The sequence below is a fragment of the Streptomyces sp. NPDC003379 genome (genome assembly GCF_053589195.1).
Map to the genome: position 1 here is coordinate 1 of NZ_JBSFRK010000010.1, position 57,671 is coordinate 57,671.

Consider the following 57,671-nt stretch of genomic DNA (forward strand, 5'->3'; position numbering starts at 1 on the left):
ACACCCCCCCCTCCGACTTAGACGGGCCCCGCACCCCATCCCCTGTCGGTTTCCGGGGCCCTTCAACGTCGTAGGCCAGGACCCGTAGGCCAGGACCCGTAGGTCAGGACCCGTAGGTCAGGACCCGTAGGTCAGGATTGTGTAGATCACGACCCGAACTAGATCCGAATCTGCACGGCGCGGGCGAGGCGGTCGTGGAGGCCGCGGCCGTCGCGGTCCCAGATCAGGGCGGGAATGGCGACGCACAGCAGGACGCCGCGGGCCAGCACGCGCCCGATGCCGAGCCGGCCGCCGCCCTCGGCGATGACGCGCAGCCTGAAGAGCGCCTTGCCCGGCGTGCAGCCGACCGTGCCGACGGTGAGCACGCTCAGGACGAAGAAGATGCCGAGGGACCAGTTGCCCATCGCCTGCTGGTCACCGCGGGCGAACAGGCCGTATGCGATCAGCAGGCACAGGCCCCAGTCCACGGCGATGGCGCCGATGCGGCGGCCGGGACGCGCGATCGACCCCGGCCCCTCCTCCGGCAGGCCGAGCTGCTCGCCCCGGTATCCGAAGTCGACACCGGCGTCCTCCGCGGCCGCGCGCGGGCCGGACAGCCACGATCCGATTACTTGCCTGTTGTCCACCCGTCCACGGTACTGCGCCCCGTTCCGTACGGGGCCGGGCGGGGTCGGTCCGTACAGGGGCGGGCGGGGCCGGTCGCACCCGGGCCGGTTAACTTCGGCGAAACAAATGGGTCACGCTTGAGAAATCCCCCGTCCCTATGGTCGGGTCCCAGCGTGTGCCACCGCACTGGCCGCACCACGATTCACAACCCCGTCCCGCCCCGGGCGGGAGTAGGAGGAGTTGGATGTTGTTCCAGAACGCCGACGACGCGAAGAAGTACCTCGCGGACGAGGACGTCAAGTTCGTCGACGTCCGATTCTGCGACCTGCCCGGTGTCATGCAGCACTTCACGATCCCGGCGGCGGCGTTCGACCCGGACGAGGAGCTGGCCTTCGACGGTTCGTCGATCCGTGGCTTCCAGGCCATCCACGAGTCCGACATGGCACTGCGCGCGGACCTGTCGACGGCTCGCTTGGACCCCTTCCGCCGCGACAAGACCGTCAACATCAACTTCTTCATCCACGACCCGATCACGGGCGAGCAGTACAGCCGTGACCCGCGGAACGTCGCGAAGAAGGCGGAGGCCTACCTGGCCTCGACCGGCATCGCGGACACGGCCTACTTCGGCCCCGAGGCGGAGTTCTACGTCTTCGACAACGTCCGCTTCCAGACGTCGGCGAACGAGAGCTTCTACCACATCGACTCCGAGGCCGGCGCCTGGAACACCGGTGCGGTCGAGAACAACCGCGGCTACAAGGTCCGCTACAAGGGCGGCTACTTCCCGGCCCCGCCGGTCGACCACTTCGCGGACCTCCGCGCGGAGATCTCCCTCGAACTGGACAAGAACGGCCTCCAGGTCGAGCGCCAGCACCACGAGGTGGGCACGGCGGGCCAGGCCGAGATCAACTACAAGTTCAACACGCTGCTGGCCGCGGCCGACGACCTGATGCTCTTCAAGTACATCGTGAAGAACGTCGCCTGGCGCAACCAGAAGACCGCGACCTTCATGCCGAAGCCGATCTTCGGCGACAACGGCTCGGGCATGCACGTCCACCAGTCCCTCTGGTCCAACGGCGTCCCGCTCTTCTACGACGAGCAGGGCTACGCGGGCCTCTCGGACACCGCGCGCTACTACATCGGCGGCATCCTCAAGCACGCGCCGTCGCTCCTCGCCTTCACCAACCCGACGGTGAACTCCTACCACCGCCTGGTCCCCGGCTTCGAGGCCCCGGTCAACCTGGTCTACTCCCAGCGCAACCGCTCCGCGGCGATGCGCATCCCGATCACGGGCTCGAACCCGAAGGCCAAGCGGGTCGAGTTCCGCGCGCCGGACCCGTCCTCGAACCCGTACCTGGCGTTCTCGGCGCTGCTCCTCGCGGGCCTCGACGGCGTCAAGAACAAGATCGAGCCGGCCGAGCCGATCGACAAGGACCTCTACGAGCTGGCCCCCGAGGAGCACGCGGGCGTCCCCCAGGTCCCGACCTCCCTCCCCGCGGTCCTCGAAGCCCTGGAGGCGGACAACGAGTACCTCCAGGCGGGCGGCGTCTTCACGTCCGACCTGATCGAGACGTGGATCGACTACAAGCGGACGAACGAGATCGCCCCGATCCAGCTGCGGCCGCATCCGCATGAGTTTGAGCTGTACTTCGACATCTAAGCCGCGGGTCGGGTGACTTGTCCGACCGTCAGATACGGCAGTGAGGGCCGCCATCTCCCACGGAGGAGATGGCGGCCCTCACTTGTACAGCGCCTGGTCCCGACGGTCAGGGCTCGGGTCTCGGCGAGTTCGACCCGGCGCTCGTGCTGAGGAGAGAACGGAACACCACCGCCGACCAGCACCGGATATATCCCCGGTACTCGTCGATCAGACCCGGCGGCGCAGGGCAACGCCCGCTTGGCCTCCGGCGGCCTGGCGGAGGAGATTGAGCGGTTGCGGGCCGAGCCGGGCGAGGGCGACATCGCAATCGGCGGCGCGACTCTCGCCGCTGAGGCGGCCGCGTCGGGTGGACGCCGACCCCAGGTCACGCTGCGCATCAGAAGTCCTCCTCGGGCCGAGTCATCTCACGAGATCATTTCGTTGAGAGGGTGGCCGTGATGTGAGTGGAGGGAGAGGTGCGTGGTGGTGCGGGTGGCCTTGGAACCGGGTGGGCAGGGGTGGGTGCAGGCCGGGGAGTTCGGGGTGGCTTTTCTGTTGTCCAGTGTTATCGGGCTGGAGCGGGAGATTCGGCAGAAGGCCGCGGGGCTGCGGACGTACACGATTGTCGGGGTCGGCGCCGCTCTGTTCACGCTCGTGAGCAAGTACGGGTTCAGCGATGTGCTGCACTCCGGGACCGTCGCCCTGGACCCCTCCCGTATGGCCGCGCAGATCGTCTCCGGGCTCGGCTTCATCGGGGCCGGTGTCATCTTCGTGCAGCGCGGGTCGGTGCAGGGGCTCACCACCGCGGCGACCATCTGGCTCACGGCCGCGGTGGGGTCGGCGGCCGCCGCGGGGCTGCCCTTGCTCGCGGTTCTCGCTACCGCCGCCTACTTTCTCGTCTCCTACGGGGTGCGGCCCCTGGCCCACCGGCTGCCCGCGCTGCGGTCCGTGCCCGCCGGCTATCGGATCACCTATGTGCAGCGCCCCCGGCTCCTGCATGACCTCCTCGAACAGTGCGAGGCCGCCGGGTTCGTCGTCGACGGGCTGCGGACCGTCGCCACGGACGGCGCGAGCGGCGGCCCGCAGGACACTGCCGATGTGCTCATCTCCGTCGTGGGGCGCGGGGACCTCGGGGCCCTGACCGTTCGGTTCGCCGATGTTCCCGGCGTGGTGGCCTGCCGGCGCGACAGCTCCGGGGAGGAGTGACGGGTCAGAAGCTGGCCTCAGTCGAGGGGGACGGGGACTGGGCGGTAGTGCGTTGTCAGGCGGCCCTCGGGGGTCAAAGCGTGGAAGGCCAGTGCCGGGGGCAGGTCCAGGTGTACGTGGTGGGTCGCGGTGATTTGGGGTTCCCAGGGGAGGCGGAGGGTCGAGACCACGCCGGGGGCGACCAGCAGGGGCCTTCCCGCGAACGTGGTCGCCGCGGGCGTGTGGGCGTGGCCGGCCAGGAACGCCGTCACGTTCGGGTGGCGGGCCGTCAGTTCGGCCAGGCGGTCCTCGTCGAACTGGCGGATCTCGTCGACGTACGGCGTGTGCAGGGGCACGGGCGGGTGGTGGAAGGCGATCAACGCGGGCAGCTCGGGCGGGGCCTCCGCCAGGGTGTCCTGCAGCCAGGTCAGGGTCTCGTCGTCCAGTCTGCCGTGGTGCTCGCCGGGGACCGACGTGTCACACAGGGCCAGCGTGAAGCGGTCCGTCGTGTACGACTGGTTGATCGGTGCCGTTCCCGGGGGGTCGCCCAGCAAGTGCTCGCGGAACGCGGCGCGGTCGTCGTGGTTGCCGGGGCAGGTCAGCAGCGGGTGGCGGGACGTGAGGAGCTTGCGGGCCTCCTCGTACTCCGCCGGGGCCGCGTGGTCGGCTATGTCGCCCGTGACGATGACCGCGTCCAGGTCGTACGGGAGGTCGTTCAGGTACTCCATGACGGCGCGGGTGCGGTCGATGCTGCGGCCGCCGTCCTCCTCGCGCGTGACGATGTGGGTGTCACTCACGTGGGCGATCAGTGATGTTGATGTTGACGCTGACGCCGTCTGTGCCGGTGGGTTCGATCGGTTCGGTCGGTTCGGTCGGTTCGGTGGCATTGTGCGGGGCTCTCCTTGCGGGCTCACGGTCTTCGGGTGGCGAACCTACGGCCGCGGGCAGCCGTGCGTTAAGAGCCAGTCGTACGTGTCTGGACTGGTGCTGGTGCTGGTGCTGGTGCGGAGAGGCTTCGTAGGAAGCGGACCGACAGTGTCGGGGGGCGGCCGTCCACGTGGTCCGGCTCCCCTGGCGTCACCACCGCCCGTACTCCGTAGACCTCCGCGATCAGCTTCTCCGTGATCACCTCGGCCGGTGTGCCCGCCGCGTACGCCGTGCCCCCCTTCAGGATCAGCACGTGGTCGCAGAACATCGCCGCCAGGTTGAGGTCGTGCAGGGCGATGACGCTGGTGACGGGGAGTTCGGCGACCAGGGAGAGGAGGTCCAGCTGGTGCTGGATGTCCAGGTGGTTGGTGGGCTCGTCCAGGAGGAGTTCGCGGGGGTCCTGCGCCAGGGCGCGGGCGATCTGGACGCGCTGGCGTTCGCCGCCGGAAAGCGTGTGCCAGGACTGGGCGGCACGCTCGGTGAGGCCGGTGCGCTCCAGGGCCTCGCGTACGGCACGTTCGTCGTGGGGCGTGGGTGGCGACCATGCGCGACGGTGCGGGATGCGACCCAGGCGTACGACATCTCGTACGGTCAACTCGACCTGCGTGTCGGCGTGTTGATCGACCACGGCGATGCGGCGTGCCACCTCGCGGCGGGGCGTGTCGGTGAGCGGGCGGCCGTCCAGGGTGACCACCCCGGCGGCGGGGGCGAGGACGCCCGCGAGGATGCGCAGGAGCGTGGACTTGCCGGAGCCGTTGGGGCCGAGGAGGCCGACGGTGGCGCCGGGCGGCGGGGCAAGGCTGACGCCGTCCACGATGAGGCGGCCGCCGGCCTCACGGGCGACCCGCTCGGCGCGCAGGCCGTCCGTCGCTCCGGCCACTTCTTCGCGGCGCCTCGTCTGGTACGTCATGTCATCGCCCTCCGCGTCCGGTACAGCACCGCCACGAACGCCGGTACGCCGATGAGTGACGTCACCACGCCCACCGGGACCTCCTGGGGGTCCAGGGCCGTGCGGGCCAGGGTGTCGACCCACACCAGGAAGACCGCCCCGGCGAGCGCCGTGACGGGGAGGAGCCGGGCGTGGCCCGAGCCGACGAACGCGCGGGCCGCGTGCGGCAGGACCAGGCCCACGAAACCGATCGCGCCCGCCGAACTGACCAGCGCGGCCGTCAGCAGCGCCGTCACGCAGAGCAGGACGAGCCGGGTGCGCGCCACCCGTACGCCCAGCGTCGCCGCCGCCTCCTGGCCGAACGCGAAGGCGTCGAGCGTACGGGCGTGGGCGAGGCATACCGTCAGCGTCACGGCGAGAACCGCGGCACACAGCCATACGTCCGTCCAGCCCGCCCCGCTCAGCGAGCCGAGCAGCCAGAACAGCACGCCCCGGGCGGTCTCCGCGTCGCCCGCGGTGAGGATCACGAAGGAGGTCAGGGCGGAGAAGAGCTGCATCGCGGCGACGCCGGACAGCACCACCCGGTCCGTCGTGCCGCCGAGCGTGTGGCTCAGGAACAGGACGAGCGCGAACGAGCAGAGCGCGCCCACGAAGGCGCCCGCCGAGATCGACAGCGCTCCCCCGCCGACGCCGAGGACGAGGACCGCGACCGCTCCGGTGGACGCCCCGGACGACACCCCGAGCACGAAGGGGTCCGCGAGGGGGTTGCGGAGCAGGGACTGCATGACCGCGCCGCAGACCGCGAGGCCCGCGCCGCAGACGGCGGCGAGCAGGGTGCGGGGCATCCGCAGGTTCCAGACGATGCCGTCCCTGATGGGGGTGAGCCGTGGCTCGCCCCAGCCGAGGTGCGCGGCGAGCGCCGACCACACGTCGGGGACCGAGATGTCGGCGGGGCCGATGGTGACGGCGACCGCTACGGAGAGCGCGAGCGCGGAGCCTGCCGCCAGCCACAGCAGCCCCTGCCGGGCGGGGGCGGCCATGCTCACTTGGCGAGCCCGAACTTCCGCAGTCCGGCGGCCACTTGCTCGATGCCGTCGACCGTACGGATCGTCGGATTCATGGCCTGGCCGCTGAGCAGGACGTACCGCTTCTTCTTCACGGCGGTCAGGTTCTTGGTCGCCGGGTTCGTCTCCAGGAACTTGATCTTCGCCGCGGCGCTCTCGGCGGACTGCGACTTGCGGGTGAGGTCGCCGATGACGAGGACGTCGGGGTCGCGGTCGGCGACGGTCTCCCAGTTGATCTGGGGCCACTCCTCGCGGGTGTCGTCGAAGACGTTCTTCGCGCCGAGTTCGCGGGTGATGATGCCGGGGGCGCCGCAGCAGCCCGCCATGTACGGGGCGTCGGAGTTGGCGAACCAGTACAGGAGCGTGGTGTCGGAGGCGGTGGCCTTGTCGATGTCCTTGGTGGCGTTCGTGACCCGGCGCTTCATGTCGGCGATCAGTTTCTCGCCGCGCTGCTCGACGTCGAACACCTTCGCCAGGTCGCGTACCTCGCTGTAGACGGTGTCCATGGTGAGGGTCTTGACGCGCTTGCCGTCGCCGCCGCCGTCGTTGTCCTTGCCCGCGCAGTCGGTGGGCGAGACGTAGACGGGGACGCCGAGTTCGGTGAACTTCGTACGGTCGGCGACGCCGCCCTTGCCGACGGTGTAGAGGAAGGAGGCGCTGACGAAGTCCGGTTCCTTGGCGAGGACTTTTTCCAGGGAGGGGTAGCGGTCGGCGAGCCGCTCCACCTTCGCGTTGTCCTTCTTGAGGTTCTTCAGGACCGGGTCGGTCCAGGTGCCGGTGCCGACCATGCGGTCGGCGAGGCCGAGGGAGAGCAGGATCTCCGTGGAGCCCTGGTCGAGCGAGACGGCCCGCCGGGGCGGGGCATCGACCTTCGCCTCCTTGCCGCAGGAGGCGACCGTGACCGGGTAGCCGTCGGCGCTCTTGCCCGCGGGGGCGGCGGACTTCTGGGCGGTGCCGTTGCCGCAGGCGGTGAGCGTGAGCATTCCGGCCGCCGCGAGCGCTCCGGCCGTGAGCATTGCGGTAGAGCGCGGGGTGGTGGATGTGCGGCGCGGGGCGGATGTGCGGCGCGGGGCAGGCAGGCGCCGGGCACGCAGGTGCGGGGCGGATATACGGACTGTCGAGGACACGCGATCCCTTGAGTGTCACGGCTCATACGCGGAGCCTGGTCTGCGTCACGACCTCCGCCGGCCGGTGTGCGAGCGGAGGCGCCAGCAGGTCTTCGGACTCGGGATCGGCCGGGCGGGGCGCCTTCCCGGGCGTCGCGAGACGCCCAGTGGCCGTGGCCCCGCCCGTCCCCCTCACCGCTGCGCGTCAGTTCCGGATTCGCACCGGATTCCCTGGCCCAGGTGTGGGTTTGACTGGCTTGCGCAAGTTATCACGCGGCGTTTTCGACGCATGCCGCTTGCCGCCTGGCGGGCTTCGGCTTGCGGTGCCTTCGGGTCCTGGCGGGTTTCGGCTTGCGGTGCCTTCGGGGCCTGGTGGGCTTCGGCTTGCGGTGCCTTCGGGGCCTGGTGGGCTTCGGCTTGCGGTGCCTTCGGGGCCTGGTGGGCTTCGGCTCGCGGTGCCTTCGGGCCCTGGTGGGCTTCGGCTTGCGGCGCCTTCGGGCCCTGGTGGGCTTCGGCTCGCGGCGCCTTCGGCTGCGCCGGGCTTCGGGCTCGCTGTGCTCTCAGGCTTCGCCCGGGCTCGGGCTCGCGGTGCCTTCGGGCCCTGCTCGGCCTCGGGCTCAGGGTGCCTTCAGTCTCCGCCCGGCCTTGGGCCCGCCGTGCCCTCAGGCTCCGCCTGACCCCGGCTCAGAGTGCCCTCAGGCTCCACCCGGCCCCGGCTCAGCGTGCCCTCAGGATCCGCCCGACCCCGGCTCAGAGTGCCCTCAGGCTCCACCCGGCCCCGGCTCAGCGTGCCCTCAGGATCCACCCGGCCCCGGCTCGCAGTGCCTTCAGGCCCCGCCCGGCCCCGGCTCGCAGTGCCTTCAGGCCCCGCCCGGCCTCGGGCTCACAGTGCCTCCAGCTCCGCCGGGCCCGGCTCAGAGTGCTTCAGGCCCGCCGGACCCCGGCTCAGCGTGCCCTCAGGCTCCACCCGGCCCCGGCTCGCCGCGATAGGTTCCGAAAAACCAGCGGTTTCCCTCGGGGTCCGCGATGCCGAACTCGCGGCTGCCGTACGGCTTGTCCTCGAGCTTGCCGATGATCTTCACGCCGGCCCCGGTGAGCCGGGCGTACAGGGCGTCCACCTGGTCGGTCACCACGTAGGCGCCGGAGGTGCCCGGCTCTCCGCAGGTATCGGCGCTGGCCGACGACTCGGGGTCGTACGAGCCGAGCATGATGCCGCCGCCCTCGGGCCAGTCGAGCTGGGCGTGGGCGACGCGGTCGCCGTCCTCGTGGACGGCGGTGCGCAGGAAGCCGACGGTGCCGACAAGGAAGTCGATCAGCGCGGGGGCGTCCTGGGCCTGCAGGGCCGGCCAGACGGCGGGCTCCCGCAGGGTCGAAGGGGTGCTGGTGCTGAGCTGCTGCTTCTCGGTGGTGTTCATGCCTCCCACTCTTCGCCCCCGCCGTGCGCCCCGGCTTGGATATTCCGGCACTCTTCGGCCAGCCAGCGCGTGGGACTCGCCCCCGTGTACTGCCGGAAGTCGCGTACGAGGTGCGAGTGGTCGTAGTAACCGGTGTCGGCGGCTACCCGGGCGAGGTCCGGCGGCCCGCCCGCCGCGACCACGCGGATCACGGCGGCCTTGGCGTGCTGGAAGCGCATGAGCCGTGCCGCCTGCTTGGGGCTCAGCCCGGTCTCGGCGCGGAACAGCGCGGTCAGGCGGCGCTCGCTCAGCGCGACGTGCCGGGACAGGCCGCCCAGGGTGCCCGCGCCGCGGTGCCGGGCCAGCCAGGCCCAGGCCTCGGCGACCTCGGGGCGTACGGAACCCGGGGTCCGGTCCGCGGCCGCGCGCCGCCGCCTCAGGTAGGCGGACAGGGCGGCGAAGCGGTCCTCCCAGCGGTCCAGCTCGCACAGCCGCTCGCGGACCTCGGCGGCGCGGGCGCCGAACACGTCCGTGCCGCCGGTGACGAGCTGCCCGGTCAGCGCGCCGGCGGGCAGGCCGAGCAGGGCGCGGGCCGCCAGCGGGTGCACGGCCAGCTGGATGCCCGCCTCGTGCTCGGGCTGGACGACGTACGCGGGGCTCTGGTGCAGGCCGCCCACGACGATGTCGGTGCGGACCGCGTCCGCGCCGGTCGCCTGGGCGGGCGTGCCGCCGCTGGCGATGGGCCCGTCCAGCGAGAAGATCACCGTCAGATACGGCGAAGGCAGACCCCGGTGCAGGGCGGGCCGCTGCCCGGCGGTGCGGTAACCGACCGCGGACACGACCATGCCGTCGAGCCGGGGAACGGTCCGGACGAACTCACGGGAGCCCATGCGGTCCAGTATGCGCGGTGGGTGCGGGCGGCCGGGGGCCCTTATGCGTCCGGTCAACCGCCGCACCTCGCCGCGCAGTCGCAGGCCCCGCCGGCTGTCGAATGTCGAATGTCTAAGTCCTGTCGGCCGCGGGCGCGGTGGTTGATGTTGTGGGGCGGGGAACGGCCGAGCGGTTGCGGGGCGACGGCCCGACCAGCACCCGGCGGCGTGAACGGTCCGACCAGGACCCGGCGGCATGGACAGTCCGACTAAGGCCCGGCGGCATGGACAGTCCGACCAAGGCCCGGCGGCATGGACAGTCCGACCAAGGCCCGGCGGCATGGACAGTCCGACCAAGGCCCGGCGGCGTGCACGGTCCGTCGGCCGCAGGCGCGAGTGGACGCGACGCGAAGCCCCACAGTCCCGCCCCTCACGGCCCGGGCCCGCCCTCGCGTCCCGCTCCACTACCCCCGTTCCCCTCCCCCACACCCCCCGGGCACGGTGACTTCGATCATGGGAAACGGGCGCCCCGCCCCATAGCATTGCGCGCCGCTCCGGATGGGGCCGCGCATCGCTCTCAGGAACGGCGGGACACGGAAGACATGGCAGTACGAGAGAAGAAGAAGCTGGGCCTCATCGGCGCCACGGGGGCCCTCGCCGCCGCCGTCCTCGCGGGCGGCGCGCTGTGGCCGACGAGTGAGGCGACCGCCGCCGACACCTCGATCGCCACCGCCCGCGAGCTGTCGCACTGGCCCAAGCCGGTCGCGAAGAAGCTCGGCAAGGTCATCGCCGCCAACGACCACAAGGGCGCGTACGCCGTCTTCGACGCGGACAACACGACGTACCGCAACGACCTCGAGGAGTCGCTGCTGCCCTTCCTGGAGATGAAGGGCGTACTGACCCGCAAGACCATGGACCCGTCCCTGAAGACCATCCCCTTCAAGGACACGGCCACGCACAAGGAGAGCCTCTACAGCTACTACAACCGGCTCTGCGAGGTGGACGACCAGCTCTGTTACCCCTGGGTCGCGCAGATCTTCTCCGGCTTCACGCTGAAGGAGCTCAAGGGGTACGTCGATGAGCTGCTGGCGTACAAGAAGCCGATACCCGCCGAGTACTACGAGGACGGGAAGCTCACCAAGACGGAGGTGAAGCCGCCCGAGTTCTCCAACGGCATGCGCCAGCTCTACAAGACGCTGCGCTCCCACGGCATCGAGGTGTACGTCGTCAGCGCGGCCAGCGAGGACCTGGTGCGCATGGTCCTCGCCGACCCGAAGTACGGCTACGGCGTCAAGCCGCAGAACGTCATCGGCGTCTCCATGCAGCTCAAGGACCGCAAGACCGGTGAGGTGACCAGTTCCCGCAAGGAGATCGCCGAGGGCCGCTTCGGCGAGAAGGACCGCGAGAAGCTGGCGGCGCGGGAGCTGACGCCGAACCTGTGGGCGCCGCTCACCTGGTACGAGGGCAAGCCCGCGGCGATCAACACGTACATCGACGAGTGGAAGAAGCCGGTCCTCGTGGCAGGTGACACGCCGGTCAGCGACGGGCCGATGCTGTTCCACTCCGCCGATGTGGAGCACGGCGGCGTACGGGTCTGGGTCAACCGCAAGGACTCGTACATGAAGCAGCTCGACGGGATGAAGAAGAAGAACGCCGACCGGCAGCGCGAGCTGGGCCAGAAGGTGACCGCCGACAAGCGGTGGCTGACGGTCACCCCGGACCAGATCGGCTGACCCGTGTCCGCTGCCCCGTGTCCGCTGACCCGAATCTGCTGCCCGAATCCGCTGCCCGGATCCGCTGACCCGATCCGCTGACCTGACCCGGATCCGCTAGCCGGTCAGCCGGCCGTCGTCCACGCCGCCACCTGCTTGGCGAGCGCGCCGCCCGCCTTCGTCCACGCGAAGTGGTCGAGGCGGTCGCCCGCCTCCCGTTCGGTGTAGTGGCGCCTGGTGAGGCGGGCCCGGGGGACCTTGCCGAGCAGGTGGTCGAGGGCGGAGGCGGGGGCGAGGGTGTCGTGGTCGACGGAGACCGCGAGCACGGGCAGCTCCAGGGCGGCGAGGGCCGCTTCGTAGTCGAGCGTGGAACCCTTGGCGGTGTAGCGGCCCGTACGCCCCTGCCGCGCCCAGTCCCGCATGACGCCCCTGGGCTGGTTGCCGCCGAACCCGAGCCGGGTGCCGGGCCAGCGGCCGAGCACGGTCGCCGTCGCGGCGATCAGCAGCTCGCCGAGGAGCAGAGCGGGGGCGCGCAGCGGGCCGTACGCGCGGAACCAGACGGATCCCGTGGCGACGAGCGCCACGCCGTCGACGCCGGGGCCCGCCCTCAACGCCGCGTACACCAGGCCGAGTTGGCCGCCGAGGCTGTGGCCGAGGAGGTACAGGGGCGGCTCGGAGCCCAGCTCGGCGCGGATCGCCGCGAGGACCGCGGGGAGGTCTTCCTCGACGATCGCGCGGTAACCGTGGTCGCGCGCCGCGCGGTCGGTGGCGCGTGGCGTCGCCTCGCCCTGCCCGCGCAGGTCGGCGGTGAGCACGGTGAGGCCCTCGTCGTGCAGCCGGCGCGCGAAGTGGCGGTAGAAGCGGGCGGGAGTACCCATGGCCGGGAGGATCAGCACCGCGGGCGCCGGCGGCGGTCCGGGCGCCGGCCCGGAACCGGACGGAAGGAAGCGTTCGGGCGCGGGCGCGCGCAGAGCACGCACCGGCACGCGGGCGCCGTCCGGGAGTTCGGCGGTCGTCAGAAGCGGCAGTTCGTCGGCGGGGCCGGCCTTGGCCATACCGACGGGTTCCGGCTGGGTCATGGTGCACAGCATGTCTCATCGCACATGTGACCGCACGGGATCGCGCGGGATCGGCGCGGGGATCGCGGGATCAGCGCGGGGACCAGGGAATCGGCGCGGGACCGACGCGGGAACCCGCGCGGGAAGCCAGTGCGGGATCCGACGTAGGACTGGCGCGGGACCGGCATGGGACCGGCATGGGACCGGCGTGGGACGGCATGGGACGGCATGGGACGGCATGGGACCGGCATGGGACCGGCGCGGGATCAGCGCAGGGCCGACGCAGGATCAGCGCAGGAACGACGCAGAACCGGCAAGGGGCAGACGCGGGAACGGCGCGGGACCAGCGCGAGGCCCGCACGGGATCAGCGCGAGGCCCGCACGGGACCAGCGCAAGGCCCGCACGGGACCAGCGCAAGGCCCGCAGAGACGTGAAGTCCCCCCGCGGGCCCCGCACTTGCGCTCTCCGTCCGCTCAGCGGCTGTACCGCATCAGCGCACGCACCATGTGACAGGTGACGTCGGACGGCGGGTGGATCCCGATCTCCTCCGCCATCGCCCGTATCGTGCTGTTCTTCGCCTGGTTCGGCAGCCAGACGCCCGAGTCGAGCAGGGCGATGGCCAGGCGCATGGCCTTGAGGCGGCGGTTGTGGTTGACGTACCACTCGCGCGGCCGGCCGGCGGGCAGCGCCTTCTTCTCCAGCGGTGCGTACGGCAGATCGAAAAGGACGGGCTTGGACACGGGCTTTGTTGTCAGTGCGGCAGCGGGCACAGGCATCCTCCTGTCGCGGTCAGGACCCCCCGTCGGGCGCCCTCGAACACTACTGTGATTCTACTGCGAGGCACTGACAATCGCCGCTGGCCAGAGGGGCTTTGGGGTGTTCGAACAGGGCCGCACCACACACCCTGGGACGGGTGTGTCGGAGGTAGCGTGTGCGGCATGGAGATCTGGATCAACCCCGCCTGTTCGAAGTGCCGAAGCGCCCTCGCGCTGCTCGACGCGGAGGGCGCCGACTACACCGTGCGCCGCTACCTCGACGACGTACCGACCGAGGACGAGATCCGTGCCGTGCTGGAGCGTCTCGGCCTCGAACCCTGGGACATCACCAGGCCCCAGGAGCAGGCCGCCAAGGACCTGAACCTCAAGGACCGCGAGGCCTGGCCGCGCGACGCCTCGGGCCGCGCCCGCTGGATCAAGGCCCTCGCCGAGCACCCGAAGCTGATCCAGCGGCCCATCATCACGGCGGACGACGGCACGGCGGTCGTGGCCCGGACCGAGGAGGCGGTACGGGACGCGGTGTCCCGCGGATGACCGCCGACGTGTGGACGTATACGTACAGAGGTGGCCGTCGACGTATACGGAATGTCACCGTGACGTGAACCACACCCGGCCCAGGTAACACGGGGTTCACACAAGAGCAACGGTCGGGAAATCGCCGGTTGCGAGGCTGCCGCACACCACCACGGCACCGCAGCACCCGCACGTTCTGCGCCGTACCGAACGTTTTAAGGATGAGGCCCCGTGACCTTCAAGGCTGAGTACATCTGGATCGACGGCACCGCGCCGACCGCCAAGCTCCGTTCGAAGACGAAGATCCTCGCGGACGACGCGAAGGGTGCCGAGCTGCCGCTCTGGGGCTTCGACGGATCCAGCACGAACCAGGCCAAGGGGCACGCCTCGGACCGCGTACTGAAGCCCGTCTTCACCTGCCCGGACCCGCTCCGCGGCGGCGACGACGTGCTCGTGCTGTGCGAGGTCCTCAACACGGACATGACGCCGCACGAGTCCAACACCCGCGCCGAGCTGGCCGAGGTCGAGGCCCGCTTCGGCGCGCAGGAGCCGATCTTCGGCATCGAGCAGGAGTACACCTTCTTCGAGGGCGACCGCCCCCTTGGCTTCCCCGTCGGCGGTTTCCCCGCCGCGCAGGGCGGCTACTACTGCGGCGTCGGCTCGGACGAGATCTTCGGCCGTGACGTCGTCGAGGCCCACCTGGAGAACTGCCTGAAGGCGGGCCTCGGCATCTCCGGCATCAACGCCGAGGTCATGCCGGGCCAGTGGGAGTTCCAGGTCGGCCCGCTCGCCCCGCTGGAGGTCTCCGACCAGCTGTGGATCGCCCGCTGGCTGCTCTACCGCACCGCCGAGGACTTCAAGGTCTCCGCGACCCTGGACCCGAAGCCGGTCAAGGGCGACTGGAACGGCGCGGGCGCGCACACCAACTTCTCCACCAGGGCGATGCGCGAGGGCTACGCGCCGATCATCACCGCCTGCGAGGCCCTCGGCGAGGGCTCGAAGCCGCTGGACCACGTCAAGAACTACGGCGCCGGCATCGACGACCGGCTGACCGGCCTGCACGAGACCGCCCCGTGGGACGAGTACAAGTACGGCGTCTCCGACCGCGGCGCCTCGGTCCGCATCCCGTGGCAGGTCGAGGTGGAGCAGAAGGGCTACATCGAGGACCGCCGCCCGAACGCGAACGTCGACCCGTACGTCGTGACGCGGCTGCTCGTCGACACGTGCTGCACCGCCCTGGAGAAGGCCGGTCAGGTCTGATTCCGCATGGTTCGTCCGTACGATGACGGGGGCGCCCACCGCGAGATCGGTGGGCGCCCCCGCCGTCGTCGGCATCCTGTCTGCTTCAATGGGGGCATGGGCAGCAGCTACCGGAACACCGCGACGGGTCGCCATGACCTCGAGCCTTTCTGGCCCTCCCGGCAGCATCACGACTTCGACCGGATGTGTTGCCGCGCGATGAACGCGCGGGCCCTTTAAAGCCGTTCACCCGGCCTTCGCCTGGCGCGCACGACGTACGTCTCGTTCTCGACGACTCCTTCTTCGCGCGAAAGAGCTGACTTCACATGGCGAACTCACGTACTTTCACTGCCGCTTCCGCTTCCCCTTCCGCTGCCGCTTCCGCTGCGGCCTCCGTCTCCGCCGCCCGGGGGCGCCTGCGGGCCGTCGACCCGGACGAGGTGGTGCAGATCGCCGACTTCCTGCCGCCGGGCGCCCAGTGGCTGCCCGCGCCGCAGCACACGCTGCCGACCCTGCCGGGGCAGCCGCCGATGATCGGCTATCTCGTCCTCGTACCGGCCGGGCAGGAGCCGGCCGGGCACGAGTCGGTCGAGCCGGAGGCGTCGGCCACGGGGCCGGTCAGGGGGCCGGTCAGGGTCGACGCCGTACAGCGCTCCGCCGAGGTCGACGGGCGGCCGCTCGACCTCACGTACCTGGAGTTCGAACTGCTCGCGCACCTCGTCGCGCACCCCCACCGGGTGCACACCCGGGACCAGTTGGTGACCACGGTGTGGGGGTACGGGCACGTGGGCGACGGGCGCACCGTCGACGTCCATGTCGCGCGGCTGCGGCGCAAGCTCGGCGCCGAGCACCGCGGGACGATCCAGACGGTGCGGCGCGTTGGCTACAAGTACGTCCCGCCGGCGCATCGCTGAGCGTCGGCTCTCTGCTTGGAGCAGAAGGCAGTTCCGCTGACCCCCTCACCAGGGCAGAGTCGTCCCCATGAGACTTCTGATACTGGGTGGTACTGAGTTCGTGGGCCGCGCCGTCACCGAGGCGGCGCTCGCCCGGGGCTGGGAGGTGACCGTCTTCCACCGCGGCCGCCACGCGGCGCCCGAGGGGGTCCGCGCCATCCACGGTGACCGCACGGCCGAGGGCGGCCTCGCGGGGCTCGCCGAGGGCGAGTGGGACGTGGTGGTCGACACCTGGTCGGCCGCGCCGCACGTCGTACGGGACTCGGCGCGGCTGCTCGCCGGGCGGGCCGGGCGGTACGTCTATGTGTCCAGCGGTTCCGTGTACCGCTACCCGGGCGAGGCGGGGTCCGACGAGAGCTTCCCCGTGGTGGACGGCGACCCGGACGCGGAGGCGACGGCGTACGCGGAGGACAAGCGGGGCGGGGAGCTCGCCGCGATCGCCGGGTTCGGGGCCGAGCGGACGGTGCTCGCGCGGGCGGGGCTGATCCTCGGCCCCTACGAGAACATCGGCCGGCTGCCGTGGTGGCTGAACCGGGTCGCGCGGGGCGGTCCCGTCCTCGCCCCCGGGCCGCGGGACCTGGAGATCCAGTACGTCGACGTGCGGGACCTCGCGGAGTGGGTCCTCGACGCGGCCGTGGCGGAACTGCACGGCGCGTACAACCTGGTCAGCCCCATGGGGCAGATCACGATGGGCGAGCTGCTCGACGCGTGCGTCGAGGTGGCGGGCGGCAATGACGTGTCGCTCCGCTGGACGGCGCCCGAGGTGGTCCTTGAGGCGGGCATCGAGCAGTGGATGGAGCTGCCGGTGTGGCTGGCGCCCGGGGAGCTGCACGACACGATGCACCGGACCTCTTCGGAGAAGGCCGTCGCCGCGGGGCTGGGGACCCGGCCCGTCGCGGCCACGGTCCGTGACACGTGGGAGTGGCTCCAGTCCATCGGCGGCACGCCGCCGCAGCGCCCCGACCGCCCGGTGGTGGGGCTCGCCCCCGAGAAGGAGGCGAAGGCGCTCGGCCTCTGACGTGATGTGACATGACGCGATGTGATGTGGCCCCGGCGCGCAAGAAGCGCCGGGGCCACGTCACGTATATGAGCGTCTCGCTTCCGAGCGTCTCACTTACGAGCGTCTAGGTCACCGCCCGCTCGGAACAGGGACGTTGTGCCGTCCGCCCTGGGGCGGGGCAGCGGGCCCCTCCTCCTCGTGGGAGATCCGCGGCAGCCACCTGAGATACCGCGGCGTGTGCCAGTTCCGCTCCCCCAGCAGGGTCATCACGGACGGCAGCAGGATCATGCGGACCACCGTGGCGTCCAGCAGGACCGCGACGCCGAGGCCCACACCCATCTGCTGCATGTCCTGCATGGACAGCGTCCCGAAGACCGCGAAGACCGCCACCATGATCACGGCCGCGCCCGTCACCGCGCCCGCCGTGCGCGTGATGCCCTCATGGATCGCCGAGCGGTTGTCCATGCCCCGGTCCCGGGCCTCGCGGATCCGGGAGACCACGAACACGTGGTAGTCCATCGACAGGCCGAAGAGGACGACGAGGACGAACAGCGGCATCCAGTTCTCGATCGCGCCGACCTGTTCCGAGCCGATCAGCTCCGCGCCCCAGCCGTGCTGGAAGACGGCGGTCATGACACCGTACGCCGCGCCCACCGAGAGGAGGTTGAGGAGGATCGACGTCACCGCGACGACCACGGAGCGGAAGCTGAAGAGCATCAGCAGGAAGGTCACGATCGCGATGAAGCCGAAGACGGGCACGATGCCCTTGCCGAGCTGGTCGCTGAAGTCCTCGGACGAGGCCAGGTCGCCGCCCACGTACGCCGTCGCGTCCACGCCCTCGAAGGCCGCGGGAACCGTGTCGTCGCGCAGCTCGCCGAGCGCCTTCTTGGCCTCGGCGTCGGTGCCGTCGCCCGGCAGCGGCACCGCGATCTCGGCGACGCCGGCCGCCCGGTGGACGGTGAGTTCGGCGCCGTCGCCCGCCTTCTTCGTCAGGGTGTCCAGGGCGTTCCGCACCTGTCGCGCGTCGATGTCGTCCGCCTCGACGACGATCCGGGCGGGGGCGGGGCCGCCGGGGAACTCCTCGGTGATCTTCTTGTACGAGATGGAGAGCGGGGCGTCGGAGCCGAACTGCTTCTCCAGGCCGAGCTGTTCGGTCTTCATGCCGAGCGCGGGCGCGGCCAGCGCGAGGAGCAGGACCGCCGCGCCGACGGCGAAGAACTTCGGGCGGGCGAGTACGGGCCCAAGGAGCTTGCCCGCGACGCCGCCACTCGGTCGCGTGCCCCTCTTCGAGGTCTTCGAAGCGCGGTTCAGGAACGGGACGCGGCCCGCGTCGATCCGGTCGCCGAGCCCCGCGAGCAGCGCCGGCAGGACCGTGACGGAGCCGATCATCGCCACGCACACGACCAGGATCGTGGCGACGGCGAAGCCCTTGAAGAGGAGCAGCCCGGACAGGAACATGCCCGCCATCGCGACCATCACCGTCAGACCGGAGACCAGGACGGCGCGCCCGCTGGTGGCCGCGGCGATCCGCAGCGCGGTCTCCGCGTCCCGGCCGGCCGCCCGCTCGTCGCGCTCGCGGCGCAGATAGAACAGGCAGTAGTCGACGCCGACCGCGAGGCCCATCAGGAACATCACGGAGTACGTCGTCTCGAAGAGGTGCAGCTGATGGCTGGCGAGGGAGAGCAGTCCGAACGCCGCCACGCACGCCGTGAGCGCGAGGCCGACCGGCAGCAGCGCCGCGACCACCGCGCCGAAGGCGACCAGGAGGATGCCGAGCGCGAGCGGCACCGCGGTGAACTCGGCCTTCTTCAAGTCGTCGGAGAGCAGGTCGGACAGCTGCTTCTCAGAGCTGGCGTCGCCGAACTGGTGGAGGGTGATGCCGTGCGCCGCGCCGTCCTGCCGCGCCTTCGCCACGGCGTCGAGCACCGGCTGGACGCGATCGGCCGCCTCGTCCGACGCGCCCTTGATCTCGAAGCGGAGCAGCGCGTCCTTGCCGTCCTCGGAGGACAGCGGTGCCTGGACGTCCTTCACGTCGCCGGTCGCGGTCAGCGCCTTCGACAGGTCGGCCGCCGCGTCGCGCCAGCCGTCGGCGGTCCGCGCGGTGACCATGACGAGTTCGCCCGCGGGCTCGTCGACGCCAGCGTCCTTGAGGATCTCGGCGGCCCGGCCCGAGTCGCCGACCCCCATCTCGTCGTCGGACGCGGTGACCATGCCGGAGGCCCCGCCGAGGACCGTGGCGAGGACCACGAAGACGAGCCAGCCGAGTACGGCCGTCTTGCGGTGGTGTGCGCTCCACACTCCGAGTCGTGCCGCGAGGTTCCGCCTCATGGCGCTTTCGCCCCCATCAGTCTGCGTGAGTGAACGTCGAACAAGACGTGACCCACGCTAGAAATCCAGGACGTGGCGCCCCAGCCGTCGGGCACCCCTCCGCGTGAAGCACAGGGCGAGGCCAGGGGGTGTCGTCAGGTACACCCCCCGCTCGGGTGGAGGACCCAATGACCTGGGCCCGCGCCGCCCGCGAGACTGTGACGGTGCCGTACGCACAGAACGCGGCGGGCCGCCCGTGCCCCACCGGTGCTCGACGAGAGGGATGAATGACCATGACGAGGCTGAAGGACGCACTGATCGCGGGGGCCCGGGGCCTCTATCTGGCGATCGTCTCGTTGGTGGGCTCGATCGTCCTCTTCGTGTTCGCGTTCCTGTCGATCGCGTTCATCCTGCTCGGGATCGGCGTCTTCACCACGCCGGCCGTCCTGATGGGCGTACGCAAGTACGCCGACGCGCAGCGCATACGGGCCGGTGAGTGGTCCGGCGTGCAGATCCCGTCTCCGTACCGCGCTCTTCCGGCCGGTGGGCGGTCGGGTGTCGCCGGGCAGGTGGAGCGCTGCTCGCTGATGCTGAAGGACCCGGCGACCTGGCGCGACCTCCAGTGGCTCCTGGTGAACATGACGGCGGGCTTCGTCGTCGTGATCTTCGCCCCGGCACTGCCGCTCTACATGCTGTACGGCTGGGTGCTCGCGTTCGGCGTATGGGAGCCGATTCACAACGCGGGCGGCGGCGAGTGGTACGCCTTCATCCACGTCACCTCGCAGTCCACCGCCAACCAGGCGGCCGCGCTCGGCGTGGGCTTCTTCGCGCTGGGCGTTCTCGTCAACACCTCGCTCATACGCGCCCACTTCCTGCTCGCCCGGACGTTTCTCGCGCCCACTTCGGCCATGCGGGAGCGCGAACTGGCCCACCGGGTCGATCGGTTGACCGAGACGCGGCACGACGCCGTGGACAACTCCGCCGCCGAGCTGCGCCGCATCGAGCGCGATCTGCACGACGGCGCGCAGGCCCGCCTGGTGGCCATGGGCATGGACCTCGGCACCATCGAGGCGCTCGTCGAGTCGGACCCGGCCAAGGCCAAGCAGCTGCTCGCCAAGGCCCGGCAGAACTCCGGCGAGGCGCTGACGGAGCTGCGCGACCTGGTCCGCGGCATCCATCCGCCGGTCCTGGCCGAGCGGGGCCTCGGGGACGCGGTGAAGGCCCTCGCGCTGCGCCTGCCGATCTCCACCGAGGTCGACGTGGAGCTGCCGGGCCGGGCCGAGGCCCCGGTCGAATCGGCGGCGTACTTCGCGGTGAGCGAGTCGCTGACCAACGCGATCAAGCACTCGGGCGCCGACCGTCTCTGGGTGGACATGCACCACGGCGACGGCATGCTGCGCATCGCCGTCACCGACAACGGCAAGGGCGGCGCGGCCGTCGGCGCGGGGTCCGGGCTGAGCGGAATCGAACGCCGACTCGGTACATTCGACGGCGTACTGGCCGTCAGCAGTCCCGCGGGCGGCCCGACCATGGTGACCATGGAGATCCCTTGCGCGTTGTCCTAGCCGAAGACCTCTTCCTGCTGCGCGACGGCCTGGTGCGGATGCTGGAGGCATTCGACTTCGAGATCGCGGCGGCCGTGGAGAGCGGGCCGGAACTGACCGAGGCCCTCGCGGAGCTGCGGCCGGACGTCGCCGTCGTCGACGTCCGGCTGCCGCCGTCCCACACCGACGAGGGCCTCCAGTGCGCGCTGGCGGCCCGCCGCGCCAGGCCGGGGCTGCCCGTGCTCGTCCTCTCGCAGCATGTGGAGCAGTTGTACGCGCGTGAGCTGCTGGCCGACGGCACCGGCGGCGTCGGGTATCTCCTCAAGGACCGGGTCTTCGACGCCGCGCAGTTCATCGACGCCGTACGCAGGGTCGCGGCGGGCGGCACCGCCATGGACCCGCAGGTGATCCAGCAGCTCCTCTCGCGGCGCTCCAGCGACCAGCCGCTCGGCGCGCTCACCCCGCGCGAGCGCGAGGTGCTCGAACTCATGGCGCAGGGCAGGTCGAACGCGGCGATCGCGTCCCAACTCGTGGTCACGGAGCGGGCGATCGCCAAGCACACGTCGAACATCTTCGGGAAACTCGATCTTCCGGTCTCCGACGACGACAATCGGCGCGTGCTCGCGGTATTGGCGTATCTCGACCAAGGGCGCTGAACACGCCGGGCGGTTGATGCGTATGTAACCCCATGGGACGCACATCACGAAAACGATCAAAGCTGGCCGGACGGATGATCGCCGCGTCGGCGGCCCTGCTCATGGGCGGCGGCGGTCTCGTCGCGGTGAATGTCTACGCGAACGCCGAAGAAGGCCCGGATCAGCCTCCTCCACAGAGCGCCGGGCAGCGGGCGTCGACCATCAGCTGCCCGGACGTGGCCAATCAGCTGCCCGAGGTGCCCGAACCGGCGCGCGGCACGGTGGACCGCCGGCTCGCCGATCTGGACAGCCAGATCACCCGGGCCTACGCGGAGTTCACCAAGGCCGAGGAGAAGGAGTCCGTGCTCGGCCCGCTGGAGGAGCGGCGGCGCGGCACGCTCGACGAGATCGCGGACGCCATGGACCGGGCCGGTGGGAGGCCGGAGGGAATCGACGGCATGGCGCCCTGTACGTTGCGGGCCGACGACCAGGCACAGGGCGAGGGACAGGGCGAGGAGCAGGGTGAAGGGCAGAGCGGGGGGCAGAGCGGTAATGGGCCCGAAGCCGGTGACTTCGTCGAGATCGAGTCCGTACGGCCCAACGTCAACCGCCCCCGCAATCAGCGCGGCGCCTCCCGCGGGACCTTCACCACGAAATGCGGGCGGAACGAGAACGGAAAGTTCAATCCCGACAATGTCATCGTCGCGCCCGGTGTGAGCAATGGCGCTCACCATATGCACGACTACGTGGGAAATCAGGCGACGGACGCGTTCTCCGGCGATGACGATCTCGCCAACGGCGAGACGAGTTGCCGCAATCAGGGCGACAAGTCGACGTATTACTGGCCCGTGCTGCGCCTCCAGAACGGAAAGGACGAGAACGACGCGCAGGCGGACGGCGGCGGCAAGGACCAGAACGTCGGCGAGATCCAGACACCGGCCTCCGTCACCCTGAAATTCGCCGGGAATCCGACGAGCAAGGTCGTCGCGATGCCGCGCTTCCTGCGCGTCATCACCGGTGACGCCAAGGCGTTCACGAACGGCGACGCCAATGCCAACGCCTCCTGGAGCTGCACCGGGTTCGAGAACCGCCAGCTCAAGGACAAGTACCCGATCTGCCCCGAGGGCAGCAAGGTCGTCCGGACGTTCAACTTCCAGAGCTGCTGGGACGGGCGCAACACCGACAGCGCCAACCACCGCACCCATGTCGCCTTCGCCGATCAGCGGACCGGCGCCTGCCCCCGGGGCTTCCGGGCCATCCCGCAGCTGGTGCAGCGCGTGGTGTACGACGTACCGCCGGGGCCCGGCTTCGCCGTCGACTCGTTCCCCGAGCAGCTGCACAAACCCGTCACCGACCACGGTGACTTCATCAACGTATTCGACGAGCGGCTGATGCGGCGCGTGGCGAGCTGCGTCAACTCCGGGCAGCGCTGCACCTGACCCGCCCGCCCGTTCACCCCCCGTGGCGGCCGTGGTGGCCCCCGCCGTGCCTCCCCGCGGCGTCCACCACGGTCCCGCCGAGCCGCTCACGCAGCGCCGAGATGTCGGCGGGGCCGCCGACCGCGACCCAGCTGCCGCCGACGAGGTACGTGCCGCCGTAGTCGTCCGCCTCGTCGAGCCATTCGGCCTGGCCACGCGCGTTTGTAAAGGTTACGAGGATGTAGCGCCGGGCACCGTTCTCACAGGTGGCCTGGCGCAGGTCGGCCGCGTCCGTCTGGATGTCGGCCCTGCATCTCGCCCTGGCCGCCAGCTGCTCCAGGCTGCCGCTCGCCGTGCTCGGTGTGTCGTCACCCCCCGAGCCGCATCCCACGATCACCGAGCCGCATCCCACCATCGCGAGCAGAAGGCCCACGCCCCTGCCCGAAAGCACGATCCGTGCTGCCTTCATCGTCCCACCAGCCTCTTCCGGCGAGCCGAACCCGCCTGTCTCGTATGCACCTTTGAGGGGAGTCGGCCGCGCGGATACCGTGCGCCGCAGCCTTCACCTCAGGGGGTACACATGTCCGAACCGTCCCGTCGTACCGTGCTCGGCACCGCCGGTGCCCTCGGCCTCGGCGCCGCCATCGGCGGAGTGCCGCTGCCGGCCCGCGCCGCCGAGGGGTCCGAGAAGGCCCCCGCCTTCGATACGGATTCCGCGCGCTCGGCGCTCAACAGACTTCTGCCGCGTCACGCGGACCAGATCCGGCTCAGATTCCTGCCCGCGCGGGGCCGCGAGGACCGCTTCCGGGTCACCGGGGCCACCGGGCGGATCGAGGTGTCCGGCACGACACCCGCGGTGCTCCTCACCGGCGTCCACTGGTACCTGAAGTACGTGTGCGGCGCCCACATCACCTGGAACGGCGACCAACTGGACCTGCCGCGCAGACTGCCCGCACCGGTCAGACCGCTGGAGCGGTCCACCAGCCTCCCCCACCGGTTCGCCCTGAACGACACCAACGACGGGTACACCGCGCCGTACGCCGACTGGACGTACTGGGAGCGGATGATCGACGTACTCGCCCTGCACGGCTACAACGAAGTCCTCGTGGTGGCGGGCGCCGAGGCCGTCTACCACCGGGTCCTCCAGGAGTTCGGCTACTCCGACGCCGAGGCCAGGGCGTGGCTGCCCGCGCCCTCGCACCAGCCGTGGTGGCTGCTGCAGAACCTCTCCGGGTACGGGGGTCCGCTCACCGCCCAACTCATCGCGGACCGCGCCACGTTGGGGCGCAGGATCACCGACCGGCTGCGCGCGCTCGGCATCGCGCCCGTGCTGCCCGGCTACTACGGGCACGTGCCCGACGGGTTCGTCGAGCGCAACGGCGGTGACGCGCGGGTCGTACCGCAGGGCGTCTGGCACGGCTTCGAGCGGCCCGACTGGCTCGATCCGCGCACCTCGGCCTTCGCGAAGGTCGCCGCGTCCTTCTACCGGCACCAGGAGCGGCTCCTCGGCCCCGCCGACCTGTTCAAGATGGACCTGCTGCACGAGGGCGGCACCGCCGGTGACGTGCCCGTGCCCGCCGCCGCCCGGGGCGTGGAAGCCGCCCTGCGGACGGCGCGGCCCGGCGCGACGTGGGTGATCCTCGGCTGGGAGGCCAATCCGCTGCCCGCGCTGCTCGACGCCGTCGACAAGAAGCGGATGCTGATCGTCGACGGCGTCTCGGACCGGTACACGAGCGTCACCGACCGGGAGAGGGACTGGGGCGGCACGCCGTACGCCTTCGGCACCATCCCCAACTTCGGCGGGCGCACGACGATCGGCGCCCGTACGCACCTCTGGAACGAGAAGTTCTTCGCCTGGCGGGACAAGCCGAACAGCGCGCTGGTGGGTACGGCCTTCATGCCGGAGGCCACGGACCGCGACCCGGCCGCCTTCGAGCTGTTCTCCGAGCTGGCCTGGGCCGAGGGTCCGGTGGACCGGGCTTCGTGGTTCTCCTCGTACGCCGACTTCCGGTACGGCGGGCGCGACCGCGACGCGCGGGCCGCCTGGCGGGCGCTGCACGACACCGCCTACCGGCACACCGCCGTGGAGCGCAGCGACCCCCACGACTCCCTGTTCGCCGCCCGCCCCGACCTCGCGGCCAGCCGCGCCGCCGAGTACGCGCCGCGCGCCCTGACCTACGACCCGGCCCGCTTCGACGCCGCGCTCGCCGGGCTGCTGGGGGTGGCGGGCGGGCTGCGGGGCAGCGCCGCCTACCGGTACGACCTGGTGGACGTGGCCCGCCAGGCCCTCGCACACCGCAGCCGGCAGCTCCTGCCGCAGCTGCGGGCCGCCTACCGGCGCAAGGACCAGGACACCTTCCGGGCCCTTTCCACGCTGTGGCTGCGGCTGATGCGGCTCTCGGACGACGTCACCGGGACCGACCCCGCGTTCCTGCTCGGGCCCTGGGTCGAGGCCGCCCGGCGCATGGGGACGACCGAGGCCGAGCGCGCCGAGTTCGAGCGGACCGCCAAGGTGCTGATCACCGTCTGGGGCGACCGTGCCACCGCCGACGGCGGCAGGCTCCACGAGTACGGCAACCGCGAGTGGCACGGGCTGATGAGCGACTTCTACGTGCCCCGCTGGCAGCGGTGGCTCGACGAGCTCGCGGACGCGCTGGCGGCGGGGCGCGAGCCGAAGCCGGTCGACTGGTACGCGGTGGAGGAGCCATGGACGCGGTCGCGCGAGGACTATCCGCTGCGGCCGGTCGGCGACCCGTACCGCACCGCCTCGCGGGTGCGGGGCGTCCTCGCGCGGGCGCCCTACCAGGGTTCCGTGGAGGTCACCGCGGAACCGCCCGCCTTCCCGCCGGGCGGCCACGCGCGCGTGACGGCCGTCTTCCGCAACGTCAACGGGCTGCGTGCCACGGGCCGCGTCGACTTCGCGTTGACCGGCATCGAGGCGGAGCCGACGGGACCGGTGTCCCTGCCGAGGGTCGGGCCCGGGGGCACGGGGCAGGTGACGTGGCGGGCCAGTGCGCCGGACACCCCGCTGGACCGGCCGCTGCGTCCGCTGCCGTACGAGATCGCCGTGCGGTACGGGCCGGCCGGCGAGCGGCGGGTGCGGCACGTCCACGAAGGGACGCTGTTCGAGGCGGGGCCGGTGGGCGGCGGCTGGAAGACGTACTCCAACAACGGCGCCGTCTTCGGTGAGTTGGAGGGGCGGTACGCGATCGACGGGGGCGGGGCCGATCTGTGGAAGGGCACCACCGAGTTCGGCACGCTCTACCGTGCCGGGGCGTTGCGCGACGGGGTCTCGGTGACGGTCCGGGTCGACGCGCAGGCGGCGACGGGGCCGTGGGCTCGGGCGGGGATCATCGCCCGTGACTCGATGGCCACGGCAGGCTCTCCTGGCATCGTGAACCTCGCTGTCACTCCGGGGAACGGGGTCGTGCTGTCGTACGACACGAACGGTGACGGCACGTTGGACACGTACAAGCGGGTTACGGGGGTCAAGGCGCCGGTGCTGTTGCGGCTTACGCGGGTTGGGGGTGTGTTTACGGGGGCCTTTTCCACGGACGGGGGTGGTACTTGGCGGGACGTGGCGACGGTTGGCGTGCCGCCGGGGGCTGCGGCTGTGCAGGACGTGGGGATGTTCATGAGCGCCACTCATGGGGGTGACGGGGCTCGGGGGACGGTGTCGTTCAGTGGGTGGCTCGTGGGGTAACGGTCGCTGGCGGGGGCGCCTTGCACTGGCGGGGCGCCTTGGGCGGTGCCGTCTGCGCCTCCTCTCCGTCTGTGGGGCGGGGCCGCGGGGGTATGTGCGTGCTCGCCATCTTGGTGTGGGCGTTGATTTGCTGCTGGGCTAGCTGCTCCACTGTGCTCCGCTCGCACATACCCCCACGTCCCCTCGGGAGCGCTCGCGACTGCGGGCCGTCGCGACTTCTCAACTCCCACGCCCACCTCAACGGCGCCGGGAGCCCGGCCCTGCGTTCCCGCATCTGCCCTCGCAGCGCGGGGCTGCCCACCCCCGCCGCCGTGCGATCCCACGCCCACCTCAACAGTGCGAACGTCCCCGCCCCATGTGTTCCCACACGCACCTCGCAGCGCGGGGTGAACGGGTGGGTGGGAGACATCCGCCGCGGAGCGGCGGGGCAGGGGTCGGGCAGTCATGAGGTGACCAACCGACGATTCGCTCGTTTTGCTGAACGTGTCGTCGAATGTGCAGTCCCCGCAGTCGCAGTCCCCGAGCGTCACCGGCCCCGCCCCCGTCGTCGACGTGGAGCAGGCCGAGGCCGCCCTCGTCGAGCACTACCCGCGGCTCGTCCGGCTCGCCTACCTCGTGCTGCCACCCAGCCTCGGCCGCAACCGCCGCGTCCTGACCGCCCACTCGCTCACCCAGCGCGCCCTGCCGCGCCGCCGCACGTCGGGTGCGGCGGCCGTCGTCCCCGCGCAGCAGGGCGGCGGGGGCGGCGGACACCAGCGGGGGCCCGGATACGCGTACGTACGTCTCCAGGTCCTGCGCGGCGCGCTCGACGCCGGGCTCCCCCTGACGTGGCGGGCCTGGCCCAGGCGGGCGCAGCTGCCGCCGCTGCTGCCGCAGGTCAGGGGGCTGCGGCTCTTTCCGCGTTCCGGCGGTGCCGACGAACTCGCCCTGGACCAGCGGCTGGCCCAGCTCTCCGGCGCCGCCCGCGCCGCGTATGTGCTGCGCGGCCTGGAGGCGCTCGACGACTCCGGGGTGCGCACGGTGCTGGCGGGCGCCGGCTGTGGTGACCCGGACGCCGCCCTCGACGAGGCGGACGACGTCGAGGCCCGCTACGCCCTGCTCGCCTCCTCCGAGTTCGACCCCTGCTCCCTTCAGGCCAGACCGCCCGACCTGATGCGGCGCAGGCAGCACATGAAGGCCGCGGGCGTCGCGGCCGTCGCCACGCTGGTGTGCGGGGCGCTCCTCGGGCTGCCGGGCGGCGGCTGGGGGCCCGACGGCGCCGCCGCTCCCCCGTACGCACAGAACCCGGCCGGGCAGGCCGCCCTCGACCCGGAGCAGTTGACGGTGATCGGCGCCGGGGCGTGGAAACGTTCCGCCCGTACCGACTTCTCCGTCTGGCCCGCGCGCGGCAACCTGACCGGGGACAAGGAGCTGCTGCGCCGCGCCCTCGCCGTCTGGGCGCGGCCCGGCGAGTCCGTCCAGGTCTCCGCCACCCCGGGCACCGCCGCCGGGGCGCCCCCCGGGCCCGCCCAGCTCCTCTTCGCGGGGGACATCGACGACGCGCGCGTGGTGCTGCTCCACGACGGTCTGCGCGTCGTGCGCTACGCCGAGCCGAAGGAGGGCACGAGCGGCGCCGCGCTGGACCTCGCGCGCGTGGACGGCGCGACCGGCCCCGAGGCGAACGCCGTCGTCGTCAACCGCGCGGACGGCAACATCCGCTACTTGACGGCCCCCTGGGTCCGCGCCGCCGCGGTCCACGACCTGGTCAAGCCCGCCGGTGAGGCCCTCCCCCTGCGCCGCGACAAGGAAGGCGTCACCGACCCCTTCGCCGGTCCCGCGCAGTCCGGCCGGTGCACGTCGTGGAACGCGCTGCGGCTGAGCGACAACTCCGGCGCCGTGCGGATGTCGACCGACCTCGGTGAGCTGACCCCCGCCCGGCTGACCGCGGGCCGCCCCGAGGCGCCGCGTGAGGCCGCGCCCGCCGACTGGGCCAAGTCCGCCTGCTCCCTGGCGTCGGCGCGCTCGCACGGCGTGCGGTCCGTGAACTCCTGGGCCTACGCCCGTCAGGCCCTGCCCGAGGTCAACGGCGTCGCCCAGTGGGTCTGCACGCGCGCCGAGACCTGGCGGGGCGGCGGCAGCAGGACCCTCGCCCAGTTCCAGACGGCGGGCGGCCCCGCGGGCGCGGTGGCCGCCAAGGCCGAGGACTCCCCCGCGTGCGGCGCCCGCGACCCCCGGGTCCTCGCGGGCGTCCTGTGGAAGTCCCGGGCCGGGAACTGGTACCTCCTCGGCGCGGGCAGCAAGGACGTCACGTCCCTGACCACGTCCGGCGGCCACCGGGTCCAGGGCAACGTCCTCGCGCTCAGGACGGAGCGCACCGCCCGCGCCCGCCTGACCGGCACCCTTGCGGACGGCACGAAGGTGACAACGCTGCGGTAGGGGGGTCCCCGGCCACTGCGGCAGGGGGTTCTCGGGCCGACCCGATTTTCGTCGCCCCCCCCTGTACCACCCCACCTACTCATCAGTACATTGACGCCATGTCTCATACGCAGAGCCGGGTGCCCGAGCCCGTCGCGTCCGAGCACACGGCGCTCAAGGCACGCAACGTCTCCTTCTCCTGGGAGAACACCCCGCTCCACTGGCTCCCGAACGACCCGTTCACCACGCACACCATCAACGTGCTGCATCTGCTGCTGCCCGCCGGTGAGCGGTGGTTCGTACACGTCTACAAGCAGGTCCTGCCGCACATACGTGACGAGCGGCTGCGCGAGGACGTCATCGGGTTCATCGGCCAGGAGGCGATGCACTCGCAGGCCCACGACGAGGTCCTGCCGCACCTCAAGGAGCAGGGGCTCGACCCGACGCCGTACACCGCCCAGGTCGACTGGCTCTTCGAGAAGCTGCTCGGGGACCGCACGCTGCCGCCGGGCAGGCCCCGGCACTGGTGGCTGATGGAGCGCGTCGCGATGATCGCGGCCATCGAGCACTACACCGCCTTCCTCGGCGACTGGGTCCTCAACGCCGAGGAGCTGGACCGCAGGGGCGCCGACCCGACCATGCTGGACCTGCTGCGCTGGCACGGCGCCGAGGAGGTCGAGCACCGGTCCGTGGCCTTCGACCTCTTCATGCACGTCGACGGCGGCTACCGGCGCCGCGCGCGGACCTGGGCGACCGCCTTCACCGCCCTGGTCTTCCTCTGGCAGCGCGGGGCGCGGTTCTTCATGGAGAACGACCCGACGCTCGTCGACGGCAAGGCGAGCTTCAGGGACTTCCACCGCAGCGGTCGCGCGGGCACGCTGCCCTCCACGGGCGACATGATCCGCTCCATCCCCCGCTACCTGAGCCGCACTTACCACCCTTCGCAGGAGGGCAGCACGGCACAGGCCGTCGCCTATCTCGCCTCCTCGCCGGCCGCCGTCGCCGCCGCCGAGAAGGCCGGCGCCCAGCAGTCGAACGGGGGCGTCTGACATGCCCCGCGTCCGCACCCTCGCCCTCGTCGCGGGCGGCGCCCTGCTCGCCCGGCGTGCCATGCGCCGCCGCATCGCCGCCTCCCCGCTGTGGCCGCTGCCCGCCCTGGAGGAGCCGGTGTCCGGGCAGCCGCGTTCCCGGGCGCTGCGGCTGCGCGTGACGCGGCACGAGCGCGTGGCCGACGGCGTGGTCCAAGTGTGCTTGGCGGGCGCGAACTTGCCTCCGTGGAGGCCTGGCGCCCATCTCGATCTGGTGCTCCCCTCGGGGCTCGTACGCCAGTACTCGCTCTGCGGCGACCCGGAGGACTCCTCCTCGTACACCGTCGCGACCCGGCTGATCGGCGCCGAGCAGGGCGGCAGGGGCGGCTCGCGCGAGGTGCACGAGCGGCTGCGGGAGGGCGTCGAGGTGGAGGTGCGAGGGCCGCGCAACCGCTTCCCGCTCGCCGACGCCCCGTCGTACGTCTTCGTGGCCGGGGGCATCGGCATCACGCCGGTCCTGCCGATGCTGCGGGCCGTCGACGCCTCGGGTGCGCCGTGGCGGCTGCTGTACGGGGGGCGTACGCGTGAGTCCATGCCGTTCCTCGAAGAGGTCGGGAAGCTCGGTGGGGCGCGCGAGGGGCGGGTCACCGTCGTCGCCGAGGACGAGGACGGGCTGCCGGACGTGGCCGCCTTCCTGGACGGGACACCGGAGGGCGCCGCCGTCCACGTATGCGGGCCGGAAGCGCTGCTGGACGCGGTCGGTGCCGCGCTGCCCGAGGGGTGCTCGCTGCACCTGGAGCGGTTCTCGCCGCGCGCCTCCGCCGGGGGCGATACCTCCTTCGAGGTCGAACTGCGGCGCAGTGGACGCACGGTGGCGGTCGCGGGGGACAGTACGGTGCTCGCCGCGGTCCGCGCCGAGCTGCCGAACACGGCGTACTCCTGCGAGCAGGGATTCTGCGGAACGTGCCAACAGCGCGTCCTGGAAGGCGAGATCGACCACCGCGACGAGTTGCTGACGGACGACGAGCGGGCCGGTTCCATGCTCATCTGCGTCTCGCGGGCGCACGGTGAGCGGCTCGTTCTCGACATGTGAACGGCCCCGGCGGACCGGCCCGCGGAAGGCCGGTTCCGCTCGGTAAGGTGTTCGCATGACAACCGGGGTGCGCCGCAGGATGGGTGTCGAGGAGCGGCGGCAGCAGTTGATCGGGGTCGCGCTCGACCTGTTCAGCCACCGCTCGCCCGACGACGTCTCGATCGACGAGATAGCAGCGGCCGCGGGCATCTCGCGTCCACTGGTCTACCACTACTTCCCCGGCAAACTCAGCCTGTACGAGGCGGCGTTGCGGCGGGCGGCCGAGGATCTGGCCGAGCGGTTCGTGGAGCCGCGCGAGGGCCCGCTCGGGACGCGGCTGCTGAAGGTGATGGGCCGCTTCCTGTCCTTCGTCGACGAGCACGGGCCCGGCTTCTCCGCGCTGATGCGGGGCGGTCCCGCGGTCTCCGCGGGCGGCGCCTGCCCGGTGGGGGCGGCGTCGACGACCAACGCGCTGATCGACTCGGTGCGGCAGGCGGCGTACGACCAGATCCTCGCGCACCTGGGCGTCACCGAGCCGCCCGCCCGGCTCGAACTCGTGGTGCGGTCCTGGATCTCGCTGGCGGAGTCCACGGCGCTGCTCTGGCTGGACGGGCGGCGCGTTCCGCGCGCGGAGCTGGAACTGCAGCTGGTGCACGACTTCGCGGCGCTGACCGCGGTGAGCGCCGCCTACGACGAGGAGATGGCGGCGCTGCTGCGCTCCATCCTCGCCAAGGAGCCCGCCGACGGTCCGTTCGCCGAGCTGATCGTCCGCCTTGTCGCGCTGGCCCCTCAGGCGTCCGACGACTTGCGGTAGGACTCGTCCAGGTCGCGGATCTCGGCCGAGGCGTGCAGGACGAGTCCGCCGGCGGGCTGCTTCACGTACTGCCGCACGAGGTCCAGCGTGCCCTCGGTGACCCGCGCCTTGGTCTGTGCCGAACGGCCGGGCAGCAGCCCGATCATGACGTGCACGATGCCGTCGTGGCCGGTCCCGCCGCCCACCACGCTGTCCTCGGTCCGCACGAAACGGGTCTTGCAGGCGTCCGCCTTGGCGCCGGCGACGTCGACGAGCAGCGGGTGCAGGGCGAGCGCGAACCCCCTGCGGTCGAAGTCCTCGGCGAGCTGCTCGGAGTAGTCGACGGTGATCTGCGGCATGGGCCACCCCTCATAGGTCCGATGTCATGCCCACCTTTACGGTGATCGCCATGACGGCGCAACTGACCATCCGCAGTGCGGACGAGCCCGGCACGCCCACTTTCGTCCAGTGGAAGCCGGGTGACAAGGACGAACGAGGTCGTCGGGGCGTACGAGGTGTGGTGGGACGACGTGGCCGCCTGGGGCGTGCGGGCGCCGGAAGCGGGCTATGTGCACCGGCTGATGGTGCGAGGCGGGGCGTGAACTGTGCCGTCTGGACTGTGTGTCGGCCAATCCGCGGCTGCGCACGTACTACGAGGGGGCCGGGTACACGGTCGTCGGGGAGCTGGCGGGGAAGGCCGCCGCCGACGGGAGTACGTACGGCGTGACGCTTCTGGAGAAGCGGCTCACCGGCGCCCGCTAGGCGGGACGAGCACTAACGCTCGCCGGTCAGGCGCAGGGCGAGGAGTGCGATGTCGTCGTCCCTGTCGTGGCCGAAGCAGGCGAGCAGTGTGTCGCAGAGGGCGTCGACGCCGAGCGGTGCGTCGGCCGCGACGGTGCGCAGGTGTTCCATGGAGGCCGCGAGGTCGGTGCCGCGGGTCTCGATGAGGCCGTCGGTGACCATGAGGAGCCGGTCGTTGGGGCGCAGGAGTGTCTCGGTGGGCGTGGGTCTGTCCAGGCCGAGGCCGAGCAGCGGGCCGCACGCCTTGAGGTAGTCGGCGGCGCCGTTGTCGTCGACGACGAGGGGCGGGATGTGCCCGGCGTTGGCGACGCGGGTGCGTCCGGTGAGGGGGTCGACGAGCGCGAGGCAGAGGGTGGCCGTCACGTCGGGGTGGTAGCGCTGGAGCATCTTGTCGAGGCGGTGGGCGAGCGCCCGGGGGTCGGGTTCGTCGACGCAGTAGGCGCGCAGGGCGTGCCGGATCTCGACCATCACGGTGGCGGCGTCCAGGGAGTGGCCGACGACGTCGCCGATGGCGGTGAGGACGCCCGCCGAGGTGGGCAGCGCGGCGTAGAAGTCGCCGCCGATCTCCGTGTCGCGGGAGGCGGGTTCGTAGCGCACGACGACTTCCGTGCCGGGCACCTGCGGCACGTGCGCGGGCAGGAAGCTGCGCTGGAGGGTGAGGGCGATGTGGCGTTCCATCTCGTACATGAGCAGTCGCTCCGCGGCGAGCGCGGTGGCGTGGGCGAGCCGCCCCACGAGACGCCCGGTGTCGGGGATGGACCCTCGGGCGTACGAGGGTGTGGCGAGGCAGACCGGTGCGCAGCCCTCGCGGCTGCGGGCCAGGGCGAGCCGGGCGCCGTCGGCCGGTCCGGTGCCGCCGGGCTCTTCGGCCCGGAAGAACCCGGACGGCCACAGCGGGGCGGGCGCGAGGATGCTGCGCACGCCGACGTGGCCCGACATGACGCGAAGCACGAGGCGGGCCACCGCTTCGTGCGCGCCGTCGTCGGGCAGCGAGGCGGGGGCCCTGCGCCGGGACAGGCCGCGGTGCATGGCGCCGTCGTCGCCGAGGATGAACGCGGCGGCGGGGCTCCGGGTGAGGCGGTCGGTGCCCGCGGCGGCGGCGTCGGCCAGTTCGCGCGGGCAGCGGGCGGACTGCACGTCCAGGATGGTCTCGGCGAGCCGCGTCAGATGGCCGGCCTCTGCCTCGGCGTCGCTGCGGTGGCGGGCGCCGCGGGCGACGGCGCGGACGACGGCCTGGATCTCCTCCGGTTCGGCGGGCACCGTCAGATAGGCCTCGCCGCCCGCGTCGAGGCCGCGGCACCGGTCGGCGAGGGCGACGCGGGCCGCCGAGAAGTGCACTACGGGCAGGGCGGCGGCCCACGACGATTCCTTGAGGAGGCGGCAGAGTTCGAAGCCGCTCATGTCGGGCAGGCCGACGTCGACGAGCGCCACGTCGGGCAGCGCGCCCGCGCGGTGGCGCGCTTCGAGCTCGCTGAGGGCCTCGCCGGCACTGGCGACGAGGATGACGCGGTGGCCGTCCCGGCGCAGGACGGCGCCCAGCGCGTACCGACTGGCGGCGACGTCGTCGACCACCAGGACCGTGGTGCCTGCCTTGCCGTTGGTGCTCAAGCTGGCCCCTTTGGGGCTGTTCGGAGGGGGTGTCGGTAGGGCAGGCCCGCCTCGTGCCTGCCCCACCAAGTTAGCGCCCTAGCGCCCGCTCCGGGAGAAGACCGCGACGGTCCGACCAGGAACGGTGAAGATCCCCGAACCCGCTTCATACGAAGCGGCTTTCACGATACTGTCTGCGCCCTTTGCCTGGACGGGGTGCAGTGCGTACGTCTTCCCGGCGGCGGCCGGCACCTGTTGTCTCCGCGCCTCGGGGGTGGCGTTGAAGACGACGACGAGGTCTCCGGCGCGCAGGGTGATGACGCCGGGCGTCTCGGTGCGGCCCGACAGGGGGAAGGAGAGCGTCCGCTGCACGTCGGCGGCGGTGCGCTGCCCGAAGGCCGGTTCGGTCGTACGGATCTTCAGCAGGTCCCGGTAGGCGGCCGAGGCCGCCTCGATGTCCGGGCAGCCCACGCGGATCGACGTCAGCAGGGGCTTCGCGTAGGGCCACTTGGACTTGTTGTCGGCGGCCGGGGGCAGCCCGCGGCCGAAGCCGTTGCCGTCGCGGCAGTCCCAGTGCAGGGCGTTGAACCAGTCGCCGCTGTCGTAGGAGTTGCGGTCCAGCGACTTGGAGCGCAGCCGGTCGGTGCCCGCCTGGGAGAGGGCGGGGCCCTGGGAGAGCGCGGCGGTCGCCATCGCGAGGACCTGCATGCGCGAGCGGGCGGCCGGAGTGGTCGTCCTGGGCAGTTTGAAGGCGAGGGCGTCGAAGAGGGTTTCGTTGTCGTGCGCGTCGGCGTAGGCGAGGGCGTCGCCGGGGGCGGCCGCGTAGCCGGCGGGCGCGCCGTTGTAGTCGACGTCGGAGCCCTTGGCCTCGCGGCCCGTGGAGTCGGTGAAGGTGTAGTCGGCGAGGTTGCCGGTGAGGCCGACCTTGATCAGGTCCTGGTAGTGCAGGAGCCGGGCCTTCTGCTCGGCGGGGGTGCCGTTGGCGCGGGAGGCGTTGGGGTCGGTGTAGAGGCCGCTGGCGAAGCCCTGGACGCCGGGGTCCTCGTCGAAGGGGCCGCCGCCGCGCACCGCGTCGCGGGCACGGTCGGAGAAGGTGGCGATGCCGGTGCCGGCCATGTTCTTCTGGGTGGCCTGGACGAAGCGGGCGTCGTCGGCGGCCTCGCCGAAGTTCCAGCCCTCGCCGTAGAGGATGATCCGCTTGCCGTCGACGCCGTCCCTCTCGGGGGTGAGGGCGTCCAGGGCCTTGCGGGCGGCCAGGATGTTGGCCTTGGGGTGGTGGCCCATCAGGTCGAAGCGGAAGCCGTCGACCTTGTACTGCCGGGCCCAGGTGACCAGGGAGTCGACGACGAGCTTGCCCATCATGGCGTTCTCGGTCGCGGTGCCCGCGCAGCAGGTGGAGGTCGCGACGGTGCCGTCGTCGAGCAGCCGGTGGTAGTAGCCGGGCACGATCCTGTCGAGTACGGACTTGGGGTCCTGGCCGCTCGCGGCGGTGTGGTTGTAGACGACGTCCATGACGACGCGCAGCCCGTCGCCGTTGAGGGCCTTGACCATCTCGCGGAACTCGCGGGTGCGGCGGGTCCCTTGGGGGTCGGTGGCGTACGAGCCTTCGGGCACGGTGTAGTGGAAGGGGTCGTAGCCCCAGTTGTACGCGTCGTCGGCGGCGACGGCGGCCACGCACTCCTGCTGCTTCTCGGAGTCGGCGGCGAAGGAGGCGAGGTCGCAGTCGGGCCTCTTCTGGTCGGCCTTCCGCTCGGGGATGGTCGCGATGTCGAAGGCGGGCAGGAGATGGACGTACGACGTACCGGCCTTCGCCAGCTTCTTCAGGTGCCGTGAGCCCTTGCTGCGGGTGTCGGTGAAGGCGAGGTAGGTGCCGCGGTGGCGGGCCTTCGCCGTCCGGTCGGTGGCGGAGAAGTCCCGGATGTGGAGCTCCTGGATCTGCGCGTTGCGCAGCGGCACGGCCTTCGGCTTCTTCAGGGCCGTCCAGCCCCTGGGGGTGAGGGACTTGGCGCCGAGGTCGACGGCGACGCTGCGGGTGGAGTCGGCGGTCAGGGCGAGCGAGTAGGGGTCGGTGACCTTGTTGGTGACGACCGCGCGGGCGCTCGGGGACCAGACCTTGACGACGTACCGGTAGGGCTGGCCCGTCCACTGCTTCGGCCCGGTCGCGGACCAGACGCCGCTGGCGCCGTCGCGCCGCATCGGCACGCGCTCGCCGCCGAGTTCGAGGGCGACGGAGTGAGCGGTGGGGGCCCACACGGAGAGTGTGACCCGGCCCTCGCGGAAGACCGGGCCGAGCCGCGCCTTCGTGGCGCGGGAGGCGTACAGGTCGTCGAGGACGCCCTGGGTCTGGACGCCGGTGGCGGCGAGCAGGGTGCCGTCGGACGACTGCTGGGTGAGGATCACCTGGCCGGTGAGGTCGTCGGGGGTGTGTGCGCGGTCGCGGGGAGCCACTTCGTAGGCCGCGTACGCGGCGAGGTGCGGGAACTTGGCGCGCTGGGCGGCGGTGAGGCCGCCGGGGATCTCGCGCAGGGTGGACTCGCGTCCGGTGCCGGTGACTTCGCCGTCCTCCACGGCGAGCTGTCCGTCGTGGTCGGCGACGAGCTTGGTGGTGGCCGCGGTCCCGCTGTCGTCCTTGACGGCGACGGTGGCGCGGTCGATCCACTGGGCGGTCGACTTCCTGAGGTCGGGCGGGCCGGGGTCGGGGGGCGGGGCCGCCCCGGCCGGTATCGCGGTGCAGAGGGCCGCGACGAGCGCGAGGACGATGCCGGTGACCGCCACGGTGCGGTGCCTGAGCTGCTGGGCCATGACCGGGGAACGTACCGCCGGGACCGTCTTGCAGCAAGAGATTGCAAGAATCACCGGCCAAGGAGCCCCAGGAATCCCGCCTCCACCCTGCCCTGCTCATAAAAGAAGCCAGAAAGAGCCCTGCAAAGCCTTCCGCAAAACCTTGCAAGGCTGTTAACTTCCTGCCAGCCCGGCAGCCGTCGATGGGACGGACGGCACAGCGGGTCCATCCCTCAGGAGTTCACTATGCGACGTGGCATATCGATCGCCGCCGCGGTCTGCGCCCTTGCGCTCACCGCCTCCGCCTGCGGCAGCGGCGACGACCAAGGCTCGACCGGCAAGGCCAAGGACGCCAAGGACATCTCCGGCTCCCTCACCTACTGGGACACCTCGGACGCCACGACCGAGGCGCCGGTCTACAAGAAGCTGATCGCCGACTTCGAGAAGAAGTACCCGAAGATCGACGTCGACTACGAGAACATCGAGTTCGCGTCCATCGAGCAGAAGTTCAAGTCTGCCGCGAAGACCGGCAAGGGCGCCCCCGACGTGATGCGCGCCGACGTCGGCCTGATCCCCGAGTACGCCTCGCTGCACTACATCGCCCCGCTGGACGGCACCCTCGCCCTCAAGGGCGGTACGGACGACTTCACCGAGGGCCCGCTGGACACCACCAAGTACCAGGGCAAGACGTACGGCGTCCCGTCGGTCACCGACACCCTCGCGATCCTCTACAACAAGAAGCTCTTCAAGAAGGCCGGCGTCGAGAAGGCGCCCACCACCTGGGACGAGTTCATCGCGACGTCGAAGACCATCAAGAAGAAGACCGGCGTCGAGGGCACCTATCTCAACCCCGACTCCTACTTCCTGCTCCCCTTCCTCTACGGCGAGGGCACCGACCTCGCCGACACGAAGACGAAGAAGATCACGATCAACTCGCCGGAGGCCGTCAAGGCCGTCACCAAGGCGAAGAAGGTCTACGACGAGGCGTCCGCCAAGGTCGACTTCGCCAACGCCTACGACAACATGCAGACCTCGTTCAAGAACGGCGAGGTCGCCATGCTCATCCAGGGCCCCTGGTCCGTCACCGACGACCTCTCCGGCAAGGCCTTCAAGGGCGACGAGGACAACCTCGGCTTCGCCCCGGTCCCGGCCGGCTCCACCGGAAAGCCGCAGTCCCCCACCGGCGGCCACGACCTCACCGTCTACCAGGGCTCGAAGAACCTGGACGCCGCCTACCTCTTCACCCAGTTCATGACCTCCTCGAAGAGCCAGCAGAAGATCGCCGCCGAGACCGCGACGCTGCCGACCCGCGAGTCCGCGTACACCCCCGAGGTCACCAAGGACGCCCGCATCAAGGGCTTCCACCCGATCATGAAGACCGCGCGGCCGCGTGTGGCGCTCCCCCAGGTCGGCAGCCTCTTCACGCCGCTGGTGCAGCAGTACACCAAGATCCTCCAGGGTGACGTCTCCGTGAAGTCCGGCCTCGACGCGGCCGCCGAGGACTTCAAGAAGCTGCTCCCCGGTTACACCATCAGCGGCTGAGGCAGGCACAGTTGATCACCGCGCTTCGCCACTCCTGGCAGAAGTACTGGTACGCCTGGGCGATGGTGGCTCCGGTCGTCATCGTCCTGGCCGTACTGGTCCTGTATCCGCTGGGCTACGGCTTCTACCTCTCGCTCACCAACGCCAACGAGGCGAACGTGGCGCGGGACATCGGGGCCTTCCACGCCCCGGCGACGTACAAGATGGTCGGGCTCGACAACTACTGGTCGATCCTCTCGGGCGCGGACGGCGACTTCTATCCGCGCCTGATCTGGACGATCGTATGGACGATCTCCTGCGTCGCCCTGCACATCGCCATCGGCATGGGCCTCGCGCTCCTGCTCAACCGCGAGATGCGGGGCAAGCTGCTCTACCGCGCCCTGCTGATCCTGCCGTGGGCGGTCCCCGCCTTCGTCGGCGTCTTCGCCTGGCGTCTGATGCTCAACTCGCAGTACGGCGTCTTCAACGAGATGATCACGGCCGTCGGCCTGCCCGCCCAGAACTGGCTGGCGACGCCGTTCGCCCAGAAGGTCGCCGTGATCATGGTGAACGTCTGGATCGGTGTCCCCTTCAACATGGTGGCACTCCTCGGCGGACTCCAGTCCATCCCCAAGGAGCTGTACGAGGCCTCGGAGATGGACGGCGCCTCCCCCTGGCAGCGCTTCGTGAACGTCACCCTGCCGGGCCTGCGACCGGTGACCAACACCGTGGTGCTGCTCGGCTGCATCTGGACGTTCAACATGTTCGCGGTGATCTATCTGCTGCTCGGCCAGAACACCACCGGCGAGGCGGACATCCTCGTGACCTTCGCCTTCCGCAAGGCGTTCACCGGAGTGTCCGACTACTCCGGCGCAGCCACCTACGGAATCGTGATCCTCGCCCTCCTCCTCGCCTTCTCGACCTTCTACCGCCGCCGCCAGCTCAAGACCGAGCAGGCCTGAGGGGGCCCGTCACCATGACCTCAGCAACCACCCGCTCCCCGGCCTCCACCGGGGCCCTCGCCGACACCCCGGCGCGTCCGCGCGCGAAGAAGGTCCGGGGCCGCGAGGAGCGCTCGCCGCTCGCCTCGCTCGCGCTGCACGGCACGCTGATCGTGGCGAGCCTGGTCGCCGCGTTCCCCGTCGTGTGGATCCTCTTCATCTCGCTGGGCCCGAAGACGGCCTGGCAGAGCCCCGGCGAGGTGCTCGGCAACCTCAGCCTGGACAACTACGCCAAGGTGCTCACCGACACCGACTTCCCGCACTGGTTCGGCGCCTCGGTGATCGTCGCGGGCGGCACCACGCTGCTCGGCGTGTTCCTCGCGGCGACCGCGGGCTACGCGGTCTCCCGGATGCGGTTCCCCGGCCACCGGCAGCTGATGTGGAGCTTCCTGGTCACCCAGATGTTCCCGATGGCCGTCCTCATCGTGCCGCTCTACGAACTCCTGGCCCGCTTCGACCTGATCGACAACTACCTGGGGCTCATCCTCACGTACGCGACGACCGCGGTCCCCTTCTGCGCCTGGATGATGAAGGGCTACTTCGACACCATCCCGCACGAGATCGACGAGGCGGGACGCGTCGACGGCCTGACCCCCTTCGGCACCTTCTGGCGGCTCATCGTGCCGCTCGCCAAGCCGGGCCTCGCCGTGACGGCGTTCTACAGCTTCCTCACCGCGTGGGGTGAGGTCGCCTACGCCTCCCAGTTCATGGGCGCGGACCATTACACCCTCGCCGTCGGAATCCGTACCTTCGCCACCGAATCCCGGGCAGACTGGGCCATGATGACTGCCGCCTCGGTGATCATCCTGATTCCGGCGACGCTCGTCTTCCTTCTGGTCCAGCGCAACCTGGTGTCGGGCCTGACGGCCGGCGGCACCAAGTCCTGACCCGACCCCTCACCGGCAACTTCCCGCACTCCTAAGGGACTTCATGACCCAGCACGTCACCGCCGCACCCGCCTTCACCGACTCCGTGCCGAGCCGGGAGTGGTGGCGCGACGCGGTCATCTACCAGGTCTACCCGCGCAGCTTCGCCGACGGGAACGGCGACGGCATGGGCGACCTGCCCGGCATCACCGCCCGCCTGCCGCACCTGCGCGACCTGGGCGTGGACGCCGTCTGGCTCTCCCCCTTCTACGCCTCGCCGCAGGCCGACGCCGGCTACGACGTGGCGGACTACCGCGCCGTCGACCCGATGTTCGGCACCCTCACGGACGCCGACGACCTCGTACGCGAAGCGCACTCGCTGGGCCTGCGCGTCATCGTCGACATCGTGCCCAACCACTGCTCCGACCAGCACGAGTGGTTCAAGCAGGCGCTGCGCGAGGGCCCCGGATCGCCGCTGCGCGACCGCTTCCACTTCCGCCCCGGCAAGGGCACCGACGGCGAACTGCCGCCCAACGACTGGGAGTCCATCTTCGGCGGGCCCGCCTGGACCCGCGTCGAGGACGGCTCCTGGTACCTCCACCTCTTCGCGCCCGAGCAGCCCGACTTCAACTGGGACCACCCCGCCGTCAAGGACGAGTTCCGCTCCGTCCTGCGCTTCTGGCTCGACCTCGGCATCGACGGCTTCCGCATCGACGTCGCGCACGGCCTGGTCAAGGCGGCAGGCCTGCCCGACATCGGCCACGAGGAGCAGGTCAGACTCCTCGGCAGCCAGGCCGTGCCGTACTTCGACCAGGACGGCGTGCACGAGATCTACCGCGACTGGCGGCGCATCCTCGCGGAGTACACGCGCGAGGACGGCACCGAGCGCATCGCCGTCGCCGAGGCGTGGACCCCGACCGTCGAGCGCAGCGCCCTGTACCTGCGCCCCGACGAGCTGCACCAGGCGTTCAACTTCGAGTATCTGACGACCGATTGGGACGCCACCGCCCTGCGCGCCGTCATCGACCGCTCGCTGGCCGCGATGAACGCCGTGGACGCCCCCGCCACCTGGGTGCTCTCCAACCACGACGTCGTACGCCACTCCACCCGCTTCGCCGACGGCGACGAGGCCCGCGGACTGCGCCGGGCCCGCGCTGCCACGCTGCTGATGCTGGCGCTGCCCGGCTCCGCGTACATCTACCAGGGCGAGGAGCTGGGCCTGCCCGAGGTCACCGACCTGCCGGACGAGGTGCGCCAGGACCCGGCGTTCTTCCGCTCCACCGGGCAGGACGGCACGCGCGACGGCTGCCGGGTGCCGCTCCCCTGGTCCGGTGAGCACCCGCCGTTCGGCTTCGGCCCGGCCGAGGGCGGCCCGAGCTGGCTGCCGCAGCCGGCCTCCTGGAAGGACCTGTCGGTGGCCGCCCAGACCGGCGACCCGGCCTCGACGCTGGAGTTCTACCGCACCGCGCTCGCCGTGCGCCACGAGCACCAGGCGCTCGGCGCGGGCCGCGGCATCGAGTGGCTGGACGCCCCCGAGGGCGTGCTCGCCTTCCGCCGCACCCGTGCCGGGGCCACGTTCGTCTGCACGGTGAACCTCACCTCGGCCCCCGCCACCGTGCCCACTCCCGGCACGCTGCTCCTCGCGAGCGCCGAGGTGACGCCGGGCTCCGACGACACCGTCCTGCCGGCCGATTCAACGGTCTGGTGGGCAGCCTGAGATGCGACCGGTACAGTCCAATCCTGTGACCGCACGGCTAGCCGACATCGCAGCCCAGGCGGGTGTCAGCGAAGCGACAGTAAGCCGCGTGCTCAACGGCAAGCCGGGCGTCGCGGCGGCCACCCGCCAGTCCGTGCTCGCCGCGCTCGACGTGCTCGGCTACGAACGTCCGGTGCGCCTGCGCCGGCGCAGCGCGGGCCTCGTCGGGCTGATCACGCCGGAGCTGGAGAACCCCATATTCCCCGCGCTCGCGCAGGTCATCGGGCAGGCCCTGACCAGGCAGGGGTACACACCGGTCCTCGCCACCCAGACCCCCGGAGGCTCCACCGAGGACGAGCTGACCGAGATGCTGGTGGACCGGGGCGTGTCCGGGATCATCTTCGTGTCGGGCCTGCACGCGGACACCTCCGCCGACATGCAGCGCTATGAGCAGCTGCGGGCGCAGGGCGTGCCCTTCGTATTGGTGGACGGCTTCTCTCCGAAGGTGCGGGCGCCGTTCATCTCGCCCGACGACCGCGCGGCGATGAGCCTGGCCGTGACGCACCTCGTCTCCCTCGGTCATACGCGCATCGGGCTGGCCCTCGGCCCCAAGCGGTTCGTGCCCGTACAGCGGAAGATCGAGGGCTTCGTACGCGCGATGCGGGACCAGCTGGACCTCACCCCGGACGAGATCGAGGCGGACCTCGTCCAGCACTCCCTCTACACCTTGGAGGGCGGCCAGGCCGCCGCCGCGGCGCTGATGGACCGCGGCTGCACGGCCATCGCGTGCGCCAGCGACATGATGGCGCTCGGGGCGATACGGGCGGCCCGCCGGCGCGGCCTGGAGGTCCCGGACGACATCTCGGTGGTCGGCTTCGACGACTCCCCGCTGATCGCGTTCACCGATCCACCCCTGACCACGGTGCGCAAGCCGGTGCCCGCGATGGGTCAGGCGGCGGTGCGTACACTCCTGGAGGAGATCGGCGGCACCCCCGCCCCGCAGAGCGAGTTCGTCTTCATGCCGGAGCTGGTGGTTCGCGGTTCAACCGCTTCGGCGCCCAGGCGCCCCTAGGGCCGTCCCGGGGCCGGACTCGTACCTCCGGTGTAGAGAATGCGGTCCGAACCCGACCAGGGGATGATCGGTCGGGGGGCGGGGATCTGGCAGACTCTGGCCTATGGGTGAGACGATCGTGACGACACTTGAGGGCCGGCAGGCCCCCGCTGATTCACCCATCGCGGGCGAGGAAGACGCCCGTAAGGGGCGGAATCTGGTGCGTCGTCTGCGCACGCCCCGCCGCCCCCGGCTCTGGTTCGAGATCCTGCTGATCGCGGTGAGCTACTGGACGTACTCACTGATCCGCAACGCCGTGCCGGAGCAGAAGGCGCAGGCCCTGCGCAACGCCGACTGGATCTGGCGCGTCGAGCAGGACCTCGGGATCGCCGTCGAGAGAAGCGTCAACCACGCCGTGGACTCGGTGACATGGCTCATCGTCGGCATGAACTACTACTACGCGACGCTGCACTTCGTGGTGACGCTCTGTGTGCTGGTCTGGCTGTTCAAGTGGCATCCCGGGCGGTACGCGGCCACGCGCCTCGTCCTCTTCGCCACCACGGCGGTCGCCCTGGTCGGCTACTACCTCTACCCGCTGGCGCCGCCCCGCCTGATGAACGGCACGACCTTCATCGACACGGTCCTGGTCCACCACACCTGGGGCTCGATGGCCTCGGGCGACCTCAAGAACATGTCGAACCAGTACGCGGCGATGCCGTCGATGCACATCGGCTGGTCCCTCTGGTGCGGCCTGACGATCTTCGCCCTGGCCTCGGCGCCGTGGGCCAGGATCCTCGGCCTGCTCTACCCCACGGCGACGCTCGTGGTGATCGTGGCGACGGCCAACCACTTCTGGCTGGACGCGGTGGGCGGCATGATCTGTCTGGCGTTCGGCTTCGCGGTGACCCGCTTCTGGTACGGGGATCTGCCGTATGCGCTGCCGCGGGAGGTGGCGGTCCGGGGCGAGGCGCCGCTGTGGCCGCGGGCGCGGGTCAAGGTCTAGCCGCTCCGCACGTGAAAGGGGCCGTACCAGCGCTTCTGGTACGGCCCCTTTCGCGTGCCGCGCGTCAGCAGACCCCTCGGTGCGTGACCCGGCCTCCCGCGACCGTCAGGCGGACCGGCGCCTCGGCCACCTCGTCGGCGGGCGCGGCCACCGGGTCGAGGCCCAAGGCGGTCAGGTCCGCCCGGAACCCGGGGGCGATCCGCCCCGCCACGCCCGCCTCACCGGGGGCGACGGCGGCGTGCGTGGTGCAGCCCTCCAGGGCCATGAGCCCGGTGAGTCCCTGGGCGGGGCCCGCCGCACCCCGGGGCACCCGAGCCGTGGCCAGAACCTCACGCACGTCGTAGTGGGCGATCGGCCAGTCGGAGCCGAGGGCCACGAAGGCCCCGGCGTCCCGCAGGTCCCGCGTACGCCAGGCCCGGGCGGCGCGGACGTCACCGAGCCGCTTGGACCACTCGTCGCCGTGGTCGGCGCGTGTGTACGCGGTGTGCGGCGGCTGCATCGAGGCGATGACGCCCAGCTCCGCGAAGCGCGGAACCGTGTCGTCCGGAACGGTCTCGATGTGCTCGACGCGGTGCGCGAGGCGGCCGCCCGGGCCGAGGGACGCCACGGTGTCGAGTACGTGCCGCACGGCCGCGTCCCCGATGGCGTGGGTCGCCGTCCGCACCCCGGCGGCGTGCAGCTGCCGCACGGCGTCCGCGTACGCCTCGGGCTCCGGCCAGAAGGCGTCCGTGCCCTGGCCGTGGCAGTCCGCGTGCTCCAGCCAGGCGGTGCCGCCCTCGACGGTGCCGTCCATGAAGAACTTGGCCCCGCCGACCCGCCACAGCCGCCCGGCCTCGCCCTGCAGGCGGATGATCTCCTGGATCCCGGCCTCCCCCACCCCGGGCATGCACCAGGGGGCGAGCCGCAGCCGCAGCGGCAGCTCGCCCTGCCGCTCGACCGCGGCGAGCAGCTCCGGTACGTCGCCTCCGCCGAGGTCCATGACGTGGGCACCGGTCAGCCCGGTGGCCGCCATGGCCGAGAGCAGCTCGACGAGGCGGGCGCGGCGCTCGGCGAAGGAGGGCCGGGGCAGCACGGCCTGGACGAGGTCCATGGCGGCGTGCTCGATCAGATGCCCGGTCGGCCTTCCGTCCGCGTCGCACACGACGGTGGCCCGCTGGACGAACTCGCGGGGCCCCTCGACCCCGGCGGCGCGCAGGGCGGCGCCGCTGACCAGGGCGGAGCGCCCGTCGTGCGGGGGGGGTAGGCGGCGTCAGCCCGTTACGCCGCCGATGAACTCGGCCCAGGCGCCGGGCCCCACGGCGAGGGCGGGGCCTTCGGGGTTCTTGGAGTCGCGGACGGCGCGGGCGCCTCCGGGGAGGTGGGCGACCTCGACGCATTCGTGCTCTCCGGCGCTCGCTGATGACTTGCGCCAGGCGGCATCTGCGTACCCCTCCACCTCAAGGCGGATCACGTGCGCCTCGCTTCAATGAAACTGGCCCAGGCCGCGGACCCCACAATGAGCGTCGGCCCGCCGATGTTCTTGGAGTCACGTACGGCGCGAACGCCGCCGGGGAGGTCGGTGACCTCTACACAGTTGTTCTCTCCGCCGCTGGCTGAGGACTTGCGCCAGACCGCTCCAGAAAGGTCGCGATCGCGCGGGTCCACGTCGGGGTGCTTCACTTTCTGAGGCCTTCTTCCAGCTCTGCGATCCGTACGAGCGAGTCCTCCACAGAGAGCGCCGCAGCCCTGATGCGCTCGTACGCCCTTGCGAAGGGTGCCGCATTGTCACCCTCAACGTATGCCGCCCGACCGAGATTCTCCAGAAGAACGACGTCCGGTACAGGGCGGGGGAACCTGGCCAAGGTAAACCCTCCATCCAGCCCTGGATGGGGAGTTGAGGACAGCGGCATGATCTGCACGGTCACATTGGGCAGCTCGGAAACGTCGAGCAGTCGACGCAGCTGTTCGCGCATCGTCGCGGGCCGCGCTGCGAACCGCTGGTGGAGCGCCGCCTCATGAAGGATCGCCCAGAGCTCCAGCGGGGAGCCCGGCCGGGTCAGAACGGACTGTCGGGCCATGCGCACCTCGGCGAGGGCCGCCACCTCGTCAGGGGCACGCGTAGTGATGCCCGCGATCGTCTCCCTGGCGTACGCGGCGGTCTGGAGTAGCCCGGGAACCAGCAACGGCGCCCAGTCGCAGACCTGCTCGGCATCGGATTCCAGCGAGATGTAGTCCGCGTAGGGCGGCAGGACGATGCCCGAGTAGGTCTGCCACCAGCCCCGCTTGCCCGCGTCCTTGCAAAGGCGGTCCAACGTGCTGCGCGCCTCGGCATCCGTGACGTCGTACACGTCGAGCAGGGCGGCCAGATCATGAGGCCTGACAGCCTGCACCGCGTTCTCGATCTTCGACAACTTGGGGCTCTGCCAGCCCATGGCCGTGGCGGCCTCGTCGAGAGTGAGACCCGCGTCGTTGCGCAGCTTGCGCAGCGTCGCACCGAGGCGGCGGCGTCGGACAGTCGGGACCAGGGGAGAGTTCGGCATGCCGCAAGTCTGCGCTTCTGCGGGGAGTTCACGGAGCGCATTATCGAAACAGTCACCCGTTAGGGTAGAAACGTTGCGATTTAACGCCGCAAGGGTGCACTCTCAACCTGCCGCCGCTGCACGCCAGTTGGCGGACCGCCGACGCAACGGAGTGTCGGCCCGTGACTGGAGGCCCCATGAACCTCGCCCCGCAGAACACCCACCCTGCAATCGCTCACCTCGGCCACTACCTCACCCGCACCCCCACCGGCTTCGTCCTCCACATGTCCGCGTCGCCGCGCAACCTCCGCGCGGCACGCGGGCTCACCCACGACGTCCTGCACGGCGCCGGAGTCAGGCCCGACGCAGTCGACAGCGCCCAGCTCGTGCTCGCCGAGCTGTACGGCAACGCCGTCCACGCCTGCGGCGACTTCGCGCCGCTGGTGGCGGAGGTGGAGGCGGGGCCCGCCGGGGTCTGGGTCCGGCTGCACGACCCGGACCGGAGGCGTCTGCCCAGGCGCACCGGCGTACGACTGGACGATCCCGGCGCCGAGTCGGGGCGGGGGCTGCCGCTGATGGATCTGCTGGCCCCCGGCTGGGACGTGACGCGGACGCCGGTGGGGAAACAGGTCAGGTGTCTGCTGCCGCTCGAAGGACCAGGCAGCTCGCCGTCACCCCCTGCCCGCCGTTGACCACTACGGCGTATCCACCCGGCGGGACGCCGCCGGGGCGTGAGAGGTATGCGAGGTTGGCCAGGGCGTCCCCGGCTCCCAGATGGCCGGTGGACGGATCGGGATTCACGGCACGACCGCGCAGCCGCTCGGGCAGGCCAGGGCGGACGTGTGAGTCCAGGAAGGATTCCGCCAGGCGGGGCAGGAGCACACTGCTGATGCGGGGATCGCCTTCGTCGATACCGGCGTCGTCGAGTGCCTGACGCACGGCGGTCCCCACATTACGACGCAGTTCTTCCACGCTGTGCAGGGCTTCGAGCAGTTGCTGCGCCGTCGCGCCCTGGGAGCGGACACTGCCGGGTTCCAGAATGCGCGGGCAGGTATGACCGCTGGTGGCCAGGGACAGCAGGTCCATCGGCCCCGGGCCCGCGGTCAGCACGGCGGCGGCTGCTCCGTCGCCGAGGACCAGCACCGTCGGGTCCGACCAGCGCTGCTCCCCGTACGCCGCGAAGGTGTCCGCCGTGACGGCCAACGCGTGGCGGGTCCGGCTCTCCACGAGCATGCGTGTCACCAGGGATTCCACTGCGGCTACGCCACCGTTGCACGCTTGGACGAGGCCGAGCGCGGGGCAGTCGCCGGTGTCCAGCCTCCTGGCAAGGCGGTGTGGCGGGGAAGGCGCCCCGTTCTTGCTGGTGCGGTCGATCCACGCATAGGCGAGGTAGTCCATGTCCTTCGCCGTGCGGCCCGCGGCGGCGAGCGCTCTACCCGCGGCCTTTTCCGCCATCTCCTCCGCGGTCTCACCCTGTCCGGCCGGCACGGACGCGGAGCAGGCTGGAACGCCATCACTGTCCTGGAGGATGCCGTTGGCGACGGCGTCCTCCACACCGCTGCGCCCCTCGGGCAGCCATACGGCGGCTGAAGCCACACTGACACGGGCGTCGATACGCATCGTCAGACCTTTCGTCGAGTGGGAAACGGCCGGTCAGCGCAGGGGTACAGAGACCGAGGAAGGGGCGGACGGGGCGGAGGCCAACGTCATGCCCGCCAGCGGGGGGTTGTCCGACACGTAGTGGCTGTCCGCCGCGTCCACCACCAGGGCGATGCGGTGTCCTGCGGGCACGTCGTAAGCGGTCGGCAGCAGCGGAAAGTCGGCGGTGAACGCGGTCCCCGGGGTCCTGTCGCGGAAGGTGTACGGGGCGTGCGTGATCAGGCGTCCAAGCCCCTGCCGGTCGACGTCGTACAGGTAGGCGACCAGTGTTCCGTCCTGTCCGGTGGGCGTGACGTGGAGCCGGGCCCGAGCGGTGCCCCGCACGTGCTGGCTGCGGGGCGAAGGCGCGGTCTTCCATACGGCCGCCAGGGGGCGCCGCAGGGCCGCCATCGGCACGGGCTGCTGCGCCCCCAGTGCGGCCTGCACATTCTGCTGGAGGGCCGGCACGCCGCTGTCGGCGAGGGAGTCCAGCCCGGTGCTGATGCGCTGCGCCGCCACGCCGGGCCCGGCAGCGGAACCATCAGGTGAGTCCGCGGCACCGTCGACCAGGCGTCCGGCAGGACCGAGGGTGAGCCCCCGGTGCCGACCGGTCATCGCGGACCAGCCGGAGTGGGGCTCGAACCCGTAGCGGGCGCCGAAGTCGGGTCCGCTGTTGACCGGGCGGAGCTGCACCGGCGCCTCACGGTCGATACCGTTCTTCCGGCCCTTGAGAAGGTGGTCGAACCAACGGTGCACGCTGTCGTGGACCTCGTTGGACTGCCAGACAGCGGTGAGTTCCGGTCCACCGTGGTCGCCCGGCCGGAGTTCCAGGCGTTTGACCCCACGGAGGCGGTCGAAGAAGGCCCCCAGCTGGTCGGTCGTGGTGGTCAGGCTGTCGCGCCAGGGCTGGGCGATGAACACCGCTGTGCCGTGAGCGTTGATGCGGTCCACGTAGTTGATCGGTGAGCGGGGCCTCGCCCAAGCGGTCATGGCCCGGTGATTGCGCGTCAGATAGGAGTGCGCGACGGCGCCCAAGGAGGGGTCCGGCCGGTCGACCACCAGTCCGGGAACAGCGATGGCGACCGCCCCTGTGGTACGGGTCCCGTTGACACGCAGCAGGTCTGCCATGTCGGTCCAGGTGCTCATGGCTGCGACCGCTTCGATCCGCGGGTCCGCGGCCGCGGCCAGCAGGCTGGTTCCCGCGCCGTACGAGACTCCAGTCACCCCGATGCGGCGCGGGTCCGCGCCAGTATGGGCGAGTGCCCAGTCGATCACGTGTGACACGTCCGCGATGTCCCTGGGAGTGGCCCCAGCGATCATCCCCTCCGACGGAGGCAGCCCCCGCGGATTGTAGGAGAGGAATACGTACCCGTCTTTGGCAAAGGCCCGCTGCGTCCTGCGGAACAACTGGTACCCACCCAGTCCCCCGGAAGGCATGACGATCAACGGGTGCGGGCCGGGTGCCGCAGGCTCCGCGACACTGCCTCGGAGGCGGGTCCCGTCCGGCATCCGCAGGGTCACCGGGCGGACTTTCGCTGGAGCGGCGGCAGAGCCGACAACCGGTGCCGGATCGCTCACGGTGCCGGTCGCGGTCCCCCCGGCCGATACCCCGCTCACCACCAGGCAGGTGGCCAGGGTCAGGATGCGCGCGCTCCGGCGCACCTTGAGCGGGAAGGTTGAAGAAGCAGGGCGTACCTGACTGCTTACGGGGCGGATCAACGCGTGCTCCTCTGCGTCCGGTGGTCGGTGGTGGCGGCGGGCGTGTGCCCGAGGCGGGTCAGGGCGCGGCGGGCCAGATCGGTCAGGCCGCCGGCGCCGATGATCTCCAGTGCCGGGAGTTCGCAGCCCAGCCGGCGCCGGGTGGCCACGACCAGCTCGGCGGCCATGAGGGAGTCGAGCCCTAGCTGGTCGAGGGGGCGGTTGCGGTCCAGTCGGTCCGGGGAGGTTTGCAGGACGCCGGCGGTCAGTCCGACGAGGGCTTCGGTGACAAGCTCCAGAGCCTGTTCGGCACAGGCCTGGGCCAGTTGCTCCCTGAGCGGCTCGCCGCCACCTGTGCCGTCCAGGTGGTTGCCGGCCGCGATCTCGGCGAAGCGAGGACTGGCGATGCTTGACAGGACCTGCTGCATCCGAGGCCAGTCGAACCGGCCGACGACCGTGGCCTCGGCTCCCTCGGCCAGCAAGGTGTCGAGGGCGGCACACGCTTCCGCAGCCGAGAAGCCAGTGAGTCCTCTGCGTTCCAGGCTGGTGGCCAGCTCTTCCGTGCGATGCGTGAAGCCGGTGTCGCTGAGCGCGCCCCACGCGATGGCCAGGCCGGGGCGTCCGGCACGGTGGCGACTGCGGCTGTGCGCCTCCAGGAAGAGGTTGGCTCCCCCGTAGGCGGCTTGTTGCCGGTTACCGATATGCGCGGCGATCGAGGAACAGGAGACGAAAAAGTCCAGCGGCCGGTCGCGGAGGCGGGTTTCCAGAAGAAGGGCTCCGAGCATCTTGGGGCCCAGCACCGCACGGATGCGTTCTTGCTGTCCCAACTCGGACAGCGGGGCATCGTCATAGCGGGCGGCCGCGTGCACAATGCCCTTCAGCGGACGCCCGGTGGCGTCGATCATCCGCAGGACGCGGTCGAGGGCATGTCCGTCGGAGAGGTCCGCCGGGTAGGCGATGGCGTGCGCACCACTGTCGGCGAGCGCGTCGAGAAGCTGCCCGGCCTCCGGTGTCTCGGGACCGCGGCGGCCGAGGAGGGCGAGATGGCGGGCACCGCGGGCAGCGAGGTGGCGGGCGATGGCGGCACCGAGACCGGTCAGGCCACCAGTGATCAGATAGGTGGCCCCCGGATCCAGAGGCGCCGGACGGGGCAGATGTTCCACGGCGGGCGGTTCGTCGAAGGTAACGACGACCTTGCCGATGTGCCGGGAGTGCCGCAGCACCCGGAACGCCTCCTCCACGCGATCGGCCGGATAGTCCCGATGCGGCAGCGGGGTGCAGACGCCGGTCTCGATGTCGTCCCAGAACTCCCGCAGACCGGCGGTGCGTAGCGAATGCTGAGCCAGCAGACGCAGCAAGTCCACACCGAAGAAGGCGGTGTTGTGCCGGAAGGCCCGCATCGCCAGGTGGCCGTCTGTGTGGATGTCCCGCTTGCCCAGTTCTACGAAGCGGCCGCCGTCGGCCAGGAGTTCCATGCTGCGGGCGAGCCCCTCACCGGCCAGTGAATTGAGGACGACGTCGACGCCGCGGCCGTTGGTCAGGGTCCGGACCTCGTCGGCGAAGCGCAGGCTGCGGGAGTCCAGCACATGGTCGGCGCCCAGTAGCCGCAGCAGGTCACGTTTGGCCGGAGTGCCCGCCGTGGCGAGCACCCTGGCTCCCCGTTCGCGGGCGAATCGCAGGGCCGCCAGGCCGACGCCGCCCGCCGCGCCGTGCAGCAGCAGCGTCTCGCCGGGAGCCAGTCGGGCCACGTCATGCAGACTGTGCCGGACGGTCAGGGCGGCCACCGGCAAGGTGGCGGCCTCCACAAAGCCCATTTCGTCAGGGATACGGCCCACCAGAGCGCGGTCCACCACCACGTGGGAGGCCAGGCAGGCGGACGCCTCCGACATGGCGACCACCCGGTCTCCGGCCGTCAGACCGGTGACGTCGGCACCGGTACGGACGACAGTGCCGGCGCACTCCAGTCCCAGTCCCGGCCCGGCCTCGTTGTCCGGCTCGGCTCCGGCGGGCAACAGCCCGGTGGCCAGCATGACGTCCCGGTAGTTCAGACCGGCGGCACGCACCTCGATGAGTACCTGATCGGGCCCCGGTGCCGGAAGCCGCTCCGGAACCCAGACCAGGCGGTGCTCCAAGCCGGGGTCACGAAGTTCCAGGCGGTAGGCACCGCGTTCCGTACCCGCCGCGGCATCAGGTTCCCTGACCGGTCGCGTCCTGGCGGCTTCGCTCAGCCGGGGTACGAACCGGCCCGCCCGGGTGAGGACGACCTCCAGCTCTTCGCTCGGGTCCAGCAGTTCCGCGCTCAGCCGATCGGCGCCGGCGCCGGACTCCTCGTCCGGCTCCAGGGAGACGCATCGGACGGTGATGCCGGGATGCTCGTTGCCCAGGCACCGGGCGGCGCCCCAGGCCGCGGCGTCCCCCGGGTGGGTGACGGACTCGGGGGGCGGCGCCACGCCGCAGGGCCGGGTGACCAGCCACACGGAAAGCGGCACGGTAGCGTCGCGGTCGAATGCCGAGGCGATGGCGGCGAAGACCGCGGTACGGCGGACCGCCAGGTCGATGGCTGTCTCCGGCACGGTGACGGCCTGTTCTTCTTCACCCAGCACCAGGACGAGGTGAACCGGCGAGGTCCGCCCGCGGAGCCATTGGGCCCAGTGGTCCGGGTCGGTGCTCGGCACGGAGCAGTGCACTTGATGCCGCTCGTCGGCAGCCAGGGCGGCGCACAGCGACCGGGGCAGCGGAGACGCCGGGGTCTCCGCGGCCACGACCCAGCGCACGTCTGTGCCCGCAGTGGACGGTCGCTGCTCGGCCGCGATGCGGTCGGGAGTGCTGGGTGGCGTGCTGGTTACGGCCGTACGGCGCGCCAGCAACAGCGAGGAGGTGCCTCCTTGGTCACCGGTCCGGTGGATGTCCTGGTAACCGCACTCCCGCAGCAGTGCGGTCCACGCGGGTGCACTCAGCAGCGGCGAGTCGGGACGCCGGGAGTCGGTGTCGGTGACGGACCAGAAGCTGTCCAGAAGACCGAAGCAGAGCGCCAAGAGCCCGGCGTCGTGCTGTTCCAGTGCCATCAGCTGCCCGCCCTCGGCCAGCAGCCATCCGGCATGCCCCAGGCTGTTGCGCAGATCAGCGGTGGCATGCAGCACGTTGTGGGCGACGACCAGGTCGAAGGCACCGCCGGCGAATCCCTGCTCGGCCGGGTGCCGGTCGAGATCGAGGGTGCGGAAGTCCACGAAACGGTGGTCGGAGAAACGCTCGCGCACACGGGGAAAGAACCCGGCCGAGACATCGGTGAACACGTACTGGGTCCGCTCGGGCGGGAGGACGTCCAGCAACTCCCGAGTGGCGCCCCCGGTGCCCCCGCCCACCTCCAGGACGCGCAGCACCCGGTCGGCGGGCCAGTCGCGTACGGCGGCGGCCAGCGACTGCCGCGAGATCCGCAGTTGGTCCTGCTGGCCGGGGATCCGGCCGTACAGTTCTTCCAGCAAGTGCCGGTCGGTTTCGCCGAACAGCAGCTCGAGGGGGCCCTGCGCGCCGCGCAGCACCTCGCTCAGTCGCAGGCCGCACCGTCCGTAGAGAGCAAGGGCGTCCGCGAACTGCGGCAGGGCGACGACTGCCGACCGGAACACCTCGTGCGGGCGGGGGGTGTCTGTGAGCGACCAGGCGCCGGGCCGGCCGGGGACGCGGCGAGCCAGTCCGTGTTCCTCCGACAGAGCCAACAGCAGCGCCGCGAGTTTCCGGTACGCGGGCCGCATGCCCGCCGCCACGAGACGGTCGGGGGCGTACTCGCCGCCGCAGTCGAACCGGGCGAGGGCCGCGGCCGCGAAGTGGGCGCTGGCTTCCTTGCAGTACCGCCCGGCGGCGACGGTATCCGTTTCCGTGCGGGAGTCGGCGACCGTCAACATCACCGAGGCCGGGCGCTCGTCGGTGCGGGAGCGGTGACCGGAGTCCTCCGACGGCAGGTGGAGGGAGAGGGCGAGGGGCGGGGGGTGCGGGCCGGGGCGGGGGGCGGCACGCAGCACGGTCTCGTAGCGTTCGACCGGTGTGCCGGTGCGTCCGCCGGCGAAACGGCGCAGTCGGCAGCCCTCCAGTTCGACCGTGACCCGTCCGTCCTCGTCCAGCACGGTCACGTCCCAGCAGACCTCGTGTGCGCTCGTCTTCCGGGAACGGACATGGACAAAACCGGTGGGAGTCGGGGAATCCCACATGCGCGCGGCCTCGATGAGAGCGGGCAGGTACGGCGCGGAAGAGCCGGTGCCGGCGGGGAGCAGCGGAGCTCCGGCCTGCAATGCGCCGTCCAGCAGGGCGGGGTGGGCATGGAAGCCGTCGGAGGGCTGATCGAGGCGGTAGGCGGCGAGCACCTCACCGTGGCCCACGCGCAACTGGGTGAGCACCTGGAACGCCGGTCCGTACGTCAAACCGGTGGCCGCGGCCTGAGCGTAGTGATCCTGCGCGGAAAGCCGGCGCGGCAGTGCTTGGCCCAGGGCTACGGGATCGAGGGGGGCCGGGGTGGGGCGCAGCAGCCGCCGGGCGCGTCCCTTCGCGTGGGTGCGCCAGTCGCCGCCCCCGCCGCTACGGCTGCTGACGGTCACTGTACGGTCGTCGGCCGACAGGGAGACCTGCAAGAGGGTGTCCGGTTCCGCGTCCTCGTCCCGGGGCAGCGTGAGCGCTCGGGTGACGGCGAGGGCGGTGACCTCCACGGGCGTCACCTGGTCGTGCTCCCGGGCGGCGGCGAAGGCCGCCTCCACGTAGGCGGCGGCCGGCACCACGATGGCGCCGCCCACCGTGTGGTCGGCCAGCCACGGCAGCCGGGTGGTCACCAGCGGGCCGGACCAGGTGGGTTCGGCCACCGCCATCCTGGCACCGAGCAGCCGGTGCGCGGGGGCTTCGGCGTCCTCGCCACCGGTCCGGGTCCACCATTGAGGAGTTCCGTTCCAGTGCCGCTGCCGCTGCCACGGGTAGCCGGGCAGGTCGGTCACCTGCCCGGGGAGGGGGAAGTAGCTGTCCCAGTCCACCTGGGCGCCGCAGGCCAGCAGGTGGCCGACGGAACGCCGCACGGCAGGGGTGCCCGAGTCGCCGTTCGAGCAGGTGCGCACGACGGTGGCCGGGACGGACCTTTCTTCGGTGGTCAGCCGCCTCAAGTAGGTGCTGAGTACCGGGTGCGGGCCGATTTCGGTGAAGACGTCGCACCCGCTGTCGAGCAGGGCCCCGACGGCCTCGCTGAACAGCACGGGACGGCGCACATTGCGCCACCAGTAGACCCCGTCCAGCTCCTCACCGCCCAGGAGGCTGCCGGTCACCGTGGAGGCGAACGGAACAGCGGTGGCCGATGGGTCCAGCCCGGCGAGTGCGGTGAGCAGCGGCTGTTCGATCGGGTCCATCGCCCGGCTGTGGAAGGCGTAGGCCAGGTCCAGCGGGCGGAAGAACACGCCGCGGCCCTTGAGGTTCTTGCCGAGGGTTTCGAGGTCGGAAGCGGGCCCGGCGACGGTCACATCGCGCGGGCTGTTGACCGCGGCCAGTTCCACACTCCCGTTGAAGAGAGCCAGTTCGGCGCGGACGTCGTCCGCGGACAGCCCGACGGCCGCCATCCGTCCCCGGTCGGCGGTCGGCGCCTGCGCGTGGCTGCGGGCGGCCACCACCCTGGCGGCATCCTCCAGGCTCAGGGCTCCGGCCGTATGGGCGGCGGCGATCTCACCGACGCTGTGCCCGACCACGCCGGACGGCCGTACTCCGTAGTGGTCCAGCAGGGCTACCAGGCCCCTTTGCACTGCGAACAGCATTGGCTGGGCGATGTCGGTGCGATGCAGGTCGTTCGGGAGCTCCTCGGCGATGAACCGATCCCGGACCGACCAGCCCAGGTACGGGGTCAGGGCCGCGTCGGCTTCCTCGACCGCGGTGCGGAAGACCGGCTCCTGCGCCATGAGTTCGGTTCCCATGCCGGCCCACTGCGAGCCGTTGCCCGAGAAGACGAACCCCACTTTCCCCGACCGCGCGCCTTCGACGACAGGTGCCTTGCTCATCTGCCGGCTGCGAGCGAAGAGCCGCAGGGCGTCCGCCGCTTCATCGGACGTCGTGGCCAGGACGGCGGCCCGCTTCTCGTGGCGGGTCCGGCGGCGGCAGGCGGTCCAGGCCAGGTCGTAATAGTTGCGCGGTCCCGCTTCGGACAACCGGTCGGCCATTCGTTCAGCCGCCTGGACCAGTCCCTCTTCCGTGCGTGCGGAGACCACCACCGGCAGCAACCGGTGGTGTTCCTCCGCCGGGGGCCGCGGCAGGGTGAAAGGTGCCGCGGGGGCGAGGGCGACATGGGCGTTCGCGCCGCCGAAACCAAAGGAGTTGACCCCCACCACGGGGCACGCGGCATCCACGAGCGGTTCGGCGTCCAGGGCCGGGCGCAGGCGACAGGAGGCGAAGTCGATCGCGGGGTTGAGGGGCTCGGCATGCAAGGTGGGCGGCACCCGCCGATGGCGGAGCACCAGCAGCGCCTTGAGCAGCCCCGCGATGCCCGATGCCGCTTCCAGGTGCCCGATGTTGGTTTTGACCGAGCCGACCGGCAACGGTCCGAGGGTGCGGTGGCTGCTCAGGGCCCGGCCGATCGCCCGGCACTCGATCGGATCCCCTACGGGGGTTCCCGTTCCGTGCAGCTCCAGGTATGCCAGGTCGTCGGCGGTCACTTCGGCGCGGGCGTAGACCTGACGCAGCAGGGCCTCTTGCGCGCTCTCGCTGGGGAGCGCCAGCGCGCTGGTGCGGCCGTCGCTGTTGACGCCCGTGGCCAGGATGGTGGCGTGCACCCGGTCGCCGTCGGCGAGGGCGTCCTTCAGGCGTTTGAGGAGGATGACCCCTCCGCCCTCGGCCCGGACGTAGCCGTCCGCGTCTGCCGAGAACGTACGGCACCGGCCGGTGGGGGACAGCATGGACGCGGCGGAGAAGCCGATGAAGGAGTACGGGCTGAGCAGTACGTTGATTCCGCCGGCCAGGGCTGTGCGGGACCGTCCGGCCCGCAGGTCCTCGCAGGCGCGGTGGACGGCGGTCAGCGCGGAGGAGCAAGCCGTGTCGACGGCCATGCTCGGCCCGTGCCAGTCCAGGGTGTAGGAGAGCCGGTTGGCAGTGTTCGTCGCCGCGCTGCCCGCCATCATGTAGGCGTTGATACTGTCCGGGTCGCTCTGCTGCAGTTCGCTGTAGTCACGGCTGGACACCCCGATGTAGACACCGGTGTCCGAACCGGCCAGCGCTTCACGGGGTGTGCCGGCGTCGTCCAGCGCTTCGATCGCCATTTCCAGCAGCAGCCGTTGTTGCGGGTCCATCCGGGTCGCCTCGCGCGGCGAGATGCCGAAGAATTCCGCGTCGAACCCGGTGACGTCCGTGAGGAACCCTCCGGCGGCGGTGTAACTCCTGCCGGGCCGCCGAGGCCGCCCACCGGTGAACCGCTCGGCATCGAATCGCTCGACCGGCACCTCCCCCACCAGGTCCCGGCCGTCCAGCAGGGCTTGCCAGAATTGCGAGAGGCTGTCGATGCCGCCGGGAAATCTGCACGCGGCGCCCACGATCGCGAGTGTTTCGCCGGACGGATCCGTCGCGTTGTCGGGAGAGCCGGTTACGGACAGCACAGAGCGCCTCCAGAGGCGGAGCAACGAGAGATAGGGGAGCGGCTGGGAAATCCCGCCAGAAGCGCCTCACACGCGGCGCGAATGAACTCGACGAGTTTCGGGACAATGCG

General features: G+C 71.3%; 42 protein-coding genes, 4 pseudogenes and 1 riboswitch. Of the genes and pseudogenes, 24 read left to right on the forward strand and 22 right to left on the reverse strand.

The window, feature by feature from the left end; translation table 11 throughout:
• Positions 1 to 158: 158 nt before the first annotated feature.
• Complete coding sequence (locus ACWDVB_RS11520) at positions 159 to 626, reverse strand: RDD family protein (RefSeq protein ID WP_451514453.1); 468 nt, start codon at positions 624 to 626, stop codon at positions 159 to 161.
• A 227-nt stretch (positions 627 to 853) separates the two neighbouring features.
• Between ACWDVB_RS11520 and glnA the strand changes: the two genes are divergently transcribed.
• A complete protein-coding gene (glnA, locus tag ACWDVB_RS11525; protein WP_451514614.1) occupies positions 854 to 2,263 on the forward strand; it encodes a type I glutamate--ammonia ligase in 1,410 nt (469 codons plus the stop codon).
• A 104-nt stretch (positions 2,264 to 2,367) separates the two neighbouring features.
• Here the strand turns inward: glnA and ACWDVB_RS11530 are convergent.
• Positions 2,368 to 2,477 (reverse strand): annotated as a pseudogene (locus ACWDVB_RS11530) (dihydrofolate reductase family protein); the annotation flags it as partial.
• A gap of 2 nt (positions 2,478 to 2,479) precedes the next feature.
• Here ACWDVB_RS11530 and ACWDVB_RS11535 point away from each other — a divergent pair.
• Together ACWDVB_RS11535 and ACWDVB_RS11540 are read left to right on the forward strand one after the other, a co-directional pair.
• A pseudogene (locus ACWDVB_RS11535) lies at positions 2,480 to 2,611 on the forward strand (dihydrofolate reductase family protein); the annotation flags it as partial.
• Between the two features lie 174 nt (positions 2,612 to 2,785).
• Complete coding sequence (locus ACWDVB_RS11540) at positions 2,786 to 3,448, forward strand: MgtC/SapB family protein (RefSeq protein ID WP_451514454.1); 663 nt, start codon at positions 2,786 to 2,788, stop codon at positions 3,446 to 3,448.
• 17 nt (positions 3,449 to 3,465) lie between these two features.
• Here the strand turns inward: ACWDVB_RS11540 and ACWDVB_RS11545 are convergent, their stop codons facing one another.
• The 6 genes from ACWDVB_RS11545 to ACWDVB_RS11570 all read right to left on the reverse strand — a co-directional run bounded on the left by ACWDVB_RS11545 (position 3,466) and on the right by ACWDVB_RS11570 (position 9,697).
• Entirely contained in the window at positions 3,466 to 4,224 is a 759-nt protein-coding gene (locus ACWDVB_RS11545) for a metallophosphoesterase (RefSeq protein ID WP_451514455.1), read from the reverse strand.
• Between the two features lie 158 nt (positions 4,225 to 4,382).
• Complete coding sequence (locus ACWDVB_RS11550; RefSeq protein ID WP_451514456.1) at positions 4,383 to 5,264, reverse strand: ABC transporter ATP-binding protein; 882 nt, start codon at positions 5,262 to 5,264, stop codon at positions 4,383 to 4,385.
• Positions 5,261 to 6,283, reverse strand: a complete 1,023-nt coding sequence (locus tag ACWDVB_RS11555; RefSeq protein WP_451514457.1) for a FecCD family ABC transporter permease — start codon at positions 6,281 to 6,283, stop codon at positions 5,261 to 5,263. The genes ACWDVB_RS11550 and ACWDVB_RS11555 overlap by 4 nt, the downstream gene beginning before the upstream one ends.
• A gap of 2 nt (positions 6,284 to 6,285) precedes the next feature.
• Entirely contained in the window at positions 6,286 to 7,323 is a 1,038-nt protein-coding gene (locus tag ACWDVB_RS11560; protein WP_451514458.1) for an ABC transporter substrate-binding protein, read from the reverse strand.
• Positions 7,324 to 7,500: 177 nt separating this feature from the next.
• Positions 7,501 to 7,685, reverse strand: a riboswitch (cobalamin riboswitch).
• A gap of 684 nt (positions 7,686 to 8,369) precedes the next feature.
• Positions 8,370 to 8,828 (reverse strand): VOC family protein, encoded by a 459-nt coding sequence (locus tag ACWDVB_RS11565; RefSeq protein ID WP_451514459.1) that lies wholly within the window; start codon positions 8,826 to 8,828, stop codon positions 8,370 to 8,372.
• Positions 8,825 to 9,697 (reverse strand): helix-turn-helix domain-containing protein, encoded by an 873-nt coding sequence (locus tag ACWDVB_RS11570; RefSeq protein WP_451514460.1) that lies wholly within the window; start codon positions 9,695 to 9,697, stop codon positions 8,825 to 8,827. Before ACWDVB_RS11570 ends, ACWDVB_RS11565 begins: the two co-directional genes overlap by 4 nt.
• Positions 9,698 to 10,278: 581 nt before the next feature.
• Between ACWDVB_RS11570 and ACWDVB_RS11575 the strand changes: the two genes are divergently transcribed.
• Entirely contained in the window at positions 10,279 to 11,409 is a 1,131-nt protein-coding gene (locus ACWDVB_RS11575) for a haloacid dehalogenase-like hydrolase (protein WP_451514461.1), read from the forward strand.
• A 104-nt stretch (positions 11,410 to 11,513) separates the two neighbouring features.
• On the opposite strand, the gene ACWDVB_RS11580 is transcribed toward ACWDVB_RS11575, so the two are convergent.
• Both ACWDVB_RS11580 and ACWDVB_RS11585 read right to left on the reverse strand, forming a co-directional pair.
• Complete coding sequence (locus ACWDVB_RS11580; protein ID WP_451514462.1) at positions 11,514 to 12,467, reverse strand: alpha/beta hydrolase family protein; 954 nt, start codon at positions 12,465 to 12,467, stop codon at positions 11,514 to 11,516.
• 453 nt (positions 12,468 to 12,920) lie between these two features.
• Positions 12,921 to 13,217 (reverse strand): hypothetical protein, encoded by a 297-nt coding sequence (locus ACWDVB_RS11585; protein WP_451514463.1) that lies wholly within the window; start codon positions 13,215 to 13,217, stop codon positions 12,921 to 12,923.
• Positions 13,218 to 13,385: 168 nt separating this feature from the next.
• On the opposite strand from ACWDVB_RS11585, the gene ACWDVB_RS11590 reads away from it, so the two are divergent.
• The 4 genes from ACWDVB_RS11590 to ACWDVB_RS11605 all read left to right on the forward strand — a co-directional run bounded on the left by ACWDVB_RS11590 (position 13,386) and on the right by ACWDVB_RS11605 (position 16,946).
• On the forward strand, positions 13,386 to 13,757 hold the full coding sequence (locus ACWDVB_RS11590; RefSeq protein ID WP_451514464.1) for an arsenate reductase family protein: 372 nt from the start codon (positions 13,386 to 13,388) through the stop codon (positions 13,755 to 13,757).
• A 210-nt stretch (positions 13,758 to 13,967) separates the two neighbouring features.
• Positions 13,968 to 14,996 (forward strand): glutamine synthetase, encoded by a 1,029-nt coding sequence (gene glnII, locus ACWDVB_RS11595; RefSeq protein WP_451514465.1) that lies wholly within the window; start codon positions 13,968 to 13,970, stop codon positions 14,994 to 14,996.
• A 305-nt stretch (positions 14,997 to 15,301) separates the two neighbouring features.
• Positions 15,302 to 15,889 (forward strand): winged helix-turn-helix domain-containing protein, encoded by a 588-nt coding sequence (locus ACWDVB_RS11600; RefSeq protein WP_451514466.1) that lies wholly within the window; start codon positions 15,302 to 15,304, stop codon positions 15,887 to 15,889.
• A gap of 67 nt (positions 15,890 to 15,956) precedes the next feature.
• Positions 15,957 to 16,946, forward strand: a complete 990-nt coding sequence (locus ACWDVB_RS11605) for an NAD-dependent epimerase/dehydratase family protein (protein WP_451514467.1) — start codon at positions 15,957 to 15,959, stop codon at positions 16,944 to 16,946.
• Positions 16,947 to 17,057: 111 nt separating this feature from the next.
• On the opposite strand, the gene ACWDVB_RS11610 is transcribed toward ACWDVB_RS11605, so the two are convergent.
• Positions 17,058 to 19,256 carry an MMPL family transporter gene (locus ACWDVB_RS11610; protein WP_451514468.1) on the reverse strand — a complete coding sequence of 733 codons (2,199 nt, stop codon included), beginning with the start codon at positions 19,254 to 19,256 and terminating at the stop codon, positions 17,058 to 17,060.
• Positions 19,257 to 19,528: 272 nt separating this feature from the next.
• Between ACWDVB_RS11610 and ACWDVB_RS11615 the strand changes: the two genes are divergently transcribed.
• From ACWDVB_RS11615 to ACWDVB_RS11625, 3 genes are read left to right on the forward strand one after another with little or no spacing between them, the layout of a single operon-like run.
• Positions 19,529 to 20,800: a sensor histidine kinase gene (locus tag ACWDVB_RS11615; RefSeq protein ID WP_451514469.1), complete on the forward strand. Its 1,272-nt coding sequence runs from the start codon at positions 19,529 to 19,531 to the stop codon at positions 20,798 to 20,800.
• On the forward strand, positions 20,785 to 21,435 hold the full coding sequence (locus ACWDVB_RS11620; protein WP_451514470.1) for a LuxR C-terminal-related transcriptional regulator: 651 nt from the start codon (positions 20,785 to 20,787) through the stop codon (positions 21,433 to 21,435). The genes ACWDVB_RS11615 and ACWDVB_RS11620 overlap by 16 nt, the downstream gene beginning before the upstream one ends.
• A gap of 32 nt (positions 21,436 to 21,467) precedes the next feature.
• Complete coding sequence (locus ACWDVB_RS11625) at positions 21,468 to 22,853, forward strand: DUF1996 domain-containing protein (protein WP_451514471.1); 1,386 nt, start codon at positions 21,468 to 21,470, stop codon at positions 22,851 to 22,853.
• 13 nt (positions 22,854 to 22,866) lie between these two features.
• Here ACWDVB_RS11625 and ACWDVB_RS11630 read toward each other — a convergent pair whose 3' ends face one another.
• Entirely contained in the window at positions 22,867 to 23,301 is a 435-nt protein-coding gene (locus tag ACWDVB_RS11630) for a hypothetical protein (RefSeq protein ID WP_451514472.1), read from the reverse strand.
• Between the two features lie 111 nt (positions 23,302 to 23,412).
• On the opposite strand from ACWDVB_RS11630, the gene ACWDVB_RS11635 reads away from it, so the two are divergent.
• The 5 genes from ACWDVB_RS11635 to ACWDVB_RS11655 all read left to right on the forward strand — a co-directional run bounded on the left by ACWDVB_RS11635 (position 23,413) and on the right by ACWDVB_RS11655 (position 31,843).
• On the forward strand, positions 23,413 to 26,535 hold the full coding sequence (locus ACWDVB_RS11635; protein WP_451514473.1) for an alpha-N-acetylglucosaminidase: 3,123 nt from the start codon (positions 23,413 to 23,415) through the stop codon (positions 26,533 to 26,535).
• A 474-nt stretch (positions 26,536 to 27,009) separates the two neighbouring features.
• On the forward strand, positions 27,010 to 28,950 hold the full coding sequence (locus tag ACWDVB_RS11640) for a hypothetical protein (RefSeq protein WP_451514474.1): 1,941 nt from the start codon (positions 27,010 to 27,012) through the stop codon (positions 28,948 to 28,950).
• A 98-nt stretch (positions 28,951 to 29,048) separates the two neighbouring features.
• Positions 29,049 to 29,978 carry a metal-dependent hydrolase gene (locus tag ACWDVB_RS11645; RefSeq protein WP_451514475.1) on the forward strand — a complete coding sequence of 310 codons (930 nt, stop codon included), beginning with the start codon at positions 29,049 to 29,051 and terminating at the stop codon, positions 29,976 to 29,978.
• 1 nt (position 29,979) lies between these two features.
• On the forward strand, positions 29,980 to 31,050 hold the full coding sequence (locus ACWDVB_RS11650; protein ID WP_451514476.1) for a PDR/VanB family oxidoreductase: 1,071 nt from the start codon (positions 29,980 to 29,982) through the stop codon (positions 31,048 to 31,050).
• A 55-nt stretch (positions 31,051 to 31,105) separates the two neighbouring features.
• Positions 31,106 to 31,843, forward strand: a complete 738-nt coding sequence (locus ACWDVB_RS11655; protein WP_451514477.1) for a TetR/AcrR family transcriptional regulator — start codon at positions 31,106 to 31,108, stop codon at positions 31,841 to 31,843.
• Here the strand turns inward: ACWDVB_RS11655 and ACWDVB_RS11660 are convergent.
• Complete coding sequence (locus ACWDVB_RS11660) at positions 31,819 to 32,181, reverse strand: 5-carboxymethyl-2-hydroxymuconate Delta-isomerase (RefSeq protein WP_451514478.1); 363 nt, start codon at positions 32,179 to 32,181, stop codon at positions 31,819 to 31,821. The genes ACWDVB_RS11655 and ACWDVB_RS11660 overlap by 25 nt on opposite strands.
• A gap of 138 nt (positions 32,182 to 32,319) precedes the next feature.
• Here ACWDVB_RS11660 and ACWDVB_RS11665 point away from each other — a divergent pair.
• Positions 32,320 to 32,584: pseudogene (locus ACWDVB_RS11665) on the forward strand (GNAT family N-acetyltransferase); the annotation flags it as partial.
• Between the two features lie 12 nt (positions 32,585 to 32,596).
• Here the strand turns inward: ACWDVB_RS11665 and ACWDVB_RS11670 are convergent.
• Entirely contained in the window at positions 32,597 to 34,231 is a 1,635-nt protein-coding gene (locus ACWDVB_RS11670; protein WP_451514479.1) for a SpoIIE family protein phosphatase, read from the reverse strand.
• Positions 34,232 to 34,309: 78 nt separating this feature from the next.
• Complete coding sequence (gene pulA / locus ACWDVB_RS11675) at positions 34,310 to 37,012, reverse strand: pullulanase-type alpha-1,6-glucosidase (protein WP_451514480.1); 2,703 nt, start codon at positions 37,010 to 37,012, stop codon at positions 34,310 to 34,312.
• Positions 37,013 to 37,237: 225 nt separating this feature from the next.
• Between pulA and ACWDVB_RS11680 the strand changes: the two genes are divergently transcribed.
• From ACWDVB_RS11680 to ACWDVB_RS11705, 6 genes are all read left to right on the forward strand, one after another.
• Positions 37,238 to 38,533 carry an extracellular solute-binding protein gene (locus ACWDVB_RS11680; RefSeq protein ID WP_451514481.1) on the forward strand — a complete coding sequence of 432 codons (1,296 nt, stop codon included), beginning with the start codon at positions 37,238 to 37,240 and terminating at the stop codon, positions 38,531 to 38,533.
• Between the two features lie 62 nt (positions 38,534 to 38,595).
• Positions 38,596 to 39,474, forward strand: a complete 879-nt coding sequence (locus ACWDVB_RS11685) for a carbohydrate ABC transporter permease (RefSeq protein WP_451514615.1) — start codon at positions 38,596 to 38,598, stop codon at positions 39,472 to 39,474.
• Between the two features lie 14 nt (positions 39,475 to 39,488).
• Complete coding sequence (locus ACWDVB_RS11690) at positions 39,489 to 40,400, forward strand: sugar ABC transporter permease (protein WP_451514482.1); 912 nt, start codon at positions 39,489 to 39,491, stop codon at positions 40,398 to 40,400.
• A 43-nt stretch (positions 40,401 to 40,443) separates the two neighbouring features.
• On the forward strand, positions 40,444 to 42,096 hold the full coding sequence (locus tag ACWDVB_RS11695; RefSeq protein ID WP_451514483.1) for a glycoside hydrolase family 13 protein: 1,653 nt from the start codon (positions 40,444 to 40,446) through the stop codon (positions 42,094 to 42,096).
• Positions 42,097 to 42,121: 25 nt separating this feature from the next.
• Complete coding sequence (locus ACWDVB_RS11700; protein ID WP_451514484.1) at positions 42,122 to 43,147, forward strand: LacI family DNA-binding transcriptional regulator; 1,026 nt, start codon at positions 42,122 to 42,124, stop codon at positions 43,145 to 43,147.
• A gap of 103 nt (positions 43,148 to 43,250) precedes the next feature.
• Positions 43,251 to 44,129 (forward strand): phosphatase PAP2 family protein, encoded by an 879-nt coding sequence (locus ACWDVB_RS11705; RefSeq protein ID WP_451514485.1) that lies wholly within the window; start codon positions 43,251 to 43,253, stop codon positions 44,127 to 44,129.
• 64 nt (positions 44,130 to 44,193) lie between these two features.
• On the opposite strand, the pseudogene ACWDVB_RS11710 reads toward ACWDVB_RS11705, so the two are convergent.
• The 4 genes and pseudogenes from ACWDVB_RS11710 to ACWDVB_RS11725 form a co-directional block, all read right to left on the reverse strand.
• Positions 44,194 to 45,360: pseudogene (locus ACWDVB_RS11710) on the reverse strand (amidohydrolase); the annotation flags it as partial.
• A gap of 18 nt (positions 45,361 to 45,378) precedes the next feature.
• Complete coding sequence (locus ACWDVB_RS11715; RefSeq protein WP_451514486.1) at positions 45,379 to 45,579, reverse strand: DUF397 domain-containing protein; 201 nt, start codon at positions 45,577 to 45,579, stop codon at positions 45,379 to 45,381.
• Complete coding sequence (locus ACWDVB_RS11720; protein WP_451514487.1) at positions 45,576 to 45,788, reverse strand: DUF397 domain-containing protein; 213 nt, start codon at positions 45,786 to 45,788, stop codon at positions 45,576 to 45,578. The genes ACWDVB_RS11715 and ACWDVB_RS11720 overlap by 4 nt, the downstream gene beginning before the upstream one ends.
• Positions 45,785 to 46,648, reverse strand: coding sequence for a helix-turn-helix domain-containing protein (locus ACWDVB_RS11725; RefSeq protein WP_451514488.1), 864 nt, complete (start codon positions 46,646 to 46,648; stop codon positions 45,785 to 45,787). Before ACWDVB_RS11725 ends, ACWDVB_RS11720 begins: the two co-directional genes overlap by 4 nt.
• A 161-nt stretch (positions 46,649 to 46,809) precedes the next feature.
• Here ACWDVB_RS11725 and ACWDVB_RS11730 point away from each other — a divergent pair, with 161 nt between their 5' ends.
• Positions 46,810 to 47,319, forward strand: coding sequence for an ATP-binding protein (locus ACWDVB_RS11730; protein ID WP_451514489.1), 510 nt, complete (start codon positions 46,810 to 46,812; stop codon positions 47,317 to 47,319).
• Here ACWDVB_RS11730 and ACWDVB_RS11735 read toward each other — a convergent pair.
• From ACWDVB_RS11735 to ACWDVB_RS11745, 3 genes are all read right to left on the reverse strand, one after another.
• A complete protein-coding gene (locus tag ACWDVB_RS11735) occupies positions 47,258 to 48,223 on the reverse strand; it encodes a hypothetical protein (RefSeq protein WP_451611960.1) in 966 nt (321 codons plus the stop codon). The two genes, ACWDVB_RS11730 and ACWDVB_RS11735, sit on opposite strands and share 62 nt — an antisense overlap.
• A 57-nt stretch (positions 48,224 to 48,280) precedes the next feature.
• The gene (locus ACWDVB_RS11740; protein WP_451514616.1) at positions 48,281 to 49,774 is read right to left on the reverse strand and encodes an alpha/beta fold hydrolase; all 1,494 of its coding nucleotides are present in this window, start codon (positions 49,772 to 49,774) and stop codon (positions 48,281 to 48,283) included.
• A gap of 206 nt (positions 49,775 to 49,980) precedes the next feature.
• Positions 49,981 to 57,561 carry an SDR family NAD(P)-dependent oxidoreductase gene (locus ACWDVB_RS11745; RefSeq protein ID WP_451514491.1) on the reverse strand — a complete coding sequence of 2,527 codons (7,581 nt, stop codon included), beginning with the start codon at positions 57,559 to 57,561 and terminating at the stop codon, positions 49,981 to 49,983.
• Positions 57,562 to 57,671 lie beyond the last annotated feature (110 nt).

What these genes read in the sequence shown, in the direction of transcription:
- ACWDVB_RS11740 (WP_451514616.1), bottom strand. Translation starts at nt 49,774, where the DNA reads ATGCCGGACGGGACCCGCCTCCGAGGCAGTGTCGCGGAGCCTGCGGCA.
- ACWDVB_RS11560 (WP_451514458.1), bottom strand. Translation starts at nt 7,323, where the DNA reads ATGCTCACGGCCGGAGCGCTCGCGGCGGCCGGAATGCTCACGCTCACC.
- ACWDVB_RS11575 (WP_451514461.1), top strand. Translation starts at nt 10,279, where the DNA reads ATGGCAGTACGAGAGAAGAAGAAGCTGGGCCTCATCGGCGCCACGGGG.
- ACWDVB_RS11550 (WP_451514456.1), bottom strand. Translation starts at nt 5,264, where the DNA reads ATGACGTACCAGACGAGGCGCCGCGAAGAAGTGGCCGGAGCGACGGAC.
- ACWDVB_RS11635 (WP_451514473.1), top strand. Translation starts at nt 23,413, where the DNA reads ATGTCCGAACCGTCCCGTCGTACCGTGCTCGGCACCGCCGGTGCCCTC.
- ACWDVB_RS11680 (WP_451514481.1), top strand. Translation starts at nt 37,238, where the DNA reads ATGCGACGTGGCATATCGATCGCCGCCGCGGTCTGCGCCCTTGCGCTC.
- ACWDVB_RS11660 (WP_451514478.1), bottom strand. Translation starts at nt 32,181, where the DNA reads ATGCCGCAGATCACCGTCGACTACTCCGAGCAGCTCGCCGAGGACTTC.
- ACWDVB_RS11695 (WP_451514483.1), top strand. Translation starts at nt 40,444, where the DNA reads ATGACCCAGCACGTCACCGCCGCACCCGCCTTCACCGACTCCGTGCCG.
- ACWDVB_RS11615 (WP_451514469.1), top strand. Translation starts at nt 19,529, where the DNA reads ATGACGAGGCTGAAGGACGCACTGATCGCGGGGGCCCGGGGCCTCTAT.
- ACWDVB_RS11705 (WP_451514485.1), top strand. Translation starts at nt 43,251, where the DNA reads ATGGGTGAGACGATCGTGACGACACTTGAGGGCCGGCAGGCCCCCGCT.
- ACWDVB_RS11725 (WP_451514488.1), bottom strand. Translation starts at nt 46,648, where the DNA reads ATGCCGAACTCTCCCCTGGTCCCGACTGTCCGACGCCGCCGCCTCGGT.
- ACWDVB_RS11605 (WP_451514467.1), top strand. Translation starts at nt 15,957, where the DNA reads ATGAGACTTCTGATACTGGGTGGTACTGAGTTCGTGGGCCGCGCCGTC.
- ACWDVB_RS11625 (WP_451514471.1), top strand. Translation starts at nt 21,468, where the DNA reads ATGGGACGCACATCACGAAAACGATCAAAGCTGGCCGGACGGATGATC.
- ACWDVB_RS11630 (WP_451514472.1), bottom strand. Translation starts at nt 23,301, where the DNA reads ATGAAGGCAGCACGGATCGTGCTTTCGGGCAGGGGCGTGGGCCTTCTG.
- ACWDVB_RS11555 (WP_451514457.1), bottom strand. Translation starts at nt 6,283, where the DNA reads ATGGCCGCCCCCGCCCGGCAGGGGCTGCTGTGGCTGGCGGCAGGCTCC.
- ACWDVB_RS11685 (WP_451514615.1), top strand. Translation starts at nt 38,596, where the DNA reads ATGGTGGCTCCGGTCGTCATCGTCCTGGCCGTACTGGTCCTGTATCCG.
- ACWDVB_RS11580 (WP_451514462.1), bottom strand. Translation starts at nt 12,467, where the DNA reads ATGACCCAGCCGGAACCCGTCGGTATGGCCAAGGCCGGCCCCGCCGAC.
- ACWDVB_RS11590 (WP_451514464.1), top strand. Translation starts at nt 13,386, where the DNA reads ATGGAGATCTGGATCAACCCCGCCTGTTCGAAGTGCCGAAGCGCCCTC.
- ACWDVB_RS11690 (WP_451514482.1), top strand. Translation starts at nt 39,489, where the DNA reads ATGACCTCAGCAACCACCCGCTCCCCGGCCTCCACCGGGGCCCTCGCC.
- ACWDVB_RS11600 (WP_451514466.1), top strand. Translation starts at nt 15,302, where the DNA reads ATGGCGAACTCACGTACTTTCACTGCCGCTTCCGCTTCCCCTTCCGCT.
- ACWDVB_RS11570 (WP_451514460.1), bottom strand. Translation starts at nt 9,697, where the DNA reads ATGGGCTCCCGTGAGTTCGTCCGGACCGTTCCCCGGCTCGACGGCATG.
- ACWDVB_RS11655 (WP_451514477.1), top strand. Translation starts at nt 31,106, where the DNA reads ATGACAACCGGGGTGCGCCGCAGGATGGGTGTCGAGGAGCGGCGGCAG.
- pulA (WP_451514480.1), bottom strand. Translation starts at nt 37,012, where the DNA reads ATGGCCCAGCAGCTCAGGCACCGCACCGTGGCGGTCACCGGCATCGTC.
- ACWDVB_RS11650 (WP_451514476.1), top strand. Translation starts at nt 29,980, where the DNA reads ATGCCCCGCGTCCGCACCCTCGCCCTCGTCGCGGGCGGCGCCCTGCTC.
- ACWDVB_RS11645 (WP_451514475.1), top strand. Translation starts at nt 29,049, where the DNA reads ATGTCTCATACGCAGAGCCGGGTGCCCGAGCCCGTCGCGTCCGAGCAC.
- ACWDVB_RS11565 (WP_451514459.1), bottom strand. Translation starts at nt 8,828, where the DNA reads ATGAACACCACCGAGAAGCAGCAGCTCAGCACCAGCACCCCTTCGACC.
- ACWDVB_RS11610 (WP_451514468.1), bottom strand. Translation starts at nt 19,256, where the DNA reads ATGAGGCGGAACCTCGCGGCACGACTCGGAGTGTGGAGCGCACACCAC.